At 42.1% G+C, this 57,671-nt stretch carries 55 protein-coding genes and 1 riboswitch (1 of these 56 running past the window's edge); of the genes, 27 read left to right on the top strand and 28 right to left on the bottom strand.

Going from position 1 to position 57,671, the window contains the following annotated elements:
- Positions 1–936: energy transducer TonB family protein (locus tag V7K60_RS20965; protein WP_334927974.1), on the top strand; the 936-nt coding region annotated here is incomplete at its 5' end.
- Between the two features lie 264 nt (positions 937–1,200).
- On the opposite strand, the gene V7K60_RS20970 is transcribed toward V7K60_RS20965, so the two are convergent.
- Positions 1,201–1,887, bottom strand: coding sequence for a class I SAM-dependent methyltransferase (locus V7K60_RS20970; protein ID WP_334927976.1), 687 nt, complete (start codon positions 1,885–1,887; stop codon positions 1,201–1,203).
- Positions 1,888–1,945: 58 nt separating this feature from the next.
- Between V7K60_RS20970 and V7K60_RS20975 the strand changes: the two genes are divergently transcribed.
- The 3 genes from V7K60_RS20975 (at position 1,946) to V7K60_RS35355 (ending at position 3,400) form a co-directional block, all read left to right on the top strand.
- Positions 1,946–2,089, top strand: a complete 144-nt coding sequence (locus V7K60_RS20975; protein ID WP_334927978.1) for a hypothetical protein — start codon at positions 1,946–1,948, stop codon at positions 2,087–2,089.
- Positions 2,090–2,132: 43 nt separating this feature from the next.
- A complete protein-coding gene (locus V7K60_RS20980) occupies positions 2,133–3,098 on the top strand; it encodes an aldo/keto reductase (protein WP_334927980.1) in 966 nt (321 codons plus the stop codon).
- Positions 3,099–3,241: 143 nt separating this feature from the next.
- A complete protein-coding gene (locus tag V7K60_RS35355) occupies positions 3,242–3,400 on the top strand; it encodes a DUF6887 family protein (RefSeq protein ID WP_442944442.1) in 159 nt (52 codons plus the stop codon).
- Between the two features lie 59 nt (positions 3,401–3,459).
- Here the strand turns inward: V7K60_RS35355 and V7K60_RS20985 are convergent, their stop codons facing one another.
- The 8 genes from V7K60_RS20985 to purC all read right to left on the bottom strand — a co-directional run bounded on the left by V7K60_RS20985 (position 3,460) and on the right by purC (position 12,762).
- Positions 3,460–4,713: a DNA cytosine methyltransferase gene (locus tag V7K60_RS20985; protein WP_442944436.1), complete on the bottom strand. Its 1,254-nt coding sequence runs from the start codon at positions 4,711–4,713 to the stop codon at positions 3,460–3,462.
- Positions 4,714–4,996: 283 nt separating this feature from the next.
- Entirely contained in the window at positions 4,997–6,163 is a 1,167-nt protein-coding gene (lpxB, locus tag V7K60_RS20990) for a lipid-A-disaccharide synthase (protein ID WP_334927984.1), read from the bottom strand.
- An 86-nt stretch (positions 6,164–6,249) separates the two neighbouring features.
- A complete protein-coding gene (locus tag V7K60_RS20995; protein ID WP_334927986.1) occupies positions 6,250–6,372 on the bottom strand; it encodes a hypothetical protein in 123 nt (40 codons plus the stop codon).
- 15 nt (positions 6,373–6,387) lie between these two features.
- Entirely contained in the window at positions 6,388–7,206 is an 819-nt protein-coding gene (gene lpxA, locus V7K60_RS21000; protein WP_194046773.1) for an acyl-ACP--UDP-N-acetylglucosamine O-acyltransferase, read from the bottom strand.
- A gap of 311 nt (positions 7,207–7,517) precedes the next feature.
- Positions 7,518–8,048 carry a 3-hydroxyacyl-ACP dehydratase FabZ gene (fabZ, locus tag V7K60_RS21005; protein WP_334927988.1) on the bottom strand — a complete coding sequence of 177 codons (531 nt, stop codon included), beginning with the start codon at positions 8,046–8,048 and terminating at the stop codon, positions 7,518–7,520.
- Between the two features lie 99 nt (positions 8,049–8,147).
- On the bottom strand, positions 8,148–8,996 hold the full coding sequence (gene lpxC, locus V7K60_RS21010; protein ID WP_334927990.1) for a UDP-3-O-acyl-N-acetylglucosamine deacetylase: 849 nt from the start codon (positions 8,994–8,996) through the stop codon (positions 8,148–8,150).
- A 225-nt stretch (positions 8,997–9,221) separates the two neighbouring features.
- Positions 9,222–11,849 (bottom strand): BamA/TamA family outer membrane protein, encoded by a 2,628-nt coding sequence (locus tag V7K60_RS21015; protein WP_334927992.1) that lies wholly within the window; start codon positions 11,847–11,849, stop codon positions 9,222–9,224.
- 175 nt (positions 11,850–12,024) lie between these two features.
- On the bottom strand, positions 12,025–12,762 hold the full coding sequence (gene purC / locus V7K60_RS21020) for a phosphoribosylaminoimidazolesuccinocarboxamide synthase (protein WP_334927994.1): 738 nt from the start codon (positions 12,760–12,762) through the stop codon (positions 12,025–12,027).
- Between the two features lie 636 nt (positions 12,763–13,398).
- Between purC and V7K60_RS21025 the strand changes: the two genes are divergently transcribed.
- Positions 13,399–13,674, top strand: a complete 276-nt coding sequence (locus V7K60_RS21025; protein ID WP_334927996.1) for a DUF7219 family protein — start codon at positions 13,399–13,401, stop codon at positions 13,672–13,674.
- 52 nt (positions 13,675–13,726) lie between these two features.
- Here V7K60_RS21025 and V7K60_RS21030 read toward each other — a convergent pair whose 3' ends face one another.
- The 4 genes from V7K60_RS21030 to V7K60_RS21045 form a co-directional block, all read right to left on the bottom strand.
- Positions 13,727–16,327: a GAF domain-containing protein gene (locus V7K60_RS21030; protein WP_334927998.1), complete on the bottom strand. Its 2,601-nt coding sequence runs from the start codon at positions 16,325–16,327 to the stop codon at positions 13,727–13,729.
- A gap of 120 nt (positions 16,328–16,447) precedes the next feature.
- Positions 16,448–17,578: a glycosyltransferase family 4 protein gene (locus V7K60_RS21035; protein WP_334928000.1), complete on the bottom strand. Its 1,131-nt coding sequence runs from the start codon at positions 17,576–17,578 to the stop codon at positions 16,448–16,450.
- A gap of 233 nt (positions 17,579–17,811) precedes the next feature.
- On the bottom strand, positions 17,812–18,966 hold the full coding sequence (locus V7K60_RS21040) for an NAD-dependent epimerase/dehydratase family protein (RefSeq protein ID WP_334928002.1): 1,155 nt from the start codon (positions 18,964–18,966) through the stop codon (positions 17,812–17,814).
- Between the two features lie 192 nt (positions 18,967–19,158).
- On the bottom strand, positions 19,159–19,677 hold the full coding sequence (locus V7K60_RS21045; protein ID WP_334928004.1) for a hypothetical protein: 519 nt from the start codon (positions 19,675–19,677) through the stop codon (positions 19,159–19,161).
- Positions 19,678–19,885: 208 nt separating this feature from the next.
- Between V7K60_RS21045 and V7K60_RS21050 the strand changes: the two genes are divergently transcribed.
- The 4 genes from V7K60_RS21050 to V7K60_RS21065 all read left to right on the top strand — a co-directional run bounded on the left by V7K60_RS21050 (position 19,886) and on the right by V7K60_RS21065 (position 23,331).
- Positions 19,886–20,674, top strand: coding sequence for an FHA domain-containing protein (locus V7K60_RS21050; RefSeq protein ID WP_334928006.1), 789 nt, complete (start codon positions 19,886–19,888; stop codon positions 20,672–20,674).
- A 220-nt stretch (positions 20,675–20,894) separates the two neighbouring features.
- A complete protein-coding gene (locus V7K60_RS21055; RefSeq protein ID WP_334928008.1) occupies positions 20,895–21,248 on the top strand; it encodes a hypothetical protein in 354 nt (117 codons plus the stop codon).
- 78 nt (positions 21,249–21,326) lie between these two features.
- Positions 21,327–22,838, top strand: coding sequence for a stress-responsive protein Ycf46 (gene ycf46, locus V7K60_RS21060; RefSeq protein WP_334928009.1), 1,512 nt, complete (start codon positions 21,327–21,329; stop codon positions 22,836–22,838).
- A 142-nt stretch (positions 22,839–22,980) separates the two neighbouring features.
- On the top strand, positions 22,981–23,331 hold the full coding sequence (locus V7K60_RS21065) for a DUF1257 domain-containing protein (protein ID WP_094350625.1): 351 nt from the start codon (positions 22,981–22,983) through the stop codon (positions 23,329–23,331).
- A 115-nt stretch (positions 23,332–23,446) separates the two neighbouring features.
- Here the strand turns inward: V7K60_RS21065 and V7K60_RS21070 are convergent, their stop codons facing one another.
- Entirely contained in the window at positions 23,447–25,969 is a 2,523-nt protein-coding gene (locus V7K60_RS21070; protein ID WP_334928011.1) for a DEAD/DEAH box helicase family protein, read from the bottom strand.
- A 268-nt stretch (positions 25,970–26,237) separates the two neighbouring features.
- On the opposite strand from V7K60_RS21070, the gene V7K60_RS21075 reads away from it, so the two are divergent.
- The gene (locus V7K60_RS21075; RefSeq protein WP_334928013.1) at positions 26,238–27,422 is read left to right on the top strand and encodes an AbrB family transcriptional regulator; all 1,185 of its coding nucleotides are present in this window, start codon (positions 26,238–26,240) and stop codon (positions 27,420–27,422) included.
- Here V7K60_RS21075 and V7K60_RS21080 read toward each other — a convergent pair.
- Complete coding sequence (locus V7K60_RS21080) at positions 27,352–27,681, bottom strand: hypothetical protein (protein ID WP_334928015.1); 330 nt, start codon at positions 27,679–27,681, stop codon at positions 27,352–27,354. The genes V7K60_RS21075 and V7K60_RS21080 overlap by 71 nt on opposite strands.
- Positions 27,682–27,780: 99 nt before the next feature.
- Between V7K60_RS21080 and V7K60_RS21085 the strand changes: the two genes are divergently transcribed.
- Positions 27,781–28,596, top strand: a complete 816-nt coding sequence (locus tag V7K60_RS21085; RefSeq protein WP_334928017.1) for a DUF1838 domain-containing protein — start codon at positions 27,781–27,783, stop codon at positions 28,594–28,596.
- A 134-nt stretch (positions 28,597–28,730) separates the two neighbouring features.
- Here the strand turns inward: V7K60_RS21085 and glsA are convergent, their stop codons facing one another.
- Positions 28,731–29,702 carry a glutaminase A gene (gene glsA / locus V7K60_RS21090; RefSeq protein WP_334928019.1) on the bottom strand — a complete coding sequence of 324 codons (972 nt, stop codon included), beginning with the start codon at positions 29,700–29,702 and terminating at the stop codon, positions 28,731–28,733.
- A gap of 898 nt (positions 29,703–30,600) precedes the next feature.
- On the opposite strand from glsA, the gene V7K60_RS21095 reads away from it, so the two are divergent.
- The 6 genes from V7K60_RS21095 (at position 30,601) to V7K60_RS21120 (ending at position 37,608) form a co-directional block, all read left to right on the top strand.
- Entirely contained in the window at positions 30,601–31,704 is a 1,104-nt protein-coding gene (locus tag V7K60_RS21095; RefSeq protein ID WP_334928020.1) for a septal ring lytic transglycosylase RlpA family protein, read from the top strand.
- A gap of 157 nt (positions 31,705–31,861) precedes the next feature.
- Entirely contained in the window at positions 31,862–33,469 is a 1,608-nt protein-coding gene (locus tag V7K60_RS21100) for a bifunctional pantoate--beta-alanine ligase/(d)CMP kinase (protein ID WP_334928021.1), read from the top strand.
- Positions 33,470–33,970: 501 nt separating this feature from the next.
- Entirely contained in the window at positions 33,971–34,573 is a 603-nt protein-coding gene (locus V7K60_RS21105) for a superoxide dismutase (RefSeq protein ID WP_334928023.1), read from the top strand.
- Between the two features lie 465 nt (positions 34,574–35,038).
- The gene (locus V7K60_RS21110) at positions 35,039–35,245 is read left to right on the top strand and encodes a hypothetical protein (protein ID WP_069070599.1); all 207 of its coding nucleotides are present in this window, start codon (positions 35,039–35,041) and stop codon (positions 35,243–35,245) included.
- An 83-nt stretch (positions 35,246–35,328) separates the two neighbouring features.
- On the top strand, positions 35,329–36,465 hold the full coding sequence (locus V7K60_RS21115; RefSeq protein ID WP_334928025.1) for an AIR synthase related protein: 1,137 nt from the start codon (positions 35,329–35,331) through the stop codon (positions 36,463–36,465).
- 456 nt (positions 36,466–36,921) lie between these two features.
- On the top strand, positions 36,922–37,608 hold the full coding sequence (locus tag V7K60_RS21120) for a PHP domain-containing protein (RefSeq protein ID WP_334928027.1): 687 nt from the start codon (positions 36,922–36,924) through the stop codon (positions 37,606–37,608).
- 83 nt (positions 37,609–37,691) lie between these two features.
- Here V7K60_RS21120 and V7K60_RS21125 read toward each other — a convergent pair whose 3' ends face one another.
- The 7 genes from V7K60_RS21125 to V7K60_RS21155 form a co-directional block, all read right to left on the bottom strand.
- A complete protein-coding gene (locus V7K60_RS21125; RefSeq protein WP_334928028.1) occupies positions 37,692–38,396 on the bottom strand; it encodes a precorrin-2 C(20)-methyltransferase in 705 nt (234 codons plus the stop codon).
- A 2-nt stretch (positions 38,397–38,398) separates the two neighbouring features.
- Positions 38,399–39,025, bottom strand: coding sequence for a precorrin-8X methylmutase (locus V7K60_RS21130; protein WP_334928111.1), 627 nt, complete (start codon positions 39,023–39,025; stop codon positions 38,399–38,401).
- A 34-nt stretch (positions 39,026–39,059) separates the two neighbouring features.
- A complete protein-coding gene (gene cobG, locus V7K60_RS21135; protein WP_334928030.1) occupies positions 39,060–40,571 on the bottom strand; it encodes a precorrin-3B synthase in 1,512 nt (503 codons plus the stop codon).
- Between the two features lie 61 nt (positions 40,572–40,632).
- Positions 40,633–40,716: riboswitch (adenosylcobalamin-variant (AdoCbl-variant) riboswitch) on the bottom strand.
- Positions 40,717–40,928: 212 nt separating this feature from the next.
- On the bottom strand, positions 40,929–42,296 hold the full coding sequence (locus tag V7K60_RS21140; protein WP_334928032.1) for an LLM class flavin-dependent oxidoreductase: 1,368 nt from the start codon (positions 42,294–42,296) through the stop codon (positions 40,929–40,931).
- 213 nt (positions 42,297–42,509) lie between these two features.
- Positions 42,510–43,646, bottom strand: a complete 1,137-nt coding sequence (gene ssuD / locus V7K60_RS21145; RefSeq protein WP_334928034.1) for an FMNH2-dependent alkanesulfonate monooxygenase — start codon at positions 43,644–43,646, stop codon at positions 42,510–42,512.
- Positions 43,647–43,663: 17 nt separating this feature from the next.
- A complete protein-coding gene (locus V7K60_RS21150) occupies positions 43,664–44,710 on the bottom strand; it encodes a sulfonate ABC transporter substrate-binding protein (RefSeq protein WP_334928037.1) in 1,047 nt (348 codons plus the stop codon).
- A 120-nt stretch (positions 44,711–44,830) separates the two neighbouring features.
- Complete coding sequence (locus tag V7K60_RS21155) at positions 44,831–45,586, bottom strand: dienelactone hydrolase family protein (protein ID WP_334928039.1); 756 nt, start codon at positions 45,584–45,586, stop codon at positions 44,831–44,833.
- Positions 45,587–45,736: 150 nt separating this feature from the next.
- Between V7K60_RS21155 and V7K60_RS21160 the strand changes: the two genes are divergently transcribed.
- Positions 45,737–46,150 carry a GNAT family acetyltransferase gene (locus V7K60_RS21160; RefSeq protein WP_334928041.1) on the top strand — a complete coding sequence of 138 codons (414 nt, stop codon included), beginning with the start codon at positions 45,737–45,739 and terminating at the stop codon, positions 46,148–46,150.
- Between the two features lie 103 nt (positions 46,151–46,253).
- Positions 46,254–46,694: a VOC family protein gene (locus tag V7K60_RS21165; protein WP_334928042.1), complete on the top strand. Its 441-nt coding sequence runs from the start codon at positions 46,254–46,256 to the stop codon at positions 46,692–46,694.
- A gap of 198 nt (positions 46,695–46,892) precedes the next feature.
- On the opposite strand, the gene V7K60_RS21170 is transcribed toward V7K60_RS21165, so the two are convergent.
- Complete coding sequence (locus tag V7K60_RS21170) at positions 46,893–47,378, bottom strand: molybdenum cofactor biosynthesis protein MoaE (RefSeq protein WP_334928044.1); 486 nt, start codon at positions 47,376–47,378, stop codon at positions 46,893–46,895.
- A 255-nt stretch (positions 47,379–47,633) separates the two neighbouring features.
- Positions 47,634–48,050: a KTSC domain-containing protein gene (locus V7K60_RS21175; RefSeq protein WP_334822634.1), complete on the bottom strand. Its 417-nt coding sequence runs from the start codon at positions 48,048–48,050 to the stop codon at positions 47,634–47,636.
- Positions 48,051–48,564: 514 nt separating this feature from the next.
- Between V7K60_RS21175 and V7K60_RS21180 the strand changes: the two genes are divergently transcribed.
- Together V7K60_RS21180 and V7K60_RS21185 are read left to right on the top strand one after the other, a co-directional pair.
- Entirely contained in the window at positions 48,565–48,957 is a 393-nt protein-coding gene (locus tag V7K60_RS21180; protein ID WP_334928046.1) for a hypothetical protein, read from the top strand.
- 247 nt (positions 48,958–49,204) lie between these two features.
- Positions 49,205–50,149, top strand: coding sequence for a tetratricopeptide repeat protein (locus V7K60_RS21185; protein ID WP_334928048.1), 945 nt, complete (start codon positions 49,205–49,207; stop codon positions 50,147–50,149).
- 40 nt (positions 50,150–50,189) lie between these two features.
- On the opposite strand, the gene V7K60_RS21190 is transcribed toward V7K60_RS21185, so the two are convergent.
- The 3 genes from V7K60_RS21190 to V7K60_RS21200 form a co-directional block, all read right to left on the bottom strand.
- Entirely contained in the window at positions 50,190–50,765 is a 576-nt protein-coding gene (locus V7K60_RS21190; RefSeq protein WP_334928050.1) for a DUF411 domain-containing protein, read from the bottom strand.
- Between the two features lie 336 nt (positions 50,766–51,101).
- Positions 51,102–51,497: a ChaB family protein gene (locus V7K60_RS21195; RefSeq protein WP_334928052.1), complete on the bottom strand. Its 396-nt coding sequence runs from the start codon at positions 51,495–51,497 to the stop codon at positions 51,102–51,104.
- A gap of 189 nt (positions 51,498–51,686) precedes the next feature.
- Positions 51,687–52,130, bottom strand: coding sequence for a pyridoxamine 5'-phosphate oxidase family protein (locus V7K60_RS21200; RefSeq protein WP_334928053.1), 444 nt, complete (start codon positions 52,128–52,130; stop codon positions 51,687–51,689).
- 1,029 nt (positions 52,131–53,159) lie between these two features.
- Between V7K60_RS21200 and V7K60_RS21205 the strand changes: the two genes are divergently transcribed.
- The 6 genes from V7K60_RS21205 to V7K60_RS21230 all read left to right on the top strand — a co-directional run.
- On the top strand, positions 53,160–53,375 hold the full coding sequence (locus tag V7K60_RS21205; protein ID WP_334928055.1) for a bromodomain-containing protein: 216 nt from the start codon (positions 53,160–53,162) through the stop codon (positions 53,373–53,375).
- A 60-nt stretch (positions 53,376–53,435) separates the two neighbouring features.
- Positions 53,436–53,987, top strand: coding sequence for an alpha/beta hydrolase (locus V7K60_RS21210; RefSeq protein ID WP_334928057.1), 552 nt, complete (start codon positions 53,436–53,438; stop codon positions 53,985–53,987).
- Between the two features lie 506 nt (positions 53,988–54,493).
- The gene (locus V7K60_RS21215) at positions 54,494–55,066 is read left to right on the top strand and encodes an HdeD family acid-resistance protein (RefSeq protein ID WP_334928059.1); all 573 of its coding nucleotides are present in this window, start codon (positions 54,494–54,496) and stop codon (positions 55,064–55,066) included.
- Between the two features lie 40 nt (positions 55,067–55,106).
- Positions 55,107–55,241 (top strand): hypothetical protein, encoded by a 135-nt coding sequence (locus tag V7K60_RS21220; protein ID WP_334928061.1) that lies wholly within the window; start codon positions 55,107–55,109, stop codon positions 55,239–55,241.
- 12 nt (positions 55,242–55,253) lie between these two features.
- Positions 55,254–57,338 carry a glycoside hydrolase family 10 protein gene (locus V7K60_RS21225; protein WP_334928063.1) on the top strand — a complete coding sequence of 695 codons (2,085 nt, stop codon included), beginning with the start codon at positions 55,254–55,256 and terminating at the stop codon, positions 57,336–57,338.
- A 295-nt stretch (positions 57,339–57,633) separates the two neighbouring features.
- Positions 57,634–57,671, top strand: the start of a protein-coding gene (locus tag V7K60_RS21230) for an NUDIX hydrolase (RefSeq protein ID WP_334928065.1). The gene runs 400 nt beyond the window's last position; the window shows 38 of its 438 coding nt (coding positions 1–38); the start codon lies at positions 57,634–57,636; its stop codon lies beyond the right edge, outside the window.

Consider the following 57,671-nt stretch of genomic DNA (forward strand, 5'->3'; position numbering starts at 1 on the left):
GCGATCGCAAGACCAACTATACCATCAGCACCCAAAGTTGAGCCAACTGTGATCGCAAAAGCAACTATACCAACAACACCCAAAGTTGAGCCAACAGCGATCAAAAGAGCAACTATACCATCAGCACCCAAAGTTGAGCCAACTGCGATCGCAAGACCAACTATACCATCAACACCCAAAGTTGAGCCAACTGCGATCAAAAGACCAACTATACCATTAGCACCCAAAGTTCAGCCAACTGCGATCGCAAAAGCAACTATACCACCAGCACCCAAAGTTCAGCCAACTGCGATCAAAAGAGCAACTATACCATTAGCACCCAAACCTAAAAAAATAACAGTAGCGCCTAATACCACACCACCGCCAGCCCTAACCCGAAAAACAGCGCTTGCACCTGCTATTACATCACCAGTACCCAATCCTAAGAAATTAGGCCAGTCGAGAACACTCTTAAGTGGGCGAACACCGTATAGAGCTCAATCATCTCGGAAAACAGGTGCAGCAAGCTTGCTGGGTGGTACTCAGAGTGTATCTAGTCGGAATTTTAGCGGTGATTATCTGGCAGCCTTACCTAATTCCAACCGAGATAACCAAGCGACTTCCGGTATTGATGCCAGCAGTCAAGATTTAGATATCACCTCTTACTTAAACCAACTACAGCAACAAGTCAAGCAGCAGTGGCTACCAGAAGTGAGCCAGTCTTCCCGGCGAACAGTGCTTAACTTCACTATTAACCGTTCCGGGCAACTAAGCAATCTCCAGCTCGCACAAACCTCTGGATTCAGCGTCACTGATCAAGCGGCGCTCAACGCTATACAGCGATCTGCACCCTTTGCGCGTTTACCCACAGGATATACCAGTAATCAGATCCATATTCAATTTACATTTGATATCAATGTCTATGGGCAGCTAAATTTATCAGGGGACGGTGGCTAACAACAGATAAGCAATTAATCCAATCATGTATTATACCGACTTGACCTTAACGTTAAATAGCGACCTGAATCGAAGTTTTTGGTTTCATACAGGCTATTATTTGGGCATTAATTTGAGCAGATTTAAGCAAAAACAAAAGGAGAGTAGCAATACTCTCCTAACTTAATATGAGTGAAAATTTACTTTCTTAACGGGACTTAGACAAAAATTAAACCCAAATAAAGCCTAAACTGGTTTTATAAGCAGCGAATACGTCACGATTATTTACTTGCATCCCACAAAAAAAGCAACACAACCTACAATACGGATATCATAAGTACGAAAGTTTTCTTTGAGAATTGTTTCTAAATCTTTGCGAGTATCATTTGTATTGCCAAATATTCCTTTAGCATTATATGTACGCATTAATTGTCGGGCAAACAGATTGTGTAATACTCCTTTGCCAAGAATGGTTGTTCCAAAGATTACACCGCCATCATTTAGCAAAGTTTTAAGATTTCTGAAAACCACAGCTTTATCCAATATGCTATGACCAGGAAGACAATGCAATAAGTAGTTAATTCCAATTGAATCAAAAGTTAATGCTGAAGGTAATGGTTGGAAAATATTAGCAAGTAAAATAGTTGGTTTGTATCGATGTATCCGCTGTGCAGTATATTCGAGAGCATTGGGATTTAAATCAACTAAAGTAATAATAGGATTAGGGTTGGAAAACTGGCAATTGTCTAAAAAATAGCCACTTCCTACCCCAACATCTAGATGTTTAGCCGATACGTGTTGGTTATAAAAACTAAGAATTAATTTAGTTGGGCATTTCCAGAAAAAAGTATTTGATAAACCTAATACAAAAAAATCATAAATCATCAAAAGTGATTTATTGTAAACAGCTGCACCTGAAGTTGCATCAACATCAATAGTAGTTTCCGGTTGTTGAGTAGAACTGTCTTTCATTTTTTCTCAGCGATATTTCTAGCATTAGTACTTAATGTATCACTCACTTCCAAAGATTATGAGCAAGCTTAAATATGGTGATGGTAGTCCGGGAACCCTAGCACTGTTGACTCAATGCTCTACTTTTCTAACCAATGATCACCGCTTTCGGAGTGTTCCTGATCTATCAGTAATTTTGCTTTCTCAGATTAATTCTCCCTAGTTAAGATATTACAATAATAGTAATTTCGCCCCCGAAGCCAATCATGACACAAGGAAAGACACGGCGTAATTTCCTAATTACCAGCATTGCTGTGACTGGAGGTATTGTGGCAACTAATGCTTTACAGCAAAATACTACCAACACCGCAACACCGCCAGCAACTATCCCAGAACGGTTACTCGGACGGACAGAAGTAAAACTCCCGATCTTTGGGTTAGGAGGAGCAGGACAAACGCCACTATCTTGGGAAGGAAAAGAGGGTGATGCTACGGCAATTATTCAAAGAGCGCTGGAACTTGGCATTCGCTACTTTGATACAGCACCTAGTTACGGGCCGAGTGAAGATTATTTAGGCAAAGTGCTACCACCTCATCGCTCAAAGCTGTTTCTAGCAAGCAAGACCGATAAAAGAGATCGGGATGGAGCATGGCGAGAATTGGAGCGATCGCTTAAACGTCTCAATACAGATTATCTCGATTTGTGGCAGTTGCATCACGTTTCTTTTTCCGAAGAACTCGACACCATCTTTAGTCCATCTGGTGCAATTAAAGCTTTAGAAGAAGCCATACAACAAAAATTGGTGCGTTTCGCTGGTATTACCGGACATCACGACCCTCAAGTAATTGCCGAAGGGTTACGTCGCTATCCTTTCCACACTACACTGATTCCTGTGAATGCCGCTGACAAACACCACCCACGTCCATTTATCCCGGTAGTTTTACCAGTTGCTCAAGAAAAAAATGTCGGTGTGATTGCGATGAAAGTCCCGGCTTATGGTCGGCTGTTTAAATCAGGTGGGTTGACAGGTATGGAGGAAGCTTTAGGTTACACACTGTCTCAGCCTGGAGTTCATTGTTGCGTGATTGCAGCAGAGACAGTTGCACAATTAGAGGATAATGTCAAGATAGCGCGGGCTTTTGTACCTCTGAAGGAGCAAGAATTGACAGCGATCGCACTGGCGGCTGCTAATATCTGGCAAGATAGTACATTCTTCCGTGCTTGGACTTAGTACAGCCCGTAATAAAAAATGCCCAAATCAAACAGCAAACTATCAAATCAAGCCAAATTGTATGGTGGACAATGGTCAATGGGGGTTTAACAATGACGAAGCCCAACTTTAGTAAAATGTCCCGACAATAACTTAGAGCATATATTTTAGCTCATCGTCAAGATGATGAAGCGATTGAAGCATTAATCAGACGGGGAAATCCTAATAGTCCAAGATATCCATTTCCTGAGACTAACGAGGATTTGAGGCAAATGGAAGAGATACTCAAGAAAAAACTGGGTAGTAGTGGAGAGGCTGTCTAATCAGTTGAAAGGTTTGACGATAGGTTCAGATAGTGAAATCTTGCAGATATTACAACTTACTAATCACACTGATAGAATTGTGCTGCGTGCGACATATTAAATTGTAATAGCTTCTCCTCTGCCAACTTGTATCCCAAACTCGGCTTAAAAGGCGAAATATTCAAACTGCGAATAATTTCTCCCGCTACAGCCTTTGCTAGTAACGGTGGTACAGAGTTACCGACTTGTCGAAATCCGTGCCATTTGGTTACATGAAATCTAAACCAATCGGGGTAAGAATGCAATCTCGCCGCTTCCCTGACGGTGATACAGCGCGGCGTAGATGGATGAATCGGTCTCGGAGATGTGAAAGAACCCCTATACTTGTCTGTTCCGGCTCTTAAAGTATTACAGACACCAGCAGGATGCAGCTTATAAAAACGACTAATTTTTTCTCTCTCGCCTTGTTGAGTCTCCTGAAAACGTTGAATAGTTTCCGTAGAATGTTTTGTTCTTAAACTTGAAGAAAGTATTCGCAAATCATATTCTCGTTTGTAAGAATAATCATCATCTAGGTGTCTGATACCACGAAGCACAAGAGCATAGTTACTAGGCTTTTCGTATTCTGCCACAACCCAATCTCTTGTTAGTAACTCTGGATATTTTTCTATTTCAGGTAAATCTCCAATTGCATCCCATACTGTAGGACTCAATGGAATATCAAATATTTTTTTAGAATTTAAATTATTTAGCAAAGCTTGTTTAGTAATCGGCTGAGGATATTTCGGTAACTCTATATCCTCCCTTGCGCCTATAAGAAATAATCTCTCACGGGACTGTGGTACTCCGTAATTTGCAGCGTTGAGAATTTGGTAATTTTCTTCTACTTTATAGCCAGATATTTTAAATTCGCTAATTAAGATTTGGAGGATTTGTTTATGTTCACCAACTGTAATCCCCCGGACGTTTTCCATCACAAAAAATTTTGGTTTTAGCTCAAAAACCAGCCGATGAAAGTGAAACACCAAAGAGTTCCGGGGATCATCAACAGCCCGTTTACCAATTAAGGAAAATCCTTGACATGGAGAGCCACAAATAACCACATCAATTTCGCGATCGCCAATCTCAGATCGATTCCTAATTTCTTCCCCGGTTGTATCCACAACGCTTTTACATAGCACTGAGCAATAAGGGAAGTTAAACTCATGTGTTGCACAGTGGATCGGGTCGATTTCCACAGACGCTAGCACATCAAAACCAGCTTGCTCAAAGCCAAGAGTCATACCGCCCGCACCAGCGAATAAGTCAACTGCGATCGCTCTTTGTTTTTTCATCTCATAAGCCATGACACCCCAATCTAATTCGTAATTTATAATTCGTAATTCGTAATTAACGCGCGGATAAATGCGGGTTCTAGTAAAAACAGGTGTTTTACACTTATTTTATTCATAAATAAACTGATTGATTATCTATTTTCAATTACAAATTACGAATTCCTGTCTTCTCTACGAGACGCTCTGCGAACGTAGCGGTAGCGAGTTCGCGTACTCTGTAAGAGTTGCAAGCTACGCTTTTAGCGTCTGTCTGCGACACGCTGCGCGAACGTAGAGAGCGTCATTACGAATTATTTGGTCGCATTTGCAAAATTTCTTGAGCAGCGCGATCGCAAACCCCAACTTCTCCTAAACTTTGCCGCATTTCTTCATAATCTAGCAAAGTTTGCTCTCTGCGACTGGGATTGAGTAGCAGTTCCATCGCTGCTTGGATAATATTTTCTGGTGTGGCTTGCTCTTGTAAAAATTCTGGCACAATCGGCTTCATCACTACTAAATTAGGTGGCGATGCGAAGGTTATTGAACCTTTGAGGATTTTCCGAGCTATCCAGGCAGTCAGACGACTGAGGCGATAAACTACAACCTGTGGCACATTTAACAGAGCAAGTTCTAGATTGACAGTACCAGATTTGCTAATGGCTAAATCAGCAGCGGCAAAAACTTCCTTTTGTTGACTTGATAGAACTGTAGCCCGTAAACCGTAACGCTCAATAGCTTCTTCAATTGGCTGTCTATAAGCTTCTAGTGACAGGGGAATCCAGAAACGAACTTCAGGTAATTTAGCTTGAATAGTTTGGGCAGCTTGAAAAATAATTGGTAAAAGATATTTTAGTTCTTGGCGGCGAGAGGCGGGGAGGAGTGCGATCGCAATTTCTTCTGGAGCAATCCCTAATGTTGCACGAGCTGCTTCCCTACTAGGAGCATCTTGCATTCGGTCAACCAAAGGGTGTCCTACCCAACTAACTTTTGCGCCTTTTTCACGAAAGTAACGAGCTTCTTGTGGGAAGATTGCCAACAGCTTATCTGTAAAACCAACAATCCGCTTAGTTCTACGCAAACTTATTGACCAAGCCCACTCTTGGGGAGCGATGTAATACACCACAGGCACATCTGGTAATTGCTGTTTCATATAAGTCCCAATTTCCAGATTGGGAGTCATATAATCGATTAGCACCACTAAGTCAGGTGGATTTTGTTTTAAGAAAGCGATCGCCCGTCGTTGCACCTGGAGAGTCGGTAAAACATAAGGCAGCCCTTCTTGAATACCCACTGAGCCAATACTACTGGTATTTCCCAACAGAGTTGCCCCAGCCTCTACCATTTTTTCGCCACCCAGCGCCACAATCTCTAATTCCAACCCAATCGCCACAGCTTGACGCTTCAGCGCTGAAATTAGTAGCGATCCTTGTAAATCGCCAGATACTTCGCCAGTGCTGATAAATATCCGCATTTGATAATTGGTAATAGTAAAAACTAGGAGTTAGGAGTTAGGAGTGAGGAGTTAAAAATTTAATTCATCAACTCATAACTCATAAATTATGATGTCTGGGCAATTAACCACAATTCCTCATAACTCCATCCCCCAGCTACACTTTTGCTCCCTTCTTGGCTTGCAGAAAGGGTTGGGGGTAGGGTGCTTATGGGTAATTCGACAAACATGATATATCTTACATCTTACGATTCATCACTTGCGCCTTTTTTCCCTTTACTGGGAATCAAGCCACGTCTTCCAGGCATCTGAGAAAGTAGCAGGAAGCGTCGCAGATGCTGCAATTCTTCGCTATCTCCTAACAATTCCAACTGTTCCAAAGCATCTTTAAAAGACAAATCAGAACGGTAGAGAATGCGGAAAGCTTTTTTCAGCATTTGTAAATCTGCTGAGTCCATACCAGACCGTTTGAGTCCCACAAGGTTCAGGGTTCGCACCCGCGCTGGATTTCCCTCCACCAGCATATATGGGGCTACATCCCGGTCAATACGTGCCATACCTCCCACCATTGCTTGTCTACCAATATGCACAAATTGATGTACACCTAAAACCCCACTTAGCCTAGCGCGTGACTCTATATGGACATGACCAGCCAACGCCACAGAGTTAGCAATCACTACTTGGTCTTCAATCACGCAGTTATGAGCCACATGGACATAAGCCATTAGCAGGTTGCCATCGCCAATTACCGTCGCTTCACCAGCACCGGTAGCGCGGTTAATCGTAACGTACTCACGAATCAAGTTGTTATCACCAATTTTGACCCAGGTTGGTTCTCCTACAAACTTCAGATCCTGGGGTTCCATACCGATGGCTGCACCTGTAAAAATCTGATTTTGCGCCCCAATTTCACAAGGCCCCTCTAGCACTGCATGAGCGCCGATTATTGTTTCAGGGCCCACTTTTACATGCGCTCCAATCACAGCATAGGCACCGACTTGCACTGTATGGTGGAGTTCCGATTTCGGATGAATTACAGCAGTTGGATGAATTAGCGTTTTCAAGGGTGAATCTCCAGAACTGTCTTAATAATCCAGCGCCAGGCGGGGTTTTTGAGGCAGCGCGTTACTCTGGTTAAGAGAGTTGTACCGACTACCGCCCCATTGAGGCGACTGGCGTTGTTGAGCGTGAAATATTTCAGTGAACGAAAGTGTCGGGCAAAGCAAGTTAAATGTGTTTGTGAGTGCGTCTCGTAGAGAGGGCGGCGAAAATCAAGAAATTATTCAGATGCTGTTGTGGATTTTTTAACTGTTATCCTGTTTCAGGATTCAGTAGGGGCATTTCACGGCTATACCCATACCACGAAAGCAAACTTTTAGCTAACTAAAGAAAACATTAATTCCCCTTCACAAGCAAGTTGACCATCAACTTCGGCACGACCTTGCATCTTACCGAAACGACGTTGTTTTACCCATAACAGTTCCACCGTCATTACTAGTTGATCCCCCGGCACAACCTGGCGGCGAAAGCGGACTTTATCGATACCAGCAAAGACGAACAGTCCGCCTTCGACTGAAGACATTTGAGTTAGGACAATGCCCCCAACTTGTGCCATTGCTTCAACAATTAGCACCCCTGGCATCAGTGGACGTTCAGGGAAATGCCCTTGAAAATGCGGTTCATTGATAGTGACATTTTTAACCCCAATAGCTTTTTTACCTGGCACGTAGTCAATTATTTTGTCTACAAGTAAAAATGGGTAGCGGTGGGGTAGCAATTTCTGAATTTCTTCAGATGTAAAAGTTGTTTTAATCTCAGAACTGATTGTAATCTCATTTATCGCCTGTGTTTCGGTAGATGTAGGTGTAGTCGTATCGATGGTATTCACTTCAGTAAGGATTGACATTGGCCGTGTAGTAGATTTTTTATCTAAAAGTTGAGTAGGCAGGCGTATATCCAAAGCCTTAATAATCCTGGATTTTAAGCTTTAACTTCAATCTAAAATCTAAAATCCCAAATCTAAAATTCTCTGAGCCAGTTGAATGTGTAAATTATGACTGGCTTTATACGCTAAAAAATGAGCACGAGGAAAAGTCCCTAGTAAACTCAAATCTCCTACTAAATCCAAGATTTTATGACGGACTGGCTCATTTGCAAATCTCAACGGTGGATTTAGCCAGCCTTCTGGGCCACAAACGAGTGCATTATCTAAACTGCCACCTTTAATTAACCCTGTTTTTTGTAAGTGTTCAATTTGATGCAGTAACCCAAAAGTACGAGCAGGAGCAATTTCCGCAGCAAAGCTAGCAGAAGCTTTTCCTCGTTCAGCAGTTAGTGACCAACTATACCATTGATTACCAATAGCAGGCAGGTCAAAATCAATACCGTAACTAAAGCGGGTTTCTGGTGCTGGAAGGGCACATACAAAGGCATCTTCTTGATAAACCCATAAGGGTTCTGTAATAGTCAAGGGAACTTGGTTGTTAACGGGTTGTGAGACTAAGCCAACTTGGGCAATATTGGCTGTCCACACACTTGCTGAACCATCTAAAAGTGGGATTTCTGGTCCATCAATTTCAATTCGGGCATTATCCACGCCCATACTCGAAAGTGCTGCCAACAAATGCTCTACCGTGCGAACATATATCTCACCCTTACCCAACTGAGTTGAGAGAACAGTGTGACTAACTGCCGCAACTTGGGCTGGAATTATCGGCAAATCCGGTAAATCCACTCGCACAAAGTAGCGTCCACTTCCCGCCTCAGCTGGTAGTATCCGCACTTGGGTATTCACACCGCTATGCAGTCCCACCCCTGTTTGGGTGATTTGGGCTGCTAGAGTGTGCTGTCGCATAGCCGAAAAGTTAATATATTTCCTTTAGTATTGTTCATCGTCTATTTTGGTAAAATCCCTGATATTCCCCTAAAAATGTCATTAATCCCCTTACCGGAACAGTATTGAGGTAAATGTAAAAATTAGCAAGCTAATCCAAAAAAGATAATTGTCATTTGTCCTTTGTCCTTTGTGATTCACCAATCACCAATGACCAATCACCAATGACCAATCACTAATGACAAGTTAAAATCTTTCGCCAATCCCGAAATTAATCCGGCTATCACCATCATCGTTGATACCGTAATCAATCCGAATTGGCCCCAGTGGAGACTGGACGCGAACGCCAAGACCATAACCATAGCCACTGCCATTTTTGTTCAACACTTCAGCAGCCCTAGTACTAGTTCCCAGGTCACTGCCGAGATCAAAAAATAGTGCGCCACTAACTACTGAAAAAACTGGAAACCGATACTCAACTGATGCTTGCACATAAGAGCGTCCACTACCTAATGCTCCTTCTTCATAACCCCGGACGGAGTTGCTACCCCCAAGGGTAAAAGCTTCGTAGGGAGGCAAGTCACCGAGAATGGTTCCTGCTTGCAGGTTAAATGCTAAGGTTTGTGCCCCTTTGCTAAGGCTAATCAACTTTATGGGTAAATATTGGCTATAGCTACCCCGGAATCTGGTGAGGAAAATGTTGCCTAGCCCCACAGGGACTGACTGATCGACTCCAAAGCGGAGATAAGAACCACTAGTGGGTTGCAGGGGGTTATTACGGAGATCACGCTGTGCCCCTACTTGAAACAGTAGTAAATCGTCTTGACCGCCGCTAGAGAGGGTCAATGGAATTTCATCACTGATGCGGTTTCCATTATCATCATCAAATACCGCTCCTGTTTTTCTAAGATCGCCATCAGCATCACGGGCGGAAACTCGTTGATACTGTAAACCCGCTGAAGCAGTCCAGACAGAAGTTTTATAAGGATTGGCAGACAAGGGACGGGTAAAGGTGACACCACCACCTAGACGGAGAATCCGGGGGCGATCCTGAGAATCTACATCAGTGGGATTATCTGGATTAAACGTCCTAATGTCTTCATCTTGACCATCAAAAATCAACGAAATAGAACTGCGGCGGAAAATATTGGTTGTGTAGGAAGTCCGGTAAGGATCTCCTGCGATCCAGGGGTCGGTATACCGCACGTCAAACAGCAGTTCCCGTTCTCCCACCTGTATTTCTGTCCCCAGTTTTTGGTTCCTACCGTTCAGGTTTTGTTGTTGATAGCTAACTGTTCCAAAAAGTCCGCTAGCAGAACTAATCCCTGCCCCAGCCGCAATAGAACCACTGCTGCGTTCAGCTACATTCACGACTACATCCACCTTGCTGGGGTCAGTACCAGGGTCAAGGGACACATTCACATCTTCAAACAGTCCCAGTCCATACACGCGCTGTAAGTCTTTTTGCACTGTGTTGCGATTGAATACTTGTCCTGGCTTCAACTCCACTTCTCGTGTAATGATGTAATCCTGTGTCCGTCCCCGAATTGGTTGTCCCTTTTCGTCTGTCTCCTGACCATCTTTATTGCGGAACCGGACTCTAATATTCTCTACTACCCCTTCTGCTACTTGTAAGGTAACAACTCCGCTTTCAGAGACTTGTGGCGCTCCAATCACGTTGGCTAGGACGTAACCTTGATCTTGATACCGCTTGTTTAACTGCTTGATGCCTTCTTGCAAGTCGCGCAAGTTGAGGATTTTGCCATACTGTTCCCGAAAGACTTCATCCACAGTGTTAGCTGGTAGTACAGAAGTGACACCAGTGCCAGGATTAGCTTGCACTTCTACTTTGCTGAGGACGGGGTTAGGCTGCACAACAAAGCTCACCCGCACTCCCAAGGGGGTATCTTCTGGCGCTGCTTGGACGTTGGAGAAGAAGCCAGTACCAAAGATGGCGTTAATATCTTCTTGCAGTTGGCTGCGAGTTGTTGTTTGTCCTGGTTGGGTACGAATTACTCTATAAACTTGGCTTTCTAGTTCTGGTGATAATTGGCCAGCCTGGGATCTAACTACTACTTCCGATACTAGTACGCGGGGGTCATTGGCTTCTGGGGCTGTGTTGGGTTGAGTATTGCCCGGAGTTGTCGGTGGATTAACATTCTGCGGACTGGGAGTAGCGCCTGGGAATGGAGTATTGCCCGGAGTTGTCGGTGGATTAACATTCTGCGGATTGGGAGTAGCGCCTGGGAATGGAGTATTGCCCGGAGTTGTCGGTGGATTAACATTCTGCGGATTGGGAGTAGCGCCTGGGAATAACGTAGGTGTTCTTTGTGGACTAGCTGGGGGGGGAATATCTGGAGTCGCTGATGGTTCTGGAGTTGTGGGTAATAAAGGTTCCGTTGTCGGTGGATTTACATTTTCTGGAACTGGAGTAGTCTCAAGAGTTGGGGAAGGCGTTGGTTGTTGAATTTCTGGTGGTGGAATGTCTGGAGCCGGAGACGGCTGTTGAGTAGGACTGGGATTAATTTGAGGGGTTTGTGCAGTTGTTGGCGTTGTGGAGGTTGGCACAATTACCTTTGAGGTCGCGTAGGCGTAGCCCGCCGCAGGCATCGCTGCTGGGTTGGCAGGGTAAATGGCGACGACACGGGATTGGGGACGCTCTGCCTCTATAGTTGCTGTAGATTTAGGTTGAGATTTTAGACTTTTACTAGAGTTAACCTGACCAGTGTCCTTTTCTGGCTGCTGATTTGTTTCTAGTGTCAAAACTTCTGTTGTCTGTTTAGAATTGTTGGCGGTTTCTGCATTCGCACTCAATGAGCCACCCAAAGGGGCTGCAATTGCTACTGCTGCCAGCAATACGGGAGATAAACGCATTTTACTTATATTCCTCTTCACGACCACACACACACCATCACAAGGCAATAATGCCCTTATGCCAAAGGTAAAACTCGAAACATAATTTTTTTCTTTTGCTTTTTTACTTTACAAGGCAAAAGGCAAAAGGCAAAAGTTAAATATAATTCCTTCTGATCTTTTGGTTTTTACCTGGTTAACTTATAGTTTCTACTGCTTTTAGCACTCTTTGTAAAACCTCCTGGTAGGCATCCTCTACATTTCCTAAGTCTCGGCGAAAGCGATCTTTGTCCATTACCCGCCGATTTGAGTCTTTTTCTGCGGTATCCCACAAACGGCAGGTGTCAGGGCTAATTTCATCTGCCAAGAGCAACTGCTGTTGTGAGTCCAAACCAAACTCTAGTTTGAAGTCTACTAGGGTAATGCCACACCGCTGCCAAAAGTTATTGAGAAATTCATTGATTTGCAATGCTAGATGTGTAATTGCGTCTACTTGTTCCGCAGTCGCTAGTTCTAGGAGGTACAGGCGATCGCCTGTCAACAAAGGATCTCCTAATTGATCGTTTTTGTAATAAAACTCAACCAAAGGCTGTTTCAGAATTGTACCCACTGGTAAACCTGTTTGCTGACACAGACTGCCAGCAGCAATATTTCTGATCACTACTTCTAAGGGTAAAATCTTTACAGCTCTCACCCGCATTTGATTCGGGGCAGGGCTGTCGAGAAAGTGAGTCTTTATACCATTTGCCTCCAACTGTTTAAAAAGCTGGCTGGAAATGCTACAATTAATTTTTCCTTTCCCTTCGATGTTGCCACGCTTTTGGGCGTTAAATGCTGTGGCATCGTCCTTAAAATCAGCCAACAAGACTTCTGGATCGTCCGTTGTATAAAGAATTTTCGCTTTGCCTTCGTATAACTTGGAATTAACAGACATGGTGGCAGGTAAAGTTTTAGGCGATGGACAAAAGTTGTCCTTTGAGGCTTCACCATTTTATCTTTAGTTATTAACTATTAGCTATTGGTGACTATTTAAGAGGAAGCAGGGGTAGGATAAAAAATTAATAACCAATACCCAGCCCAATTTTCTCTGCATAATCGCTGCTTAATAGCCAGTTGCCAAAGATTTAGAACTAAATCTCTAACTTTTAATAGAGGACAATTTGCTTTGTATATAGGATATTTGGCTAAGTAGTTTTACTATCAGGATTATAATTATTTTCGTAAAATAAAGTTACTAAGACATACTGGTATGTGATAATAATTTGTACCTCAAGGTTTTGACTAAAGCTAATTACAATTTGAACTTTATAAATTAAGATGAGATAAATTTAGAACAGGGAGGGAAATCAAATATTTTCTCTAGTAAGTTAGCGCAAAGTTTTTTGTAATATTTACAACACAAAGTATTTTAAGCTTTATCCTCTAGTATCAAAATCTAAATCAACCAATTTCTGCATCACCAATTGGGAAAGGAGTTGGATGATCTGATTTACCCCAATCTGACAAAAAGAAAGATTAGGTTTGCTAGTGATTCAGCTTCAGAACCCCAAACACAAGGTGAATTGAATAAATGGACAAAAAAATAGTGAACAAGGATGATTTTCTCTTCCCTCGCGGTCGCTACTATGGTCAGGTAAAGCCAGAAAACTTGGTTTTTAATGCAAATCTACAGGAATTTGCTCAACGCGTAAGTTACATTTGCAACTTAGAAACAGGTGGAAAAGTGCCTCCAGATACAGCTTACGAACAAATAAAGGAACTGTGGAAACAGTTGAAACGCTCAAAAAAAGAGCTAGGAATTGGCGAAGCTCCGTTTCAGGATGATCAGGGAGAGACTAAAGACTAAATGGGGCATGGGGCATTGGGAACTGACAAATGACCAATGACAAATGACTTGACTACTTAGTAACCATTGTCCAGACACCATCCCAGGACTCGGGAGGCGGCGTTTGTTGGTAATTACGCGCACGCTCTAAGTGGATATTAACAGCTTGGTCTTGGGATTGGATGAATTTGGCGGACTCGAAACAAGCGATCGCTTGTGAGAAGTTGCGCGATAAATAAGCGACGCGTCCAGTATGATAATGAAATAAAAACTCTTGAGTGTTGGCATCTAGAGGGGTATTGCGATCGCCAATTAACTCGTAGATATTAACTGCCTGGTGTTTCCCTTTGACGCGAATTTTATCTAACTGGCGCACCCAAATGCGATCGCTGCACAATTGATAAGTAAATTCACTTAAAAGAATATCACAACCATAATCCTTAGTTACCGCTTCCAAGCGCGAACTTAAATTTACACCATCTCCAATTACGGTGTAATCCATCCGTTTGCGGGAACCAATATTACCCGAAACCACATCCCCAGAACTAATTCCAATGCCAATACGAATTTGTGGCTGCGCCTGGATAATTCGCCGTTGGTTAAATTCCTCTAAGCGGCGTCTCATATCTAACGCTGACTGCACAGCCCTCCAAGCATGATTTTCTGTCAATGGTAGCGGCGCACCAAATACTGCCATTAAGGCATCACCAATAAATTTATCGAGAGTGCCTTCGTGGTTAAAAACCGCTTCCACCATCGTTTCAAAATACTGATTGAGCAGCAATACCACCTCAGCTGCACCGAGATTTTCCGTAAGTGTTGTGTAGCCTCGGATATCAGAAAACAAGATAGTTACTTCCTTGCGTTCGCCTACCATTAAAGCATCTTCCCCCAGTGCCATAACTTGTTCAGCTACATGGGGTGTCAGGTAGCGGGACATGGTAGTTTTCATTCGTTTTTCCTGAGTAATGTCTTCTAACACGACCAAACCACCGCGTACATCGCCTTCTGGGTTAGTTAAAGGATTAACAGTAAGATTGATATTGCGCTCTAATATTTGTACCCGATCAGAAGTGAAAAACTCAGATTTGGGAGTGAGGGGTTGATTCCAGGGAATAAAAAAATCGGGGTTAGTGCGATCGCGCAGTGTTAAAATTGAGTGCTGATTCCTAAGTCCTGTTAGCGGTAGCGGAGCGTTTAGCCCGTCCTGATTTTCACTCAGCACTTGGTAAAGTCCCAGCATCAAACTTTGCTCTGGCACATAATGTTTAGCTCCAGTTTTTAGACTATCTTCTAATCGCATTTGGAGATTTTCAATTGGCACAACTTCCCAAACTAGGCGACCAATCAAATTTTGTTCCCACAAAAGCTTGTTGTTCTTACTATTAGCGTCTCCTATCGGACAACCCAGCAACTCTAGGGCTGCATCATTAATCGTGACAATCTGTCCTGCCATATCTGTAGAAATCACAGCATCTGACAGACTTTGTAAAATATCTTTTTGATACTGTTTTTCTAACAACACATTTTCAAACAGCCGAGCATTTTCTAAGGCAATTCCGGCCTGATTATTAAAAGCCTGCATAAACTCTTCATCAGAAGCAGTAAAACCACTTTGTTGCTTATTAATTAATTGTGTAACGCCAATCAACTCATTTGCAGAATTAAATACTGGTAAACATAAGATATTACGAGTTATATAACCAGTTTTCTTATCTGTACTCGGATCAAAGCGGGGGTCTTTATAAGCATCAGAAATATTTAAGGCTTCACCAGTGGAAGCTACATATCCAGCTATGCCACAGTTAGCAGGAATGCGAATTTCTATCAAGTTTGTGCCATCTGCTGCCACTGCAACTTTTGTCCAGAGTTCGTTTAGCTCTTTACGATATAAAAACAGTGTGCTGCGGTCTGCTTGCATTAAAATTCGAGCTTGCTCCATGACTATCTGCAAAGTTGCTTCTAAATCTAAACTTTGCCCTAGTGTCTGAGTTGCCCGCAATAAAGCCGTTGCGCCTCTTTGATTACGAGCCGCTACATAAAAAGATTGGCAGCTTTCCAGGATAATACCAATTGAAGCTGCAAAGTCTCGAAAACGTTCTTCATCATCATGATTAAACGGAACATTCCCAGTTTTATTAGCTAGTTGCACTACCGCTACAGTCTGGTTTTTGCTACTAATAACGGGCATACATAAAATATTACGGATTTTGTAGCCCATTTGTTTTTCAAGTTCTGGGCTAAATAGTGGATGAGTAGAAGTTTCAGATATGTTGAGATATTGACCTGTACTGGCAACATGGCCAGGGATACCCACTGTAATGGGAGTCCGAATTTCTAAGAATTTTTGGGTATTATCTTGAGGAACTTTTGACCACAGTTGACCTTTGTCATAGTCAACTAAAAAAATAGCTGTGTGTTCTGCTTGGAGAATTTGACCAATTTTGAGTGTGATAGCTTCTAATACCTTCTCCAACATAGTTTCTAGAGCTTCATTATTGATCAGTTCAATAGCTCTCAGAAATTGCTGGAACTCAGCAGTTATAAAGTCGAGTAAGCAAACAAATTCATTAACAGATAAGTCTTTGACGCGATGCAGTAGGGCGTGAGTACGATTAACTTGAGTCAGTTCAGTTAATGTAGCCAAGACGCTGCCAGGGTTGGGGAGTGTCATGATAATTTTAGATTTTAGATTTTAAATTTTAGATTTTGGGCATAAGGCATTGGTTATTAATTCTTCTCCCCCTGCTCCCCCTGCTCCCTCATCTCCCTCATCTCCCCACTCCCTACTCCCTTATTTTGTCAACTGTTCAGAAAATATCACCTTTTGATAGTAATCTTGTAGCTGCCTGGTGGCAGCTGCCCAACCCCAACTTTCTGCTTCTTGGCGGGCATTTTGACGGATGATATCTCGTTGTTGTTTTTGTTCTAAGAGTCGAAGAGTAGCAGTTAATGCTCCTTGAACATCTGCTGTTGGCTCAAAAAGATATCCATTTATCCCATCTGTCACAATATCAGGAATTCCCCCGGAACGGGCTGCTACCACGGGACAGCCAGCAGCCATCGCTTCTAGTAGTACTAAGCCTAGTGTTTCTGTACGGGAAGGAAAGATGAAGGCATCAGCACTCGCAAAGGCAGAACCTAACTCTTGCCCCATAAGATAGCCAACAAAATAAGTGTTTGTGCCAGCAAAGTGTTTTTGCAATGCTTGACGGTACGGCCCATCTCCAACCAATGCCAACCGCGCTTGGGGAATTGCTTCTAAAATTGGTTTGATGCGCTCAATTTCTTTTTCAGCCGAAAGCCGCCCCACGTAAAGTAGCAATGGGCTTTCTGGATGATTTTTTGATAAGCGCGATCGCATCTCTACACTAGCTAAATCGGGGTGAAATAATTCCGTATCCACCCCACGCTGCCATAAATCTACACGTTCAATACCATGTGCTGTCAGTTCCTCTATCATTGCTGTGGAGGTACACAGATTTAAAGCTGCTTGATTATGAGCGCCTTTGAGCAGTTCCCAAAGAAAACCTTCCAGCATCCCTAAGCCGTAATGCTGGAGATATTGGGGTAAATGGGTATGATAAGAGGCCACCAAAGGGATTTTGAGGATTTTGCTATAAAATATGCCAGACAAACCCAAAACGGCTGGATTCACGACATGAATAATATCAGGCTTAAACTCTTCTAAGATGTAACCAATGGCTGGGCGAGGTAATGCCATTTTCAATTCTGGATACAATGGCAGAGGAAAGCCAGTAACGCCGTAAACTTTAGCGCCTTTGTGTTCTGTGATGCCTCCATCAGGGGCAATCACCAACACTTGATTACCACTGCGCTGGAGATGGTCAACAGTATGGCGCAGGCGCGTTACAATGCCGTCAACCTTGGGTAAAAAGGTTTCGGTAAATAGGGCAATTCTCATAAAAAACTATTCAGTCCAGGCAGATAATCTCAGCTTTGCTTGCATTTCGGCATCAAACACAGAGTAAACTCTCTGCTGTGGTGTAATCAACTCTCCCCAGTCAAAATCACTGTAGTAAACGGCAAATTTAGTAGTAGCTGGACGATACGCCTGATAAATAATAACTGTTTGGTCGTCATATTGTGCTAAGATACGACGACCAATTTTAGACCCACGATTTACTGGGGTTTACGCTAATTTCTGTGCCAAGAGACTTTAGGCAGAATTTGTTTGTGATCGACTCGCGTCTGATACTTGATGGCAAAGTTTAACAGAGAATCGAGGAGAGAATCAGAGAGCAAGTGAGGCTGTAAACCTAAATCAAGCAATTTTGTATTTTTAGCGTTGAAATAATGTTCTTCTTTTTCAACTCTGGGATTATCTAAATGATTGATTTCTACGTTCAATCCGATAGCATTACCAGCTTTTTTCACCATCAATGCCAAATCACCAACACTAAATTGTTCGGTAAATTGGTTAAATACGCGGAATTCACCTGGTTGTGCAGGGTTAGCGATCGCTAATTCCACACATCTTACTGTATCCCGAATATCCAAAAATCCGCGAGTTTGTCCACCTTTACCGTAGACAGTTAACGGATGTCCAATAGCTGCTTGAATACAAAAGCGGTTCAGTGCTGTACCAAACACACCATCGTAATCTAGCCGATTAATCAATAGTTCGTCTATCCCCGTCTCTTCGGTTAAGACGCCATAAACTACACCTTGATTTAAATCTGTTGCCCGCAATCCCCAAATCCGGCAAGCAAAGTGGATGTTATGACTATCATGAACTTTGCTTAAATGGTACATTGAACCGGGTTGTTTGGGATAAGGTAGGGTATCCTTGCGTCCATTGTGTTCAATGGTGATATACCCTTCTTCGATATCAATATTGGGTGTACCGTATTCCCCCATCGTCCCCAGCTTCACCAAATGACAGTCCGGGAAATCTTCCCGCATGGCATACAGTAAGTTCAACGTACCAACTACATTATTGACCTGGGTGAGAACTGCGTGTTCTCGGTCAATCATGGAAAATGGGGCCGAACGCTGTTCACCAAAATGCACTAGGGCATTTGGCTGAAATTGATGTAATGTTTTCTGGAGAAATTCGTAATTCGTAATATCGCCGATGAACAAGTCGATAGATTTACCCGTCAAATCTTGCCAGCGCTGGAGACGTTGTTGAATTAGTGCGATCGGAGTGAGAGTTTCGACACCAAGTTCATTATCCCAGTGCCGCCGCACCAAACTATCTAAAATTCCAACTTCATAACCTCGATTGGAAAGGTAAAGAGCAGTTGCCCAACCGCAATATCCATCACCACCAATAACCAGGACTTTCATCTTCACCAGTTTTTACTCGCTGATAGCTAAATCTATCAGGTTTCTGTACCCTCTTAATCATCATTCTGGGGGAGATGTGGATTTTAAGGGGAATGGGAAGTGGGGAGATGAGGGGGACAAGGAAGAATTATTGAATAAGTCTCTCCCTTGCTGTCTCCTCCCAATGCCTAATGCCTAATACCCAATGCCCCATTAAAACTTTGAAATCCGATACTGCTGGGCAATGTAATAAAACAAACGATAGTAATTTTGAAATTCTTGGCTTTTACTCCGTCCCTGTAAATGGTATTTCACTTGACTCTGAGTTAGCGTCAGTGTCATCGAACCTGCTCGTCGATCGACTTCTACAACCAGCACCCCAGATACTCCTTGAACGGTCTGAAAGTTGGATTTTATCTTTTTCACGGACTCTTGATCGTTTGGTAGCTGATGACTCGCCCACCCGCGAATTTCCACTGAGTTATCCTGTGGTGAAATAAACGCAATTCCATCACCATTTTCTGAGGCTACTAAAGAAGTCCAGTTACTCGGATATGGAAATTCAAAGCCATAACGGGAGTTGCTATAAGTTTTCCAGGCGATCGCTCCGGTGTTAAAATCATTTGCAGTACAACTCCACAGCATTATTAACAGGGCAACGACTCCGCTAACGCTGGCGGCAAACCGATAAATTCTTCGCCCCAAACTACAGATTTTATTAGCAGTAGCCATTTACATCACACATTTTGCCAAAGTTACTGATTTTATAGAAATACCAGAAACTCAGATCAATACCTTTGCCAATTTACGAGTTATTCACGAATCGGGAAATGCACCGACAGAGCGTTCATTAAAAATTAAATAATATTCAGGATATTCACCATTCTCTTTTGAACTCTCGGTAGAAGAAGCTCAGACAAGGTGTTTTATCACATAAACTATGGACAATGTATCTCAGACAGATCGGCTAAATTTAGAGCTTTTTCACTTCCAAACAAACACATCTTTGCAATTTCCGCCAAATCTCTCTGTAATTTGTATCGGTAAGCCAAACGACCAAAAACCCCCAGATATTGACGTTTCTGGTTTACCAGATTCGGATGTGGTATCTCGCATCCACGCGCAAATTTGGATAAATGGGGATGAATACTATATCACCGACTTGGGCAGTTCCAATGGTACATACATTAATGGTGCAAAACTTCAACCTCAAGTTTTTTGTCCATTGCATCCAGGAGACAAAGTTTCCTTTGGACAGGGAGACAAAATAACTTTTATGTTTAGGATGCAGCAGCACTCTGCATCTGCCACAAAAAATTCTGCACCAAACTCCGCGCCAACAGAAATTACAGCACCTAACATCGTTAAAGAAGAAGATCAAGTAATTTTTGCCTGTAAGCTTATTGGTTTAGGGCTAATCCTAGCAGGGATTACATTTTTAAGTACAAGCATTTATATTAGTGTTTATTTACGCAGCACACCTGGAATTTTACTGTGTATGGGAGGCGTAGTAGCTCTGAATTGGGGTGGGCGCGATAATCAGAAACTGGGATGGGTGTTAATTGGCATAGGAATTGCTCTTTTCATCGCCAGTGGTGTTGTAATCGGCTCAGTGTCTCTTTTTTCGATACTTGCGTCATTTGCTGGCATCTCTTGTGGATATCAGTTGTTTACAACCGGAAAGGTGTTCAACTTTAATCCGCTGACGCTCCAAATAATTAAAAAGTAAGCCAAGTTAGACAATCGTTGGTTTAGCGATCGCTAATTCCCATCAAAAATTAATTCTGTGAGCTTTGTATTGAGCGATAAATCACTCAATAAACAGCATTTCACTCTCAACTGTAAATAAATGTAACGAAACTGACGTTAAAACGTTTTACCGTCTTGACAACCAATAAAAGAACCGATAACTTGATATACATACCCGGGTAAGACCGTTAAAGAGTTATATGCAAACGCAAACTAAGCAAAAGGTCACTTTGTATTTATCGCCAGAGTTGCACAGAAAACTGAAGATTCGTTCAGCAGTTGATTCTGAGCCAATGTCAGAACTTGCCGAACGTGCCCTTGGTTTTTACCTATCTAATCAAGAATTGGTTAACGAGTTAGAAGATTCTTCTTATGGGCGGACTCATAGAGTTTATTCATGCCCAACTTGTGATAGCTCACTAGTCTTACGTGATGGGGAACTGGTTACTTTAGGCAATCAACCAGGAGTAGTTGGTCAAGAGCATCTTTCTCTCAATGAGATGGATGAAGATCAAACCAATCCCAAGGGTGAGGAAGAATTAGTTCCTTGCTAGATAGATATTCATAATTCGGTTGTCTTTACCAGAAGCAATGTCTCTACTGTCTCTATAAGGTCTCAAGTAGGTCGAAGTATGAACGAAGAGCTCAAGATCCTAATTCAAGCTCAATACCCTTTAATCTACCTTGTTACCTCCGAGGAAGAGCGGGCCGAGCAAGCAATTTCCACAATCACCCAGTTGTTAAAGCCCCAGCGTCGAGTATTTGTTTGGACAGTAACACACGGGATTGTTGAATATGGTCAACCCCGGAATGTCACCCAACATAATACCGTGTCTCCAGAGGCGGCAATTGAGTGGATCATCCGGCAGAAAGAACCAAGTATATTTATTCTTAAAGATTTACATCCCTTTATAGATGCGCCTGCAACTAACCGATCATTGCGTGATGCGATCGCTAGTTTCAAAGGTATGCAAAAGAACATCATTTTGATGTCTCCGATGCAGCAAGTACCTATAGAACTGGAAAAAGAAGTTGTTGTTCTCGACTTTACATTGCCAGATATGGCTGAGTTGAATAAAGTATTAACTCACCATATAGAGCAGAATCGTGGTCGGCGACTGACAACAGAAGCCAGAGAAAAACTTCTCAGGGCTGCTTTGGGTCTAACTAAAGATGAAGCTGAGAAAGTCTACCGTAAGGCACAGGTAACTAAAGAGCGTTTAACGGAAGATGAAGTAGACATCGTTTTATCTGAGAAAAAGCAACTAATTCGGCGCAATGGCATCTTAGAATATATTGAAGAAGATGAAACTATTGATGCTGTAGGTGGCTTAGAAGAGTTAAAAAGATGGCTCAAGCAACGCTCTAACGCTTTCACAGAAAGAGCGAGAGAGTATGGTTTGCCTCAACCAAAGGGGATGTTAATTTTAGGAGTTCCCGGTTGCGGTAAGTCATTGATTGCTAAAACTACTTCCCGGCTGTGGGGTTTACCACTGTTGCGCTTAGATATGGGGCGAGTTTACGACGGCTCAATGGTGGGACGAAGTGAAGCAAATCTGCGGAATGCCCTGAAAACAGCAGAATCTATTTCCCCAGCGATTTTGTTTATCGATGAATTAGATAAATCCTTTGCTGGTAGTGGAGGTTCCTCTGATTCTGATGGGGGGACTTCAAGTAGAATCTTCGGTTCTTTCCTCACATGGATGCAAGATAAGAAATCACCAGTGTTCGTGATGGCAACTGCCAACCGAGTAGAACGCTTACCTGGCGAATTCTTGAGGAAAGGACGCTTTGATGAAATTTTCTTTGTCGATCTGCCAACACCGGAAGAACGGCAGGATATTTTCAATATTCATCTGACCAAACGCCGTGAAGACATCTCTCGATTCGATCTTGAGCAACTAGCTAAGATGTCTGATGGCTTTTCTGGGGCAGAAGTTGAGCAAGCGATCGTTGCGGCAATGTATGAAGCTTTTGCCCAAGATCGGGAGTTCACCCAATTAGATATTATTGCTGCACTGAAGGCAACTTTGCCGCTGTCTCGAACGATGCAAGAACAAGTAACGGCTCTGAGAGATTGGGCCAGACAGCGCGCACGCCCCGCAGCATCCTCCGTAGCTGAATATCAGCGAATGGAGTTTTAAAAGCTTTCCTCTGCCATCCCAGGGGGAAAGGCTAGCAGAAAATGCTAGCAGTTATAAAAAAAGCCGCATCCTGTTAAGCGCGGCTTCGCCCAAAACAAACCGTTGTCGTTTTTCTCAATCTTCTCATTGGAGGAAACCCCAAATGTCTCACTTTAGCACCCTGCGTACCAAAATCACCGATGCCGAAATCCTCAAGGCTTCCTTGCGCGACCTCGGTATCAGCGTAAAGACTGAAGCTGATGTCCGTGGTTATAACGGTCAGCGTGTCCGTTCTGACATCGTTGCCGTGTTGGAAGGCGAATATGACCTCGGCTGGTCTCGCAATGGCGATGGTTCTTTTGACCTAATCGCTGACTTGTGGGGCGTTGCTAAGAAGCACAACCAAACCGAGTTGATCAATTCAATCAACCAAAAGTATGCCGTTAACAAAACTTTGGCTGAAGTAAAACAGCGCGGTCTGCAAAACGCCAATGTGAAGTTGGTATTGCAATAACAATTTCTCTGCGCGTTCCCAAAGCTGTACGGGTTAACCATATAAATAGCGGTTAGCCCGCTTTTTTATCGGGACTGAGAAATAAATCTCAGTCCCGATTTTTGATTTAGTGATTTTATTTCATCGTAGTAACATTGATGTATTCAGCATAACAACCAAGCTTATTTTTAATTAACTTAAGAAGTTCTGCTTTATGTTGAAGCAACCATTCAGGATTGTTACTAGGGTACAAATATATGTTGTAAGTGTAAGTGTATACCTCCCAATCAACTTTGTAAACTGCTTTGCAATGATAAAAGAAGTTAACTACTCTTGTTAGAGTCTTGATAGCCTTTTCGCCTTCTGATATAAATGATAAATCAAGATTTTTTTGAATACTCAATTTTGTTGTATTACACCGAAAATCAATTTCATTCTGGCCTTTATATCTATTGCAAGTAACACACAGAGTTTGTGAATTTTCTTTAGATGTTTCACCACCCATAGAAAACGGTTTAATATGATCTATTTGCAATTTACTTTTGGTATTCACTCCACAGCATAGGCAAGCATATTTGTCTCGTGCTTTAACTTCTTCTTTTTCTACTTCGTTTAGTTCTTTGATATCTGGTGAAAGAATCTTAACTGAAATAGTTTTATCTTCAGGCTTAGGATTAATAATGTTTCTAATTACTGCGTCAACGGCTGTTTCAAATCGAATCAAGCTTTTGTAAAAAACTTTCCACAATGTTTCGGGCTGAGAAAACTCCTTGCCTAAATATTCGTATTTTAAGCGAGATGGAAAATCAATTACTTTATAAGCAATTTTATCTAAGTCATACAATTCTCTTTCCTCAAATGGATGGTATATAGGCACAGATTGATTTTGAGCAATGTGGCGAACAATCTTAATTAAATCTGAGTCAAGCTTTTCACCAATATTGTCAGTTTTGCGTTCAAACCTCTCATTTATCCATTGTTTGACTTGAGACTGCATCCATTTCTCATCAAGATATTCTTTAGACCATTCATCTAATAAGTTTGTAGAACGAATAAAGAGAATAAATGAATCAAATTTTGATTTTGTATGTTCATATACCATGACAAATTCAGTAAATGATTCCATTGATTCATGTTGATTGTCAGCGTCAGCATACACAATTTCAGTTTTATACCAACCAATAGGGCATATTTTTGAGAATACTATTTGATAATCTCCGCCACTCTCAATTGACTTTGATAATTCCTCAACTAGACGGATAGAAATATATTCAAATGGATGATATCCTTTCACATAGAGTTTTGGTTCATCTATAGTATCGCCATCTTTTGGGTTAGCCCAATCAACTAAACGTTTCCAGTCATCGAAGAATAGAACGACATTTGCCTCAGCACTACCTCTTACTTTTTCGCCCCGTAATGCTCTACCAATCATTTGAGTCATCAAGATAGAACTTGTTGTTTGGCGAGTAATAAATACAGTCTTAACGCTAGGAACGTCAGCCCCTTCTGTTAACATTCGTACATTGATTAAAACATCAAGCTTATCATTCTTAAATTCATCCAAAATCCTTTGATTATCACTTTGAGTACGTTTGTTTCGTGCTTCAGCAGAGCCGGGATCGGCATCTATATGTGAATAGATTGCGTCTACTTTAATACCCTTTTCGAGAAGCTTATCTTTGATATAGACGCATTGAAACCAACGATCAGCAAAAATAATGGTTTTACCATAAGCATTTTTATTTGATACATAATTGTGTACTATAAAATTATTTCTCTGTTTATCACTTGCAAGTTTTTCAATAATTGATTCTGGGAGGTCTTGATGTTGCTTAACTAGCCGATCGTATAATTTATCATCAACTTCTAATTCTTTTCCAGTTGCCACTTCAATATAGTTAGGTCTAGCCAAAACTCCTGTTAATATTAAACTTTCTTTTTTCGCTTCATAAATAATTTCATTTTCAAAAATTTTCCAAAGCCAACCCTTTCTAGCCTTATCATTATAAGTTGGTGTAGCTGTTAAACCTAACAGATGTAATCCTGGAAATAACCCTCGAAGTCCTAAAGCAGAATCTTTTTCACCAATTAATAAGTTTCTGCAACCATAGGCTGGTGAGTGATGAGCTTCATCGACTACTACAAAAAGTCCTGTTTTTCTACAACTATCAATAAATTTTCTGAAAGCTGTCTCAAACTTTTTACCATATATGTTTTTACCTTCAGTATGTAAATTATTGATAGCTGTTTGTATTGTCATAATGACAATATCATCAGTCAGTTGTATAGATGAGGCTTTTGCATGAGAAGGATTACTAGAAACGCACCGAATATTTAACGTTTTCTTTGGCTCTGGAATATCCTTAGCAGCTTTAAAAAAGGTATCAGATGCTTGATCCAATAGGTAAAATGAAGGAGCTAACCAAAGAATCTTAATATTTTTAGGAATTACATGGTCAGATAACCATTTGACAGCCGTAAATGTCTTGCCAGCACCTGTAGGAAGTACTAAAATTCCACTACCAGGTTTTTCACTACCAAATTTAAACGTTTTACTCAGGGCTTCAAATGCTTCAATTTGATGCTGGAAAGGTGTTTTAGAGTGGTAGTTAACAGATTGATCTCTTAATTGATCAAGATTGATAGATTCGTACATAATGGTGTTGTCCGATTCGGTTTTACCTAGTGATAATAATTTGACCACTAGGTTAGTTTGCCCATAATGTATGCTTCAAACTCTTACGCTTTGAAATTTTTCTCTGTCAAACCTGACTTAAATCTAAATCTAAAATCAACTCACCATTAGAATTAAACCCTACACCTGTAACATTTTGCTTGTTTCTGGTAATGTGTAGTGTGCGATCGCATCGCCGGAGATCCACTTTTGCACCTATAGCTTAGACTTAAATAAAAGCTTAGTATCGATGAATCAAAGTGTAAGTGGTACTCCTAGTCTGGAAAAACACACTCATGAAAATCTTACTGTTACCAAACAACAGCTATTTAGCAAGCAACTAATTGTCCTTGTCTTGGAAATGCTTCTGGCATTACCTCTGGGTTTACTCCTTGCAAAGTTCCAAATTGGCAGGATTGCCTGGATATTTGGCGGGATTGCGGCTGGTACAGTGGTTCTCCAAGGGTGTCGAATTTTTTATCAATATTCTCCCCAACCTAACCGTACTGCTAGAAAAGTAGGAATGGCACTTGTCGGCTTAACTGTCGGCGCTTCCAATGCCCACGCTAATCTAGCTAGTATTGCTTCTTGTATTCCCATATTTATTTTTCTTACCTTGTTTTTGCTGCTGAGTGGAGGCTGTATCGGTTACATTTACTCCCGCGCCAGTAAAACCAACTTATTTACAGCAATGCTGGCTACAGTTCCAGGTGGTGTAGGAATTATGGCAGCGATCGCTGCCGATTATAATAAAAATGTTAGCTTGGTTGCCCTAGTTCAGGCCATTCGCGTCACCTCAGTAGTTGTTCTAATTCCTTTCATCGCTAGGACTTCATCTGGTAATGATTATCTGCAAACACTCCCAATCAACGCTGCTTGGCTCAATTTCGATCCATCCCAACTAGAATTACTCTTGTTAGTACTCCTAATTACTGGATTAGTAGTTTATTCAGCTATATTATTTAAAATTCCCGCTGGCGATTTCTTTGGTGCATTGTTGATTGGTATTGGGTTTAATCCTTTGCTACATTGGCTGCCTTTTGTGGGTGATATTAGCTTTAGTCCGCCGCCAATAATAAACTTATTGGGTCAAATGCTCCTGGGAATTACTATTGGTGAATATTGGGGAGATAAACCCAACTTTAGAAAGCGGACTGTCGGCTATGCCTTAATGTCTGTAGGGATGACCCTCATTGCCGGAGCGATCGCTGCTATACTTGCGATGCAATTAACCTCTTGGGACTGGTTAACCTGTCTTTTAGTCACAGCACCAGGAGGATCGGCAGAAATGATCCTGGTTTCCCTAGCATTGAATCATAATGTTGAAATTGTCACAACTGGTCATTTAGTGCGACTAATTGCGATTAATAGTTCCCTGCCTCTTTGGGTGTTTTTGTTTCGCCGTCTAGATGAGCAACTTTCTGAACCAGTTTAATTGATAAAGGCATGGGGTATTGGGGATTGAGCAAAAGAGTAGAGTTTTTATGCTTCTTCATGAGTATCAAAGACTCGTTAACGGAGTTCAAAGGCTCATTCACGCAGTTCAAAGGCTCATTCACGAGTATCAAAGACTCATTAATGGAGTTCAAAGGCTCATTCACGCAGTTCAAAGGCTCATTCACGAGTATCAAAGACTCATTAACGCAGTTCAAAGACTCATTCACGAGTATCAAAGACTCATTAATAAAGTTCAAAATATATTTCTTATACCCCTTACTTTTTAACTTCTAAAGATGCAACTTGAATGCTGGTTAGCTTATCCTTTTGTTATCCAAATACGAAGGATGCTTTAGATGGTTGCCCAAATCCAAGAACTTGAAGCCCAGCACTGGGTTAAAACTCGTTCTTCCCTCGACCCTACCGAATCGACTTTCCTGATTTGGAAAGGTAAAATTTACGCCTTTATCCCCGGTGAAAAAAGACAACTCCTGTTTAAGATGCTGGGATTGAGCGTTAGCCGATGTATTCCCACAACAGAAGGTAGCTGGGATTTTACTTCTAGGGAACTGACTTACTACCTCAACCCCAAAACAGATGAAATCTTACCCAAATGGGAGAATCCTTGGACAGGCGAGACAGTTCCGGTGCTTCACGTTGCCAATAATCCAGTGCAGGGTAAGTTTGAGGGAAATTTTCCTGCACAAGTAGATGGTGACAGCACAACCTTCGTTTTTGATATATTTCCCTATTACCCTAATCCCTTAGCAGACGATCGCAAATTTGCTGAATATAGCCCAAATCCAATTTATCAGGCAGCGGAATTGTTTAAATTAACAGTGCCAACCGCAGATTTATTCAACCCAGCACTTAAATCAGTTTCTCAACTTAAACTTAGTTGGGATCGGATTGGTCAATGGCTTCCCTGGATGAAAATGGGCGATCGCCCCGGTCAAATGATCTACAGTGCTGTTGGTAGCAAAGTCAATGGTTTAACAGAACTGCCCCCAGTGCTGCAAGACGAAATTAATAACCGTATTCCTCTATATAAACAAGCCCCAAAAGCATTGATAGATGGGGAAGACATGACTTCCTGGTTATACTTCCAAAAGCATTTTGAGGCTTACTTGGCTGGTGAAATCTTCCCGCTTCCCCAAGCAGAAGAATTCTGAGTGCTGTTAGCAGATAGCTAGGGTTTAACCCGTGCTGAGTAGGGAGATGAGAGAGATGAGGGAGCAGGGGGAGCAGGGGGAGAAGAATTAATAACTAATGCCCCATGCCCCATGCCCCATGCCCAATGCCCAATTCACTGTTGACCTGAACAATCAAATAGATGTAAACCTAACCGTTGGGAAAGTTCTTCACACACCTTTACCCCCCGCACACTATTACCACGTACATCCAACAACGGTGAAAAAACTCCAATGCCCATCTTATTGGGTACAACGGCAATAATCCCACCACAAATACCGCTTTTCGCTGGAATCCCAATTTTATAAGCCCACTCACCTGCAAAGTTGTACATCCCACAGGTGTACATCACACTGAGAATATCTTTGATGTAACGCTTATCTACCGCCTGTTCTTTGGTGATGGGGTTAATACCTTTGTTAGCCAGAGTAGCTGCCATCACTGCTAAGTCTTGGCAATTTACCATCACAGCACACTGCTGGAAATAAAGATCCAGCGCCTCTTCAATGTTCCGGTCAATCATGCCAAAGTTGAGCATCAGATGCGCCATTGCGCGGTTGCGATGCCCTGTACTGCGTTCTGAAGTAAAAACTGAAATGTCAACGAACACGTTGCGGCCAATATATCGGCGAAACATATCTAGCATTCGATTGAGGCGTTCGGTTGGGCCGGAACCTTTGATTAAGCTAGTGGTGGCGATCGCTCCAGCGTTTACCATTGGATTATAAGGTCGCTTCGATTGCTCATCTAAAACAATCGCGTTGAATGCATCTCCCGTCGGTTCCACGCCAACTCTAGTCAAAACATAATCCAGTCCATGATCTTCTAAGGCAAGTCCATAAGCAAACACCTTGGAAATCGACTGAATAGTAAAAAGCTGCTCGTAGTCCCCAACTTTGTAAACCTGACCATCTACTGTCACAATGCAAATGCTAAACAAATCCGGGTTTGCCTTTGCCAGTTCGGGAATATATTTCGCTACTGCACCCTCCCGCAAAGCCTTGTACTGGGAATGTAACTCGTTGAGAAAAGCTTTTAATGGCGATGGTTCTATTTCTAAATCTCCTTGATGTGCTTGGTTTGTCATTAGGCTGATGGCATTTCCCAAAATACCTACTATATATAGAAGAGGTGCAACTGTACATCCTTACAGTTATAAAGATTTTGTCAAAAACAGCTTGCTCTAAAAAATCATACTTGAGCAATTACTGAGGGTCAACAATATAAGCTGTAATTTTTATTACATATAACATCTGTTATCTAAGCGATCGCAAAGTTTTCTTAATTTTTAAGTCATTAATCCGGAAAAATATTCAGTTGAGTATTGCCCTTTTTTTATACTCAGCATTACTGTAATATCAAGTTATATTTATCACAAATATTAGTCTAGTTGTGGAGAATAAAAGTAATGATTGATGTAAGTAGAAAAAACTTTGAAAAAAGATATTAGACTCAAACTAATTTGCATAATTATTTAAGATGTAACTCGTATCACGACTTATTTATAGTTAAATCTAAATATTTCCTTAAATAAATGATTTCAGGTATTTATGCCGATGCTATATAATTAAAGTTATATTAGCTTCTGAGAGCAAATAGCAAAAAACCATGTAATATAGAATACACGAGTAGTTGCGAGCCTTTACAATCGATGTGAATAGGGTATCGTCACTTTGACGTGAAATAAACATAAAATTTTTTGAAGAAATTTTTGACTTACACAAAAAAGTGTTACATAGCCAAAGTCCGCTTTTGAGAAAGGTTTCGCCCTTCAAATTGGAATTGGAATTTGAGAAAGCGGGCAATAGTTACGCTAAAACCCTGATCCCCAAGCCAAAAGGTTCGTGTTAGTCTGTTGCAGTTATAAAAACCAAAGTGAAAACGGAACGAGTTCGAGTTTTTCAAATAAGGAAATCACTTTCATTAGTGAAAAATCCTGCAAGTTATAAAACTTAAGTTCTACAGTCGCTTTCAAAAACGGACGCATGAATCAAAGACATTTGTGGACTATTGTTGCCCTGTTTATGGCTGTTTTGGGAGTACCCTCAGTCGGTTGCACTCAAACCACCAAGGGAAATGCGCTAGCATCCCAAAAATCACCCGCCCCTGATGTCGTTAAGGTGGGAGAGTACCAATCAACAGCAGGGAAACAAACCTTGGATGCTGTGATTACAGAAATTCATCCTCACAACATTAGAGGACGTAAGGCGGCAACCCTTTTTATCAGAAATATACCTGTTCTCACCTTTTTGAGTTCTGTATCAAATACGAATCTTGAAACTAAAAAAGTTGGTGCAATTGGAAATACTGGGGGCGTACAAGGGTACGCCCTTATTACTAGCAATTCATCAAATGCATTAAATACTGGGAACGTAACAGATGCGAGTAACCAGATTAGCTCAGCTGATGATGACCCGGTTCAGATAGCTGGTGTAATAGCAGCTAAGATCAACCAGTTGAATCGGGAAAATGTGGACGGGAGTAAGATTACCGTCAGTTGGAAAGCAGGGGAAAAATCTACTGCTAATCAAGCGCAAAACAAAAGCGTCCCTGTCCAGCAAGATGGCGATCGCTATGTAATTGAAATTAATGGCGAAGAGTTGGTAGAAATCAACGAAGGTACGCGATTAGCAGGTACTACCAACGATCTAGCGCAAGATGCATTGCAAGCAACCAATCGCCTGCGGAGGCTACTAGGCAATGCATCTCCCTTAAAAGAAATTGCTAATTTACCAGTACGCCAACCAGTATCAATACCAAAGCTACCCCAACAAATTGCCGTCGGAATAGTGCAAGCCACCTTGATCGGCATGGCTTCTTACTACGGCTATGACGGTTCTGGTAATCGTACTGCTAGCGGACAGAGATTCAATCCAGAAGAAATGACTGCCGCCCATCGCAGCTTACCCTTTGGTACGCAAGTGCGTGTAACTAACACCCGCAACGGTCGTTCTGTAGTGTTGCGGATTAATGACCGAGGTCCATTCATTCGGGGTCGAATCATCGACGTGTCTGCTGGCGCAGCTCGGATTTTGGGAATGATGGGCAGTGGCGTTGCACCAGTACATATTGAAGTTTTGGGGAAATAATCATTAGGCAATAAGCAATAGGAAGTAAAGATTTTCCCAATGCCCAATGCCCAATTCAAGTTCCGTATCACTTAATTCCCCTAGTTAAATCATCTCTTCCCTCTATTTCGGATATAAACTAACGGGGGAGGGATCGATAAGAACTAGGGGTATTTTTGTGCGCCTGCTGACAACAGTCGCAGCTTTACGCTGCTATTTAACTAAACGCCACTCAGAAAACAAGCTAATTGCGGTTACTGAGGATCTGAGATTAGATGAGATGACTGGCTGGTATCAGACGGCAGTCGGTCTGGTGCCAACGATGGGAAATTTGCATCAAGGTCATTTAAGCTTAATCCAACGGGCGCAGCAGGAAAATTCTACGGTGATTGTGAGTATTTTCGTCAATCCCCTGCAATTTGCTCCTAATGAGGATTATCAACGCTATCCCCGCACTTTAGAGCAAGACCAACAACTTTGCGAACAAGCTGGGGTAGATGCCATTTTTGCACCGACTCCGGAAGAAATGGCAGTTTCTCAGAAGAGTATACAAGAATCAAAGGTTACACAAGTTATCCCCCCATCTGCTATGATAACAGGCTTGTGTGGTCGTTCTCGGCAAGGTCACTTTCAGGGTGTCGCTACGATTGTTACCAAACTTTTCAACTTGGTACAGCCTGACCGTGCCTACTTTGGTGAAAAAGATGGTCAGCAACTAGCAATTATTAAACGCTTAGTGGCTGACTTAAATTTGCCAGTAGAAATTGTTGCTTGTCCAATAGTACGGGAAGCGTCGGGTCTGGCCTTCAGTTCTCGCAATCAATATTTGACGGCAACGGCAAAAGAGCAAGCAGCGGTGTTATATCGGGGCTTGCGACGAGCTGAAGCTGCATTCATTGCAGGCGATCGCAATAGCAACAAGTTGATAGCAGTGGTACAGCAAGAAGTGGCAATGGTCAGCACGGTCTGTGTGGAATATATTGAATTGGTTGAACCGACTACGTTGATGTCTTTAGAAAAAGTTGAGGAGGAAGGAATGTTGGCGATCGCAGCTCGTCTTGATGCTACACGTTTGATTGACAATATCATATTGCGTGATCGTCAACCCATTATCGCTATTGATGGGCCAGCTGGTGCTGGAAAATCCACAGTGGCGCGGCAAGTGGCAGCAAATCTGAATTTAGTGTATTTAGATACAGGAGCGATGTACCGTGCTGTCACTTGGTTAGTATTGCAAAAGGGTATTGCTATAGACGATGAGTGTGCGATCGCTCAATTAGCTAATCAGTGTAAAATTGAACTTACTCCCACCCAGGATTTACAATCGTCCGTGCGAGTTTGGATTGATGGTACTGATGTTACCAAGGTGATTCGCACCATTGAGGTGACATCTCAAGTATCGGCGATCGCCGCACAAAGCGCTGTCCGTCAAGCACTGGTTAAACAACAGCAAAACTGGGGTAAAAAAGGTGGTTTAGTTGCTGAAGGTCGGGATATCGGTACTCACGTATTCCCCGATGCCGAAGTTAAAATCTTTTTAACCGCTTCTGTCAGTGAACGCGCCCGTCGCCGCCAGCAAGACTTTAACACCCAAGGTCAACCTGAAGTGAGTTTAGAGCGGCTGGAACACGACATCGCCGAACGCGACTGGAAAGATAGTACACGCAAAGTTTCGCCTTTGCAAAAAGCAGCAGATGCGATCGAAGTGCAAACTGATGGTTTGGACGTGTCTGAAGTCACGGCACAAATCATTAACTATTACCAACAGCGTTTATCTGAGTGTTAATGACTGTGATTTGCTGTTAGTTTTTTAGTTTCAAAGGGTGGTGGGTGAGTAATTATTCATTTACCACCCTTAAAACTGTCTTTAAAAACAAAAATATATAATAATTTGACTATTGGCTATATTTTTCTTACAAATCAAACTATAAATTAATAATTTTAGATTATTTAATACTTAAATTTATCTTGCTTTTGACTGATTTATTATATTAAAATTAATCCTACTAAAGGTAGAAGTATGAAAGCTATAATTGCTAAATGCTAATTAATTATTGGCCTTTCGCTATGAAATATTAGCCATTTTTATTTACAGTCATGAATTTCTAGTGATTTCACTTATCACCGAAGTACTTTGTTTTCGTCTTCACTTTGGTAGTAAAATGACGATGTTAAGTTTTATGTTTCACGATCAAAGACATAAAACTCCTGAAAATAAAAGCTATTAATGTCCCAAGCTTCTGCAATAGCTTAAAACTGGAAACCGGTAAAGAGAGGATTTGACACAATGGCATTTGTACAGCTCCCACTACCCTTTGAAAAGGATGCTCTAGAGCCTTATGGCATGAAAGCTGAAACTTTCGAGTATCACTATGGCAAGCATCATAAAGCTTATGTAGACAATCTTAACAAGCTCACTGAAGGTACAGAACTTGCTGATAAGTCTCTGGAAGAGGTGATCAAAACTTCCTTTAAAGACTCCTCTAAGGTAGGAATCTTCAACAACGCTGCCCAAGTTTGGAACCACACTTTCTTCTGGAATTCCTTGAAACCCCAAGGTGGTGGCACACCCACAGGTGAACTTGCAGCCAAAATTGACAAAGATTTTGGTAGCTTCGACAAATTCAAAGAAGAGTTCTCTAACGCGGCTGCAACTCAATTCGGCAGCGGGTGGTCTTGGCTGATCGATGATGGTGGTACGCTGAAGGTGATCAAAACACCAAATGCAGAAAATCCCCTAGCTCTTGGTCAGAAGGCACTCCTAACCTTGGATGTTTGGGAACACGCCTACTACATTGACTATAAAAACGCCCGTCCAGCGTTCATCAAGAATTTCCTAGAAAACTTGGTCAACTGGGACTTTGCTGCTGAAAACTTGGCTAAAGCTTAATTAATTGGCAGTTTTGAACTGGCTGCGATGTCTTTTACCCAGCTAGTTTGCGGCTATGTAGCTTGTGCCAGATATGTAAAGTAGAAATAATTCAGTTAACACCTTTGTCAGTAGTCACGATACTAGTCAGTCAAGTTTAAACTGATGGGTAAGCGAGTTCGTAGTACGGACTTCAGTCCTTATTTTCTAAGCACTAAAGTGCTTACTACAAACCCTGAAACCTAGCTTAGACATTGTACTAGTATCGTGACTGTTTTTGCTTTGGAGTTGAGAAGATAGGGGAGATGAGGGAGAAATCAATTCAAAATTCAAAAATGACGCTCTCTACGAGACGCTACACGTAGCTTGCTTCTCTGTAAGAGTACGCGGACTCGCTAACGCTGCGCTAACAAAATTCAAAATTAAAGAACTTCTGCCTCCTACTTTTTCTTCCCCAATCCCTTTGTGACACGAAAATAAAAATATATGGATAGCAAAGAACTAGCGCAATACATCGAAGCAACGAATAGCATCTCTAAACCTTGGGTATTGGTACAACTGCGCCTCAAAAAATTGCAAGAGCGTCGAGCCACCCTGACAAACGATGTTTATACCAAAGAATTAGAAGATATTTACCAAGACTTGATGAATTTGGGGGAATGGTGGCGCGGTATTGAAGATGAGGTATTTTAAAGTTAGGAGTTAGGAGTTATGAGTTATTAGTTTTCCTAACTTTTAACTCCTAACTTTTAACTCCTAACTTTTAACGCAACCTGATGGCTCAAGCTCTCGATCAAGTCGATTATGATACTCTCGATGCTGCAAAACGACGCTTCATTGATGCCGCAAAACGCACACTTGGCTTTGCAAGCGCTTATGGCATCGTGCCCGCGTCAGGTCTGGGAGCAAGTGCTAACGCTTTCAGCCTCAACCTTGCTCCGTTTCTGGAGGCGGGAGCTAGAGAACTTTCTATGACACTTGTCCCCGAAGGACTGGGCACCGCAGACGATACCCGCCCTGACGACCTTTCCGAACAAGAACTTCGACGATTCTGGTGGAATATTGGTGTCAAGATCATCTCGTGTCTGACGAACGATGCTGCAACTTCAGGTATGCAGACTATACTTCTCGGTCTTTATCTGCCGTCGAGTACTCCTGAAACGATTTTTACCCCCGCTTTCCTTGATGGGTTTCTGGATGGAGTCGTTGAGGGGTGCAAACGTGTGGGGTGTGTCTATCTTTCAGGGGAAACTCCTCAACTAAAAACTAAGATGATTCCAGGGCGGCTCGACATCGCCGGTTCAGTTTTCGGGGTTATGCCGGCTGGTATTGCTCCCATTGATAGCTCACGTCTGGATGCCGACAATACCATTGTTCTCGTCGAAAGTTCGGGGCCCCATGAGAATGGCTTTACCCCACTGCGAAAGCTTGCTGAGTCCCTCCCTAATGGTTATAGAACAAAACTTTCAAGTGGGCAGGAGTTCTGGGAAGCAATGAATGCTGCGTCGTATCTTTATACGCCGCTTGTACAGGCTGTGCTTAGTGAGAGAATTCGTCCCACGGCGATGGAGAATATCACTGGTCATGGCTGGCAAAAGCTGATGAGGTCGGTGAAGCCGCTTCGGTATGTCATTGAAACGATGCTCCCAGTACCAGAGATATTTACATTTGTTGAAAGTCATCTTGAGGGCGGGGCTGAGACGATGCTTTCAGTGTTCAATTACGGTGCAGGATTCGCATTCTATACAGAGTCAGAGCAGGATGCAGAGAGAATTGTCCTGCTTGCAAGAGAACATCAACTTTCGGCTGTAATTGCAGGAAGAGTTGAAGCGTCCCTTTCGCGCGAGGTAGTGGTAGAACCCTTGGGAGTCACCTTGAAGGGAGATTCTTTTGGAATTGCGCGAGGGGTATAATGGGTGACGAGCGATCGCTAGTTTTCTTGAAGTGTAGACTCACTTAAGCGATGCCTGCGGCGGGCTACGCCTACGCTAAAGTCATTATTGATTAAAAAAAGCTGTAATTACTGAGATAAATAACAGTTTTTATACGCAAAAACATTTTGCATTTGTGGCTTCTTAGAAATAATTACTCTATTAAACCTTTATTTTCTAAGTCATTTACCACAAATGCTAGAGGCATATTTATGAAGTTTTGAATATAATATTTGACACTACTTAAACTTAAAGTAGTAGAAACTACCCATGACCACTGAGATTAAGATTTGCTAACGTAGTCTTAACATATTGAAAAATTTGCTGAGAAAGCTGAGAAAGTAGCAGCCGATACTAATTTATAGTGTTGGTTCTTTCTCATCTAGAGATGTGGCGTTTTGGTGTGTTAAGAAAATATATTTTTCTTCAGAGGGGGTTATGGTTGTAAATTTGGCCCGTACTACAGCTTCGGCAGAACTTTTGAAGCAAGTATTTCGTAACATTGATGCACATAGTTGTCCCAGGATGTTCAACTTTCACATGCACACTGTCCACTCGGATGGAAGGTTGCAGCCAAGTGCATTGATCGAGCAGGCGATCGCTATTGGGCTAAAAGGGTTAGCCATCACCGATCATCATGGTATTATCGGCTATCAAGCGACACTTGCTTGGTTAGAAGATTGGAAGTGGAATAATCCTGATGTAACCATTCCTCACCTGTGGAGTGGCGTGGAAATCAATGCCAGCCTTTTGAATATAGAAGTTCACATTTTGGCTTACGCTTTTGCAACAGAACACCCTAGTATGAAACCCTATCTGCAAAGAAGGCCGACTACAGGGCAAGAATATCAAGCAAGTAACGTGATTGCCGCTATTCATGAAGCTGGGGGATTGGCAGTTCTGGCTCATCCAGCTCGTTACAAGCGATCGCTTTTCGATTTAATTCCAGCTGCGGCGCAAAAGGGGATCGATGGTGTGGAAACTTTCTACGCTTACAATAACCCTAACCCCTGGAAACCCAGCGTATTAGAATCAGAACAAGTGCAAAAGTTAGCTGATGAATACTTTCTTTTCAATACCTGTGGTACTGATAGCCACGGTTTGAGCCTGCTACAACGCTTGTAAAGATGAATCCATTTTTTTCAACTCTCCTGGTTCAATCTGCCAGGAGGTTATTCTATTTAGGATTTTCAATATTCACCAAAGGACTATAGTCGATTCTTGGTAGGAATCACAATCATTGAGAAGTAGGGTACTTTGGCTGGATCAACTTCATCTAGGGGGATAATGCGTTGCTGTGATGTTGATGCCCGCTCAATATATCTTGCTCGTGATGCTAACCCTAATTTATGTAGGATATCTCGTACTTTGGTAAAGTGACGACCTAGTTTCATAATTGCGGCTGCATCGGTCATCAGCAGATGTGTAGTCAGTTCTTCTGCTGGCAATGGCGCGGGTAGGACAGTGAGAATATCGGTGTAGTAAGTGAAAGGTACACCCAAGGCTACCGGACAAGCCATCAGCGAGGAAACTCCGGGGACAACTTCTGTTTCGTATTGGTCACATAACCGCGTGAACAGGTACATAAATGAACCATAGAAAAATGGATCGCCCTCACATAGCACTACAACATCTCGACCTGCTGCTAGATGGTCGGCAATTGGTTCAATTTCCTTATCATAAATAGACTTTGCTTTTTCTGGTTCCAAAGCGCGGGGGAGGTGAAATAGTACCTCGATTTGATTGCCAGGAAGATACTGCGCGACGATCGCTCTAGCAATACTTTCTTTATCTGTGGCTGATTGATAAGCTACCACAGGAGCAGCACGTAATAAACGCAGCGCTTTGAGAGTCAATAGTTCCGGATCGCCTGGGCCGACACCAATTCCATAGAGACGACCTTTGGGTTGCATATTCATTCTTCCTCCGTTGCCAGGGCGTTAACTGCTGCTGCTGCGATCGCACTTCCACCGCGCCGACCGTGTAAGGTTAAAAATGGTACATTCCTGCTATCTGCTGCCAATGCGGCTTTCGATTCTGCTGCACCGACAAACCCCACTGGAAAGCCCAAGATAATCGCAGGCTTGAGCGCTCCTGCATCGAGCATTTCTAATAGTCGGAATAGGGCTGTGGGCGCATTCCCAATTGCAATCACCGATCCTTCTAGGTGCGATCGCCATAATTCTAAAGCTGCTGCCGACCTTGTAGTACCCATACTCTGGGCAAGTTCTGGCACTTCTGGCTCGTTGAGGGTACAGATAACTTGGTTGTTTGCAGACAACCTCCGTCTGGTAACGCCATCGGCAACCATTCGGCAATCGCACAGAATTGGCGCTCCTGCTGCCAGTGCTGCCCTTGCGGATTGTACTGCTGTTAGTGAATATCCTAAGTCAGTGACAATATCCGTCATTCCACAGGCATGAATGAGGCGAACAGCAACTTTTGCTACATCTGGTGGCAGCATATCTAGGTTCGCTTCTGACCGGATAATTGCAAAAGAATTACGGTAAATTTCGTTGGCATCTCGGATATAGTCGGGCATTAAATTTGGTATTGACATATAAAAATCGAAAGGCTTAGATTGCCGACTTCTCTAAAAAGTTAGGAATCTTGTTATTCACGAATGATTGAGGAAAAATATTAAATAATTGCTGTAATTGTGCTAGTGCGTATCGATTAGCAAATTCCCCAAAGGACTCATCAGAATTTAAGCGTTGAATTTGATATACATATAGCATCCGCTCTATTAATGTAGGTAGTTCGGCAAAAGTTACATATTGATATAGTTCACGTCCGAATTTCTGATTGCTGTCACCAACATAAACGTGATAGCTTTCCACAGTTCGATTTTCAGCCACAATGCTGATGCCGAGGAGAGTAATATCACTTTTGCTATGCTGGGCACAAGATTTTTCGCAGCCGCTAAAGTGGATATTAATTGGGTAATCGAGAGTAACGCGAGTTTCAAGATACTCTGCCAATGCCAACGCATGACTTTTGGTGTCAGTGGCAGAAGCGGCGCAACCCTTTTTTCCAGAACAGGCAACTAATCCACCCTTGATGTTGGTTGCAGAGGAATCTAATTCTAATAAAGCAATTTCACTTTGGACATCAGCAACCCATTGCTGAGGAATATCTGTAAGGAGCAAATTTTGCCAAGGGGTTAGCCTGAGAGTTCCACTACCGTATTTTGCTGCTAAATCTGCTAAACCCCGCATCTGTCTACTCTCCAATCGGCCAAGAGGCAAGACGACACCAATGTAAAATAAGCCTTGCTGACGTTGGGGATAGATACCAATATGCTGATATTTCTCTCCCTTGCCTTGCTGGGGGAGTAGGTCTTTTCTTATTTCACTGTACAAAAGAGGGAAAGGTAGACGCTGCTCAACTTCTTGGAGATAATTTTCACAACCCAAAGTATTCAATAACTCTCTCAAACGTAGCCGCCGCTTACTCGTAGTATGACGACTATAAGCTAGATAGACATCCGCCAAAGCTGCTAAGACGGCCAAACAATCCTCTCGTGCTAACAAAATTCCTGTATCGCTGGGCGGTTGACCCTTCTCGCCGACACTGAGATAGAGGCGAAAGTAAACATTATCGTTAAGTAAGACAGCTGCAAAGACGATATCATTCAAGCGATCGCACACCTGAATTATCCCACCACCATCAAAGCAAACGCTAAATTTGGCCGACAGTCCCGAAAGCGCCGGATGTGCAGCAATATAACGATCCCAACCTTGGACAAAAGGGCGAGTGTCGATTAATTCTTGGGGATCGATACCAGCGGTTGGACTGGTCATAATATTGCGGATTTGGTCTACAACAGTATTGTCAGAACCCAATCCCATATTTTGTAGGTATTTCAGAACCTCAGCATTTATCCCCGTGCGGATTTCACGAACTTGCAGGTTGGCTCGATTAGTCACATCTATATAACTGCCACCGTGCTGTTCTGCTATATCTGCGATCGCACGGCATTGCTGACTACTAATAATTCCACCTGGTATTCTAACGCGAGATAATATCCCATCTGCGGCGGGAGTAGCATAAAACAAGCCAGGACAAGTGGCAAATCCAGAAACCAAACTTAGAACTCCTTCCCCGTGCAACGCAGGGAGTAGATGGTGAGTGTGTCTTCAGGACATCCTGAGAGTTGGCATTCTGACTTGGGTCATCCCATCACAGCTGCGGCACAGTCCCGGAATTACACCGGAGTTTCCCAACTCCCAGCTTGAGTAATTTAGATTTTGTTTAGGTTATAGATATCAACCAGACATCATCCAGATAATCATCTTACATTACTATAGCCAGAAATTTTAACTTAGCTTATCCACTACCGATCAAAAGATATAGCTCTTGAAGCCAGTCTAAAAATTGAATTTAGTCAAGGCTCAGGCAGGAATGCTTGAGCCTTTTTGCTGCAAAACTTCCTTTAGAAAAAGTTAGGCGATCGCCGCTTCACGAGTAGCAACTTTGCTAAACTGATTTACCGGACGAGGTAAACCAAGATTCTCGCGCAGGGTTCGTGCTTCATACTCTGTACGGAACAGACCCCGACGTTGCAATTCAGGAATTACCAAGTCTACAAACTCATCCAATCCTCCAGGCAACCAAGGCGGCATGATATTAAAGCCATCTGCCCCGCCATTGACAAACCAATCTTCTAGCTGATCGGCAATTTGTTCTGGTGTGCCCAGAATCTGACGATGCCCACGCGCTCCAGCTATCGACAAATACAGTTGTCGAATCGTTAAATTCTCTCTCTTAGCTAGGTCAATCAGAAGTTGCTGACGGCTTTTACCCCCGTTAGTCTCTGGTAGCTCCGGCAACGGCCCGTCCAATGGATAGCCGGATAGGTCAAATCCACCGATCATTGAGCCAAGCAAATTTAAGCCGACTACCGGATCGATCAACTCCTGAATTTGATCAAATTTGTCCTTAGCTTCTTGCTCAGTTTTGCCGATAACTGGGAATATACCTGGCATGATCTTCAGATGGTCAGGTGAGCGCCCGTATTGAGCCAGTCTCCCCTTCACATCTGTATAGAATGCCTGAGCTTCTGCCAAGGTCTGCTGGGCAGTGAAAATTACCTCCGCCGTTTGTGCAGCCAGATCCTTACCATCCTCGGAAGACCCAGCTTGAATAATCACCGGATAACCCTGGATCGGACGCGCCACATTTAGGGGGCCGCGTACTGAAAAATGTTCGCCTTTGTGGTTGGGAACGTGCAGTTTATTTGGATCGAAGTAAATACCCGATTCTTTGTCATGTAAGAAGGCATCGTCTTCCCAACTATCCCAAAGCTTGGTGACGACATCCACAAACTCTTTGGCACGCTGATAACGTAGGGTATGTTCCATGTGCTTTTCCCGATTGAAGTTCAGCGCTTCAGCTTCAGTAGCAGAAGTTACGAGATTCCAACCGGCACGACCGCCACTGAGATAATCTAATGATGCAAATTTGCGGGCGAGGTGATAAGGCTCGTTGTAGGTGGTCGATACTGTCGCCGTCAAACCGATGTTTTCCGTCACCACAGACAGAGCTGACAACAGGGTGAGAGGTTCAAAGTGGACGAGTTTGCCATTCCGGCTCAAAAGGTCGGCGCTTTGATTGCGGTCGCGCACAGCCACACCATCTGCAAAGAAGATCATGTCAAATTTGCCGCGTTCTGCCGTCTGTGCCAGCCTTTTATAATGCTGAAAGTTCAAACCAGCATTAGCCTGTGCTTGGGGGTGTCGCCATGATGCTACATGATGGCCAGTGCTGGGCAAGAATGCACCTAGTCTAAGTTGAGGTTTTTTCGTACTCATGCTTTTTTCTGTTTGGTAAGAATTGGATGCAGCTAAAATCGTAGTGTTTTTAAACGCAGAGGCACGCAAAGTTAAGCCAGTGCGTTGCGCGGGTTCCCCGCGTTGTAGCAACTGGCGTAGCGCAGAGGAACACAGAGTTTTGCCGAATTTATGCAATGTTGTACTAAGGTGTCATGAGTTAAATACACGCTAGTTTTTTGAATTTTGAATTGTTTATACTGGCTGGGGTTTGAGTAAATCTGTTTTGGTAACAAATTCACTGAATGTACTTGCAACTTGCTGCGGTAATGCGATCGCCGGAGTTTGTAACGGCAACCTGGGAAATAATAATTCTGCGACTCGATACGCTTCTTCGAGATGGGGATAACCTGAGAAAACGAAGGTATCAATTCCTAAATCGGCATATTCTAGCATCCGTGCTGCAACTGTGTCTGGATCTCCTACCAAGGTAGTCCCAGCACCTCCACGCACTAAGCCAACACCTGCCCATAAGTTGGGGCTAATTTCTAAGTTTTTGCGATTACCTTTATGCAGTTGAGCCATGCGGCGTTGTCCTTCTGATTCCGACTCAGCAAACCGCTGATGTGCAGCAGCTATGGTTTCATCATCTACATACTGAATCAGTTCATTAGCTGCATCCCAAGCTTTTTGCGTAGTTTCGCGGACTATGACGTGCATCCGAATCCCAAAGCGTACCGTTCTACCTTGTTCTGCTGCTAATCGGCGTACCTTTGCAATCTTTTGGGCAACTTGATCTGGTGGTTCACCCCAAGTTAAATACACATCAATGTGTTTGGCAGCAACTTGGAGCGCCGCATCTGAAGAACCACCAAAATATAAGGTGGGATAAGGCTTTTGTATGGGAGGAAATTGGAGTTTTGCGCCTTGAACTTGCAAGTGGCGACCACTATAGGTTACTTCTTCACCTTGCATGAGCGATCGCCAAATTGTCAAAAACTCATCCGTGAGTTCATAACGCTGATCGTGATCTAAGAAAATCCCATCTTTTGCAAGTTCTTTTGTGTCGCCACCAGTGACAACATTTAGAATAATTCGACCATTAGAAATCTGGTCAAAAGTAGCAGCCATTCTCACTGCCAAAGAAGGCGACATAATTGCCGGACGAAAGGCTACAAGAAACCGCAAGCGTTCCGTAACTGAAATTAATGAAGTAGCTACAATCCAAGTATCTTGTTTTTGTCCAGTACCAATCAACATCCCGCCATAGCCCAATTTATCAACAGCTTGGGCGATTTGCTGCATATAGGGATAAGTGGCTGGTCGCCTGCCGATTGTAGTACCTAAATAACGCTCATCTCCCTGTGTCGGCAAATACCAAAAAACTTCCATTTTCCTATCTCCTGGCGCTATTTCTGACTGATAGTTTCTGGTGTGATGGCTGCATATTGTTCGCTAGTCAGCATCGCTTCTTTAATATTAATTGGCTTAGGTATCACTTTTTCTTTGGCAAACAAATCTGCAATCTTCTGTTGCTTTTCCATGATTTCAGGTGTAATTGGTCTTAACCCATAAGTTCGCCTTTCAACCATTGTTGTTAAAATATCTTCATCAATTTTGAGATGAGGAATAGTCAGTTTTACAACTTCTGACCGATTTTTCTCACTCCATTGACCTGTGTTATCTATCTCCTCAAGAACTGATCGCACTAATTTCGGATTTTCTGTGGCAAATTTTCGCGCAGCCATGTAATATCCGCCCTGAGTAGCAATCCCACTAGCATCTCTCAAAACACGAGCATTTGCCTTTTTTTGGGCCACGGCTAAATAAGGGTCCCAAGTTACCCAAGCATCTATTTTGCCTTGAATAAAAGCATCACGAGCTTCTGAAGGAGGGAGGCTAATAGCTTGAATATCACTATATTTCAAACCAGCCTCTTCTAAAGCTTTTATTAATAAGTAATGGGAAGCAGAACCTTTTTGAAAAACTACTTTTTTACCTTTGAGATCAGCTAAAGTCCGAATCGGTGAATTATTTTGGACGATAATTCCGCTTCCTTTACCAGTACTGGGTTTATTACTAGCAACATAAACTAAAGATGTACCAGCTGCTTGGGCAAATATCGGGGGAGTCTCGCCTACAGAGCCAATATCAACCCTACCCACATTCATCGCTTCCATCAGTTGTGGACCGGCGGCAAATTGCGCCCATTCTACAGAAACACCTAAAGGCTTGAGACGTTTTTCGATCAATCCTTTAAGTCTGACAATATCCCCAGAACTTTGATACCCCATGCGGACAACTTTGGTTTTCAAACTAGTGGTTTGATTTTCAGAATTTGGGGTTTGGACTGAGCAACTGATTAAGGTTGTTGAGATTGTTAATAATCCAGGTAAAAGGAATAATGAAAAACGTTGGAAAATCTTAACTTGTGGCTGTTTGAAGGCGGGAATCATGGACGTGATACTTTATTTTTTTATTTGCTTTTGACTTATTTGGCTAATATTGGTTTATGTTCAGTCGTAGAGGCGCACATCTGTGCGCCTCTAATGTTGTATTGCTCCTAACCTAAAGATTTAGACTTTTTGAAGCTGAAGGTTCTTTTGGAACAGTTCTTGAACGTTTTTCCAAGCATCGGCAGCAGCTTCGGCATTGTAGCTGGCACGATGATTGCAGAAAAAGCCATGTCCTGCTCCGGGATAACGGAAGATAGCATGAGTAATCTGATTTTTCTTCAATTCAGCCTCAATCTGTTCTGTATGTTCTAAGGGGATTCCCTGGTCATCAAGACCAAAGAAGGCGTAAATGGGGCCTTTAATCTCTGGAGTGCGGGTGATAGTTGGTTCTCCACCGCCGGGAGTTGAGTTGGGAATACCGCCACCATAGAAGGAAGCTGTAACTTTAATATCTGGTAAGGTGGCAGCTAGATAAACGACATGACCACCAAAGCAGAAACCAATGGAGCCGATCGCATCTCCTTGCACATTTGGTAAGGTTCTTAAGTAGGCGATCGCAGCCTTAATATCACTCAATATTTCCTCTGCTGTTGTCTGCTCCTTATACCCTCTTCCTTGCTGGATATCTTCAGGGGTATAGCCACCCTCGTAACCGGGGGCGGTGCGTTGAAATAAAGTCGGGGCGATCGCTACATACCCCTCTTTGGCAAATTTCTCAGCAACTTCCCGAATGTGAATATTAACCCCAAAAATTTCCTGAATCACAATCACGGCTGGGAAGGTTCCCTCTTTTGCTGGTTCAGCTAAGTAAGCATCAATTTGCAAATCTCCGTTAGGGACTTTAACTTGAGTAGTGCGAATTTCTGTGTTTGTCATCTTAGGATTAGCCTGTAATTGCTTTCAGGACACGATGTTTTATCGTAATTTTTGTGCAATACTACTTAAAATATATCGATTTGCCGTAGTTTTAAGAGTAGTATTTCACAAACAATGTGCAAAGGCAAGTCCTTTGATTTAGAGATGTAGATGAATATAAGACCATATCAAGAATCTGATGCTGAATTAGTCAGTGCTTTGTGGGATGAGGTGTTTCCTAATAATCCGTCGCACAGTAGCCCAAAATTGGTAATCAGTCAGAAGCTTGCTGTACAGCCTGAGTTGTTTTTCGTTACTGAGATTAACTCTGTAATTGTAGGCACTATCATGGTAGGATATGACGGGCATCGCGGTTGGCTATACACAGTTGCGGTCAGTCCTCAGTATCAACGGCAGGGTATTGGTAGCAAGCTAGTGCAGCACGCAGAGAAGGTATTGATAGCGATGGGATGCCTCAAAATCAATCTCCAAGTTCGTGTCTCCAACGCAGAAGTAGTTGAGTTTTATAGAAAACTTGGCTATCTCGTAGATGAACGCATCAGTATGGGAAAGCTTGTTGCATAGATGTTTGGTGAGTTGCAACAGAAAAACTTTAGAAATACGCCAGTATTACGGCAAAAGGTGATTGTAGCATTACCAAATTTAACCCAAATTAGGAGAAAAATTTATGAAGCTTAATGCAGTTCATCATATTCAAGTAACCTATCCTTTTGAAGTGGAGGAAGCAATGCTATCTTTCTACAGCGGAGTTTTGGGACTGACTGAAATTGCCAGACCTGATGTCATCAAAAATGATTCAGGAGCGTGGTACAAGTTGGGAGACATTGAACTACACGTTAGTAGAGAGAAAAACGCCAATAACCAAGCATCTAGACGGCATTTTTGTTTCCAAGTCGATAACTTGAACGCCTTTGAAGAACACCTAAAAGAGCATGGGATAGAAATTATTCCCGATCAACGACCACTTCCAGGATGCGTGCGGTTTTTCCTCCGAGATCCCGGTGGGAATCGTATAGAGATTGCAGAGTTCGTTAAGAGTACTTTTGCACAGCAACAAAATCGACACCACTTTTCAAATTATCAACAACCATCAATCAATTCTCAATAAGTAATCGATTTTGTAGCCTGAAACCCTTACTGTGGAAACAATCGACACCAGTCAGCGAAGTTATGGGGTTTTCAAGCTTTTGGTGAGTGGTGTCGATGAGTTCAATAGACTTCAAAAAAGGGCATAGCAGTTTACCTGTGCTTGTGAAGATTTTGTCAATCTAACTCCTAAATTCTGATTTCTAAATTCCTCTTCAAATCAACAATTTTCTCCTGATGTTTCACACGCACCAATACTTACCCAGGTGCTAGAACCATCTTCCCAATGTTCTTTCTTCCATATAGGGGCATTGTGTTTGAGGGTATCAATAGCATATTGGCAAGCTTCAAACGCCTCACTCCGATGAGGAGAACCCACAGCTACTAAAACGCTGATTTCCCCAACTTGCAAACGTCCAACGCGATGATAAATCGCAACTCGATTCACATCAGACAGAGATAAGCGAATATCAGCAGCAATTTGATAAAATATCCGCAATGCCATCGGTTCATAAGCTTGATACTCTAGAGCAATCACAGGTTTACCATCGGTTTGATTGCGAACCATACCACTCATCACAACCACAGCACCATTGGCTGGATCGTCAGATTTGGTGTAGATTTCTTCCAGAGATAATGGCGCAAAGGTAATGGCAAAACTATCTTCTGATCTTGGTTTAACAGCAGAGGCAAGTGTGGTTGTCATAACTGCGTTGATATTATATAGGTTTTTTCTATTGTCTCTGAAGAAAGCATTACTTAGCACCGGGAGGAGAAGCGATCAAGACTCTGTGTATAGTCGATCGCGTACCACACCAAATCAATCCCCAACAAGTGGAAGCATTGCAAACTCTTAGCCGCGTGGTAGTTAGACAACTAGAGAGCCGACTGAACTTAGTTGAACTGGCAAGCATCAAACAGGAGTACAAGTAGGTACAAGAAGCATTACACCAAAGTGAATCTACTTTGGACAATCTAGACGATCGCAATCATATCTACCTTTAATCTCTTGATTGAAAAAGCTGCCAATTGAGTCAGAGGAATGTAAATCTTCCCAAGTATCCTCGTCTACGCCCAAGTACTGATAAACCGCTCCACTTTGAAACTCAACTTGCAAAATCTGTTCGTTGTGATCGTAGCCTACAGCCATAGCCATTGATGAGACAACTGGTAGCATGACAATTGGTTCTTCTTCAAAGGGTAATGCAGTCGTTTCGGCAATCGCCTCGTTCAGTTCTTGCAATCCTTCATAAGCTTGTATCGGGGCCGGAATTTCCAAAAACTCTAGTTCATGGCCTCGGTCGAGCAACAACTGCAAATATCCATCAGAGTGAGCGATCGCTACTAAACTGCTCAAGTCTACCTTAGATAGCTTCATTTATTTTCTACTCTCCTATTGGCGTGTCGGGAGTGGTAAAGTTTTATGCAACATTAAGCACTTTTATAGTACATTTATACTAAAAAATTACTTAAATGTCAAGTTTTTCTCTGGAGAGAGAATTTTATGTATGTAGAGACGCTTTAGCAAAGCAGCACGCAGTGTTTTTCTCTGACATCTGGGGAAATACTTACGATTTGGCTTGGGTGAATGGGCATATTTGAGTCACTTGTCGCAACAATCTCTGCTTTGTTAAGGGAACTCAAGAGGCGAATTGAAAAACTGCATAAATGTTCAACTCGCCTCAATTAAGTACTTGAAAATTTTAACCAATCTTTGTTGTGTCTAGACTTAACTGAGCTTTCATTGCTGTTTGTATCACTCAATTAGCTCACCCTTTTGGGTGAGTCATAGATCAACCGATCAGATGACCTGACTGAAGGAAGCTGAGATTAATAATAAAGAGGATTCTATTACTAAAGAATACCAATCGCATTTTACCTAAGTATAACTTATGAAACTTGCTACCTTAATAAATTCTGCACTTATTTTTGCTTCTATTACTCTTGTACCTGGAATCGCTGGCGCTCAAACAGCTACTACCAATAACAGTGAAACAATAGCTGTGAACTCTAACAATTTATCCACTAACTCGACTTCTGTAAATTATCTCCAGCCTTTAAATCTAGTTACTTTTGCTTATCAAGGAGGTTTGCAACAACACGGTATTCCTAGCGGAGAAGCGCTAGTACTTAAAACTAAAAATAGAAATATTCTTGCGAAAGATTTGGTTAAAGCTGCTGTGAATGCAGATAAGTTACCATCACAAGTTTTAAACGATCAAAATTATCTAAGTGCTGTGAATTTAGAACTCAACGTATTGCCAGATTATGCTGCTGCTGATTAATTTGGTTTGTCTTATATATTTTGAGAAAGCTAAGTTTTTCAGCATGGTATATTTGTATGCTTGTTATCAAAAAGAAATAAAAGCCTTTTATACATAGCGATCGCTGCGTATGAAAAGTATATAAGAAAGCTTGATATTGAAGAATAATTTCTATATTTTGACATAAGTTACATTTATCCTGTGCTAAAGCCACAGAAAATTGTATAATCAACAGCTTATCGAGCAAAAATTTCTATTTCTATAGAGAATGACAGAAGTAATAAGATCCGGGGGACTAAATAATATTGAGTCCATTGAGTTTGAAGAGCGGTGTTTAGAAAAAGCCAGAGAAACAGGCGATCGCAATCGGGAAGTCATTTCTTTGGCAAGTTTGGGCAATGCTTACCAGTCACTAGGCGAGTACCACCTAGCAATTGAGTTTTATCAGCAGTGGTTAAATATAGCTAAAGAAATAGGCGATCGCTTAGAAGAAGCCAAATCTTTATCTGGGTTGGGTAACGCTTACCAATCACTGGGAAAATACCAGCGAGCGATTGAATTTTATCACCAGTGGTTAAGTATTACCAGGAAAATAGGCGATCGCACTGGGGAAGGTATTTGCTTGGGAAGTTTGGGTAATACTTATGAATACCTGGGTAAGTATGAGCAAGCGATAGAGTTTTATCAGCAGTGGTTGAGTATAACGAAGAAAACAGGTGACTGGACTGGGGAATGCATAAGCCTGGGAAGTTTGGGCAATACTTATGAATCATTGGGATCTTACCAACTAGCAATTGAGTTTTACCAACAATGGTTAGGGCTGGCAAAATTCATCAGCGATCGCAATGGTCAAAGCATGGCCTTGAGTGGATTAGGCGGTGCTTATAAGGCTTTGGGACAGTACCAAAGGGCGTTTGAGTTTTATCAGCATTCATTAGAGATCAGAAGGGATCTTAATGACCGAAATGGGGAAGCAAACACCTGGTTTAATTTGGGTTTGGTGTTAGAAAAAATCAATCGAGAATCAGAAGCGATGGATGCCTTTTGCAATGCTGGTGAAATTTATCATGCAATGGGACTTGATGCCAGCCTGCAAGATTGTAACCATGCCATTGAGTTTCTTTCTCAAAATGTTGCAAGCGCAGCATCTACCTTCTGGTTGAGGAAATGGTTAAGTCATTTGTCGCAGTTGATCAAAACTGGTTCTAAATGAACAGTGGTGAGTTCCGAGTTAAAAGACCCTTTTAATTCACTCAGGACTCACCACTATACTTATTGAATACTGCAACTGAGTTATTGCGATCAAAAGAAAACACAGAAAACGGGTCTTTTCGATTCCCCATCTCCATTCCAGGAGTGCCTACAGGCATTTGAGGAACAGATAAACCAACAACATTTGGCTTTTCTTGAAGCAGATGTTTGATATCATCAGCTGGGACATGTCCTTCGATGACATATCCATTAACAATTGCTGTGTGGCAAGATGATAAGTTATCCGGCACGTTGTACTTTTGTTTGACTGTTTCGATGTCAGGCGTAGAAAAATTCGTGATTTTAAAACCCTGTGCCTTTAAGTGCTCAATCCACCCGCCACAACAGTTACAATCGGGACTGTGATATACAGTGGCATTTAACACTGTTGATTTGGATGGTGTCTGTTGCTCCTGAATGTGCCTACTGGTAAAAACAGCTTGAGCATGACTCATCGGAGCAGTGCTTCCCAAGATGCTCAACACCCCTAATGTTAGAACCACTATTTGCACAGTGGCAGGCATCAATATGGGAAGTAACCATTTTTGCCAGCAATAAATCAATTGTTTGTGCGACATCTGATACTTCCTAAATACAATATTGCTTCCAAAATACTCTGCGCTTACTTTGCACCCCTCTGCGTTTAAAAAGACTACGATTTTACATAAAAGAGATATGAGTAAAATGAAATATGTGTTATCTAAAACCATTGTAGAAACATAGCAGTGCTACGTCTCTACATTCATTTTTGCTCATATCTCTAATACTGTACTATATCCTATCAAGCAAAAGCGATTCCTTATTAGTCATCATATTTTCATGAAAACAAATGGAGCGATGTCTACGACGGGCTACACCTACGCTTTTTTTGAGGCGATCGTCCCGTGATTAATATTTTGGTGGCTAGTTTACTTCTATTCCGGCTTTTTGTACCAATGTCCATCATCGCCTTTTTCGTAATCGCGCTTTACCGCACCCCAAGCGACTCGAAAGGCACTTTCTTCTCCACCATATTGTTCTTGAGCGCTGTTAAATGCAGCCCGAAAAATTTCTTGGGCGTGCTTGGGTAAGTTTTCTTTGACTGAATCTGGTAAGTCTGCAATTTTTTTATAAGGCATAACTTTTATTTCCCCAGTCTCATATTTGTCCTTTACTTTGGGGTGGAAAGCCATGTTTGATTCTGCCTTCATCAGTATCAAATCTTTGGAAGTTTTGAAGAGTTTAAAACCTTTCTCAGCGGCGTATTGGTAACAGCGATCGCGCAACACTTGTATTGGTTGGAAACCACAGGCGATGCCTGCGGTGGTCACTGAGCTTTGTCGTTCGCGCAGCGTCTCGTAGTAGAAGTGCGGGCTACGCCTACGCTCAATTTTGAGGCAGTACTTTCAGCGAATCAATACCGCTGAAAACTGTCGCAATTTCGTCTAACAATTACATGTCTTAAATAATTCGTAATTTAATTATTAACTACGGATTACGAATTACGAATTATTAATTACTTAAAGACTAATTGTTTGTGCCTTGAAACTCGATGCACTATCCCAATAATTAACCTGGTTAATATTTACCTTCAGCAAAGCAATATCAGGTTCGTCTAGTCCTTTAGGAAACCAGGTTTGAAGTTCTGGTTTCCATAGCTGTCGCATCTTGTTGCGCTCTTTCACAAGTTGTGCTGTACCTGAGATAGAAACGTATCGCTGCTGTTCGGATGACGAGAAACTAACATTGACCTGCTCATAGTGTTCAATTTCAGTCACCTTATGGGAACCAGCATAAGTAAAGAACCAGAGTATGCTATCAGAGTTAATCTCACCACTCTTTGACATGGGGTAACTATGCAAACTGCCATCATCATCGACTGTGGTAAACATACCATAATCAATATCTTTGATTAGTTCATGCAGTTTTTGAATCTGTTGCTCGCGGTCTATAGAAGTTGTCATTGTTTGTACTTTTTTCTCTATTTATCTATTTGTTGTCTGGGCTGTAATTTTTGATTATAACCAGATTTAATGCTGATAAAGTTATTTTTCAGTATTAACCTTTTTAGTTTAAATTGCGTGAGCCTAAAGGTGTAATTATAATAAAATTAGCTTTTTTAGTTATATCTATAGAGATATTGTTTAAGATCCACTTGTTTCTTTTTACATACAGCATAATTCAGAATTCAAAATGGGTTACGCCCTGCTGCACTAACAGGAGTAAAACACACTTTATACTTGGGTAACAGACTTAGCTTGTGTACCTCATCAACTTGAAATCTGCTGTCGGTTGTAGGCATAGTAAACTTAAGTCTGCATTATTTATTTAGACATAAACTTTATCAGTTTTGCACCCAGATCAATTCAAAGTTTTTTATAACTTTAGGCTGATGAATCTAACGATTAGCTACGTTATATAATTATAAAATTATTTTTTAATTATAATTTTTAGTCTCGTTATCAGTACCGTTGATGTAAATAAATATGATTTTAATAGGCAAATTACTGCTTATAATCGCTTCAGATAAAATTGATGTTTGTTGAAAGTGAATTAATAGATTATTGATAACAATCAAAACCAGATTTTAGAATTGCGATCGCTTCGCCAAGACATAGCTCATCGCCAACGATTAGTGGGGCGATCGTACTTTAAAAATAAAATTAATTCAGCTTCTTTCATTACTGCATAATTTCAATAACTTTATTAATTTTTTAGATTTAATTTGACCTGCTTAGTATAAAATATTTTGCTTAAAAAAATTATGCGACTGTGAAATTTTAGATGTCACAGCAATAGCGATCGCCACTCATAACTTGTTATTTGCGTATTAAAGTATTAAAATTTACGCAGCGAAGTATTCTTACTCTAGAATGTTAAATTTATACCTTCTGAATGAGCCTCTTCAACCCATAGCAGGAGTATCATTTTCCATTCAGCATCTACTATAAACAACTAGGAAATCAAATTGCAGTATATCTGCCTTTCAAATTATGGACTGGAAGTACAGGTGGAAAAATGGTTATCGGCCAAGCCGAGACGAAGCAGCAAAAAATCCTCATTTATTAGATGAGAGTCAGTTTGAGAACGAGCAAGATCGAAAGCTAGCGGAAGAAACTGCAAGGAAGCATTTGGGCGTACCGGCATCAACCTTAGACGAAGATCAATCTATACTACCTCATGCAGCTTCGACTAATGCCAAGATTTAATCTTAAGACATAGGCATTTTTTGCTTATGTCTACTCCATACCATTATCAAGTTTACCAAAATGCAGATTTATCAACTTTTCAATCGATTAAACAATAAAAAATTTACTAAGTTACTCACTCAGACAGTAGCTCTAAGTGTAGGCGCTATTGTTCTATTCTCAACTACTAACGCTAATGCTGCCGAGCAAGTTGTTTTAAAGTATGGTACTTTTCAGGGGCAAATATCTGTTGAAGAATTAAGTCAGTTTACAGAAACTGGTAAGACTACCCCAACATTAACGGCTTATTTACAGGCGGCGCAACAAGACCCCGCAGTAGCTCGTAAGGCACTGAAAGCCCCAATTAAAGCTGATGCTGCATTTTTAAATAGCTTACTGTCTAGTTGGGCAGGGCCAATTTTAGTTAACCAAATCGGTGAAGTAGTTCACCCTCCCGCAGGACAACTAGATCAGCAAGCACTGCGAAGCGCTTTAAGTGCATCTATTAAACAAAATGGTGAAGTTACACTACTTGGAGCCATTCAAAATTATCCAAATACTTCTGTTGAACTTGAAGGAGATCGTCTCATCTCTGTTTATGAACGCCTAAGCAATCTTGCAGAACTCTTATAGCAGTTCCCATTCAGATGCAGTACAACGTTAGATCGCAAGGTGTAGGGAATATGTTGTGCCCATAAGTGTCAACTTAAGCCAAGGCTCATGGAATTCGCGCCTACATAGGCTCTCGTTCGCCGCCGCAGACTAACGGAAAATCAAAGTTTTGAAACCCACGGAGGTGGGTTTTGTTTGTGTAGACGAGCCAGTACGTTGGGCGGGCAATGCCCGACTTAAAGTACCTAGCGTGTGGTTTATAACCGCCCATCTCACGTTAAGTTGACATCAATGTGTCGTGCCCCTACGTGTGTACCTCACATAAATGAAAACTGCTATATAAAGGTTACTTACAGACAATGGATTTGTCATAAGGTGATTGGTTTAGTGTCTCAAGAATTATGAATTTTAGTCATCATGAGGATTAAGTTAATACTAATGAGTCTATCTTAGGGTTCATACCCTGTTACGTAGAAATTCCCTAACCTAAATGTAGAGTTTAGTCTAAGAATAGGGAAAAGATTTTTATGACAACCGATGTTTCTAAAGATATTAAGAAGAATGTTAATGGGTCGCTGATAAGTGGTATTATCCTGAGTATTTTAGGGGTTATTGCGATCGCAGCGCCTAATTTCGCCACTATATTCGCCGAAACTTGGATTGCAGCGATTTTGATTTTCGCCGGATTTACAAAACTAGTCTATGCCACTCAAACCCGCGAGAAAGGAGGTTTTATTTGGAAACTTCTCTTGAGCGGGCTTTATATTGCAACCGGCATTATGCTGTTTGTTTACCCTTACACGGGTGTTCTTACATTGACTCTGTTACTTGGCACATTTTTGTTGACTGAAGGCACATTCGAGTTAATTCTGGCATTCAAGTTACGTCCACAAGAAAACTGGACGTGGCCATTAGCTAATGGCATTATTACCCTCGTGTTAGGTGCAATGATTTGGTTCCAGTGGCCTTTCAATGCACCCTGGTTAATTGGAACATTAGTTGGTGTCAGCATTATTTTTACCGGCATTTCACGCGTAATGCTGGCGTTGAATGCGCGTTCTACCTCGAATCCTCCTGACCAAACTGCAAACGCTAGTTAGTAGATAGGAGTGGGGAGATGGGGGGACAAGCAGAAAAACCATGCCCAATGCCCCATTCCCAAACTTGAGTAGTCAAAGTTTACAAGACATTGCAGCAGTGATGCCTACGATTGGCTATGCCTACGCCAACAAAATTGCTAAATTAACTAAGGAAATAAAAATCAAGGCCAGCTAGCTGCAATTAACAATGGTATCTATTGCTACTCCATTCTCGGATATTCAAAACCATTGGGCACGCTCATTTATTACAGCCTTAGCCCAACGCAGTATTGTCAATGGGTTGCCTAATGGCACTTATCGCCCCGATAATTCACTTACCCGTGCTGAATTTGCCGCTATTATCGCCAACGCATTTGGGATAGTTTCCAAGAAGCGGCAGTATGTTCCCTTTGTTGATGTACCCACAAATTATTGGGCAGCAGCCGCCATCAAAACAGCTTACGAAAAAGCATTTATTAGTGGGTTTCCTGATAAAACTTTCCGTTCTGCTAACCGAATTACTAGAGTAGAAGTCTTGGTTTCCTTGGTAGGAGGCTTAGAAATTGCTACCAAGGTAAAACCTGACCTCCTCTCAAAACTCTCACAAATTTATCAAGATTCTATTCAGATTCCTGAGTATGGTAGAAATCATGTAGCTATTGCCACCAGCGCTGGCTTGGTGGTTAGTTTTCCAAATATTAAATTACTCAATCCTAATCTTGCAGCTACCCGTGCAGATGTGGCAGTGATTATTTATCAAGCCTTGGTGTATTTAGGTCAGGCAGAAAAAATTGCGTTTAGTTACCTAGTACAGCCGCCAATATTAACGCCGACACCGACACCAACTCCAACTCCAATACCAACTCCAACTCCAATACCAACTCCAACACCCACATCTGTCGGTAGCGTTAGGGTAAATCATAGCCGGGAGTTCCGGGGAGCATGGGTAGTATCTGTGTGGAATGGTGATTGGCCTTCCAAACCGGGACTTTCTGTTGCTCAACAAAAAGCTGAACTTACCGAGATTATTACTAAATTACAAGCGCTAAACTTCAATGCCCTGATTTTCCAGGTGCGGCCAGAGGGAGACGCTTTGTATGAATCTAAATTAGAGCCTTGGAGTGCTTGGATTACAGGAACTCAAGGGAAAGCACCAGAACCATTTTACGATCCCTTAGCGTTTGCGATCGCAGAATGTCATAAGCACAATCTTGAACTCCATGCTTGGTTTAACCCTTACCGTGCTAGCACCTCCACCGACCCAGCTAAAACAGTCCGTCCCCACATAGCAGCTACCAATCCAGAAAGCGTTTATTTGTGGAAAACACAACGTTGGATGGACCCAGGACTAAAAATAGTTCAGGATAGGGCGTATAACGTAATTCTTGATGTAGTGAAGCGCTACGATGTTGATGGCATTCACTTAGATGATTATTTCTATCCATATCCCATTGAGGGACAACCTTTCCCCGATGATAAAACCTACGCTGCATATAAAGCAGCTGGTGGTACACTCAGCCTTGGCGACTGGCGACGGGACAATGTTAACAAAATGGTACAGCGCCTTTGGCAGGGGATTAAAACAACCAAACCCGACGTTAAATTTGGTATCAGTCCTTTTGGGATTTATCGCCCCGGACAACCCGCTGGTATTACTGGATTGGATGCTTACAATGTGCTGTATGCTGACTCAAAGAAATGGTTAGAAGAAGGCTGGATTGATTATATCGCTCCTCAACTTTACTGGCGCACAGACCAACCACAACAAAGTTATCCAGCGTTGCTAAAGTGGTGGACACAGGTAAACACAAAGCAAAGACACGTTTACGCTGGTAACAATTTGACAGAACCAAGCAACAAGAGTCGGGAGAGTGATGAGATTGAAAAGCAGGTGAAAATTAGTCGTAGCCAAGCTGGACAGTTATCATTGGGGAATATCTTCTTTAATCTCAGTGTTTTGACAGAAAATAGTCAGGGCATTGCTGATAAATTTCAAAGTCTGCTTTATAATAAACCTGCGCTACCGCCAACTTTGCCTTGGCAGGATACAACACCACCATCTCCACCCATTGGACTACAAGTCAATAACCGCAAACTGAGTTGGCAGCCTGGAGATAATCAGCCAGTTCGTTCCTGGACACTTTATCGGCTGAGTGGCGATACTTGGACAATTGGGCGAATTTTGTCTGCTGGCACAACCTTTGCTACCGTCCAACAAGCGGGAACCTATGCCGTTTGTGCAGTGGATAGATTGGCCAACGAGAGTGTGGGAACAGTTATTACAGTTAGTTGAACAAAAGTGCTGCCCAGATTCAGGGTAACTTTTATGGATACAACTGACGAATAAGTGTCTGACTCTTCAAGATAAAACCAGTCTGACAATAATAGTGTAACTGCGGCATTAAAACCATCATCACCCGCTCAAACACTTATGCTGGAAATTTTTTGAATAATTAACTCTTATAAGCAAAAAGCAATTTTTAACCTTTTCATAACTTAAGATTAACCAAAATTTATTCGGTATCAGCTCTAGAATTTCTGAAGTAAACATTGTACAAAAAAGCTAGAACGTACAGGATGTAAATTACATGAGTCAAAAAGCCAATAAAGTGTTTATACAGTCTGG

This window comes from Nostoc sp., assembly GCF_036917555.1.
In the GTDB taxonomy this organism is placed as follows: Bacteria; Cyanobacteriota; Cyanobacteriia; order Cyanobacteriales; family Nostocaceae; genus Nostoc.

Excerpts from the sequence above, each read along its gene's own strand:
- V7K60_RS21160 (WP_334928041.1), top strand. The coding sequence starts at position 45,737 with ATGAATATAAGACCATATCAAGAATCTGATGCTGAATTAGTCAGTGCT.
- V7K60_RS21170 (WP_334928044.1), bottom strand. The coding sequence starts at position 47,378 with ATGACAACCACACTTGCCTCTGCTGTTAAACCAAGATCAGAAGATAGT.
- V7K60_RS21225 (WP_334928063.1), top strand. The coding sequence starts at position 55,254 with ATGGTATCTATTGCTACTCCATTCTCGGATATTCAAAACCATTGGGCA.
- V7K60_RS21215 (WP_334928059.1), top strand. The coding sequence starts at position 54,494 with ATGACAACCGATGTTTCTAAAGATATTAAGAAGAATGTTAATGGGTCG.
- V7K60_RS21140 (WP_334928032.1), bottom strand. The coding sequence starts at position 42,296 with ATGAGTACGAAAAAACCTCAACTTAGACTAGGTGCATTCTTGCCCAGC.
- V7K60_RS21120 (WP_334928027.1), top strand. The coding sequence starts at position 36,922 with ATGGTTGTAAATTTGGCCCGTACTACAGCTTCGGCAGAACTTTTGAAG.
- V7K60_RS21205 (WP_334928055.1), top strand. The coding sequence starts at position 53,160 with ATGGACTGGAAGTACAGGTGGAAAAATGGTTATCGGCCAAGCCGAGAC.
- V7K60_RS21200 (WP_334928053.1), bottom strand. The coding sequence starts at position 52,130 with ATGACAACTTCTATAGACCGCGAGCAACAGATTCAAAAACTGCATGAA.
- V7K60_RS21045 (WP_334928004.1), bottom strand. The coding sequence starts at position 19,677 with ATGGCTACTGCTAATAAAATCTGTAGTTTGGGGCGAAGAATTTATCGG.
- V7K60_RS20985 (WP_442944436.1), bottom strand. The coding sequence starts at position 4,713 with ATGAAAAAACAAAGAGCGATCGCAGTTGACTTATTCGCTGGTGCGGGC.
- V7K60_RS21165 (WP_334928042.1), top strand. The coding sequence starts at position 46,254 with ATGAAGCTTAATGCAGTTCATCATATTCAAGTAACCTATCCTTTTGAA.
- V7K60_RS21065 (WP_094350625.1), top strand. The coding sequence starts at position 22,981 with ATGTCTCACTTTAGCACCCTGCGTACCAAAATCACCGATGCCGAAATC.
- V7K60_RS21185 (WP_334928048.1), top strand. The coding sequence starts at position 49,205 with ATGACAGAAGTAATAAGATCCGGGGGACTAAATAATATTGAGTCCATT.
- V7K60_RS21115 (WP_334928025.1), top strand. The coding sequence starts at position 35,329 with ATGGCTCAAGCTCTCGATCAAGTCGATTATGATACTCTCGATGCTGCA.
- V7K60_RS21075 (WP_334928013.1), top strand. The coding sequence starts at position 26,238 with ATGAATCAAAGTGTAAGTGGTACTCCTAGTCTGGAAAAACACACTCAT.
- V7K60_RS21070 (WP_334928011.1), bottom strand. The coding sequence starts at position 25,969 with ATGTACGAATCTATCAATCTTGATCAATTAAGAGATCAATCTGTTAAC.
- glsA (WP_334928019.1), bottom strand. The coding sequence starts at position 29,702 with ATGACAAACCAAGCACATCAAGGAGATTTAGAAATAGAACCATCGCCA.
- V7K60_RS21050 (WP_334928006.1), top strand. The coding sequence starts at position 19,886 with ATGGACAATGTATCTCAGACAGATCGGCTAAATTTAGAGCTTTTTCAC.
- lpxB (WP_334927984.1), bottom strand. The coding sequence starts at position 6,163 with ATGCGGATATTTATCAGCACTGGCGAAGTATCTGGCGATTTACAAGGA.
- V7K60_RS21085 (WP_334928017.1), top strand. The coding sequence starts at position 27,781 with ATGGTTGCCCAAATCCAAGAACTTGAAGCCCAGCACTGGGTTAAAACT.
- lpxC (WP_334927990.1), bottom strand. The coding sequence starts at position 8,996 with ATGCGACAGCACACTCTAGCAGCCCAAATCACCCAAACAGGGGTGGGA.
- ycf46 (WP_334928009.1), top strand. The coding sequence starts at position 21,327 with ATGAACGAAGAGCTCAAGATCCTAATTCAAGCTCAATACCCTTTAATC.
- V7K60_RS21025 (WP_334927996.1), top strand. The coding sequence starts at position 13,399 with ATGGACAAAAAAATAGTGAACAAGGATGATTTTCTCTTCCCTCGCGGT.
- purC (WP_334927994.1), bottom strand. The coding sequence starts at position 12,762 with ATGTCTGTTAATTCCAAGTTATACGAAGGCAAAGCGAAAATTCTTTAT.
- V7K60_RS20970 (WP_334927976.1), bottom strand. The coding sequence starts at position 1,887 with ATGAAAGACAGTTCTACTCAACAACCGGAAACTACTATTGATGTTGAT.
- V7K60_RS21125 (WP_334928028.1), bottom strand. The coding sequence starts at position 38,396 with ATGCAACCCAAAGGTCGTCTCTATGGAATTGGTGTCGGCCCAGGCGAT.
- V7K60_RS21180 (WP_334928046.1), top strand. The coding sequence starts at position 48,565 with ATGAAACTTGCTACCTTAATAAATTCTGCACTTATTTTTGCTTCTATT.
- V7K60_RS21155 (WP_334928039.1), bottom strand. The coding sequence starts at position 45,586 with ATGACAAACACAGAAATTCGCACTACTCAAGTTAAAGTCCCTAACGGA.
- V7K60_RS21220 (WP_334928061.1), top strand. The coding sequence starts at position 55,107 with ATGCCCAATGCCCCATTCCCAAACTTGAGTAGTCAAAGTTTACAAGAC.
- V7K60_RS21210 (WP_334928057.1), top strand. The coding sequence starts at position 53,436 with ATGCAGATTTATCAACTTTTCAATCGATTAAACAATAAAAAATTTACT.
- V7K60_RS21035 (WP_334928000.1), bottom strand. The coding sequence starts at position 17,578 with ATGAGAATTGCCCTATTTACCGAAACCTTTTTACCCAAGGTTGACGGC.
- V7K60_RS20995 (WP_334927986.1), bottom strand. The coding sequence starts at position 6,372 with ATGTTTGTCGAATTACCCATAAGCACCCTACCCCCAACCCTTTCTGCA.
- V7K60_RS21130 (WP_334928111.1), bottom strand. The coding sequence starts at position 39,025 with ATGCCCGACTATATCCGAGATGCCAACGAAATTTACCGTAATTCTTTT.
- V7K60_RS21015 (WP_334927992.1), bottom strand. The coding sequence starts at position 11,849 with ATGCGTTTATCTCCCGTATTGCTGGCAGCAGTAGCAATTGCAGCCCCT.
- V7K60_RS21095 (WP_334928020.1), top strand. The coding sequence starts at position 30,601 with ATGAATCAAAGACATTTGTGGACTATTGTTGCCCTGTTTATGGCTGTT.
- V7K60_RS20975 (WP_334927978.1), top strand. The coding sequence starts at position 1,946 with ATGAGCAAGCTTAAATATGGTGATGGTAGTCCGGGAACCCTAGCACTG.
- V7K60_RS21150 (WP_334928037.1), bottom strand. The coding sequence starts at position 44,710 with ATGATTCCCGCCTTCAAACAGCCACAAGTTAAGATTTTCCAACGTTTT.
- V7K60_RS21055 (WP_334928008.1), top strand. The coding sequence starts at position 20,895 with ATGCAAACGCAAACTAAGCAAAAGGTCACTTTGTATTTATCGCCAGAG.
- V7K60_RS21030 (WP_334927998.1), bottom strand. The coding sequence starts at position 16,327 with ATGACACTCCCCAACCCTGGCAGCGTCTTGGCTACATTAACTGAACTG.
- ssuD (WP_334928034.1), bottom strand. The coding sequence starts at position 43,646 with ATGGAAGTTTTTTGGTATTTGCCGACACAGGGAGATGAGCGTTATTTA.
- V7K60_RS20980 (WP_334927980.1), top strand. The coding sequence starts at position 2,133 with ATGACACAAGGAAAGACACGGCGTAATTTCCTAATTACCAGCATTGCT.
- V7K60_RS21175 (WP_334822634.1), bottom strand. The coding sequence starts at position 48,050 with ATGAAGCTATCTAAGGTAGACTTGAGCAGTTTAGTAGCGATCGCTCAC.
- V7K60_RS21110 (WP_069070599.1), top strand. The coding sequence starts at position 35,039 with ATGGATAGCAAAGAACTAGCGCAATACATCGAAGCAACGAATAGCATC.
- V7K60_RS21105 (WP_334928023.1), top strand. The coding sequence starts at position 33,971 with ATGGCATTTGTACAGCTCCCACTACCCTTTGAAAAGGATGCTCTAGAG.
- V7K60_RS21190 (WP_334928050.1), bottom strand. The coding sequence starts at position 50,765 with ATGTCGCACAAACAATTGATTTATTGCTGGCAAAAATGGTTACTTCCC.
- V7K60_RS21040 (WP_334928002.1), bottom strand. The coding sequence starts at position 18,966 with ATGAAAGTCCTGGTTATTGGTGGTGATGGATATTGCGGTTGGGCAACT.
- fabZ (WP_334927988.1), bottom strand. The coding sequence starts at position 8,048 with ATGTCAATCCTTACTGAAGTGAATACCATCGATACGACTACACCTACA.